The organism is Clostridium sp. 10cd*, assembly GCF_044336395.1.
GTDB lineage: Bacteria > Bacillota_I > Bacilli_A > Erysipelotrichales > Erysipelotrichaceae > Clostridium_AQ > Clostridium_AQ innocuum.
The window spans coordinates 2878496-2935942 of sequence record NZ_CP172347.1; the positions used below are offsets into that span (position 1 = coordinate 2878496).

A 57447-nucleotide genomic window follows, 5' to 3' on the forward strand; every position below is an offset into this window, starting at 1 on the left:
GGGAAATTGTTATTTTGCAGAATGAGTTTTTGAAGTTAAATAGTGTTCTTGGAGATACAAAACTATTGCCACAGAGAAAAAAGATTGAAAATCCGCACCCTCTACTACAAACAACTGTTGAACCGAGTAAACCTGAACAGAGAGAAATGTTGCTTGATGCCCTTTTGGAAATCTCAGATAGTGATCCGCTTCTACGATATTACGTGGATTCTACGACACATGAAATTATACTTTCTTTCTTAGGGAAAGTACAAATGGAAGTGATTAGTGCACTGTTGCAAGAAAAGTATCATGTGGAGATAGAACTAAAAGAGCCTACAGTCATTTATATGGAGAGACCGTTAAAAAATGCAGAATATACCATTCACATCGAAGTGCCGCCAAATCCTTTCTGGGCTTCCATTGGTTTATCTGTATCACCGCTTCCGTTGGGAAGTGGAATGCAGTATGAGAGCTCGGTTTCTCTTGGATACTTAAATCAATCGTTTCAAAATGCAGTTATGGAGGGGATACGCTATGGCTGTGAACAAGGATTGTATGGTTGGAATGTGACGGACTGTAAAATCTGTTTTAAGTATGGCTTATACTATAGCCCTGTTAGTACCCCAGCAGATTTTCGGATGCTTGCTCCTATTGTATTGGAACAAGTCTTAAAAAAAGCTGGAACAGAATTGTTAGAGCCATATCTTAGTTTTAAAATTTATGCGCCACAGGAATATCTTTCACGAGCATACAACGATGCTCCTAAATATTGTGCGAACATCGTAGACACTCAATTGAAAAATAATGAGGTCATTCTTAGTGGAGAAATCCCTGCTCGGTGTATTCAAGAATATCGTAGTGATTTAACTTTCTTTACAAATGGACGTAGTGTTTGTTTAACAGAGTTAAAAGGGTACCATGTTACTACCGGTGAACCTGTTTGCCAGCCCCGTCGTCCAAATAGTCGGATAGATAAAGTACGATATATGTTCAATAAAATAACTTAGTGTATTTTATGTTGTTATATAAATATGGTTTCTTGTTAAATAAGATGAAATATTTTTTAATAAAGATTTGAATTAAAGTGTAAAGGAGGAGATAGTTATTATAAACTACAAGTGGATATTGTGTCCTGTATGTGGAAATAAAACACGATTAAAGATAAGGGAAGATACTGAATTAAAAAAATTCCCCCTCTATTGTCCGAAATGCAGACAAGAAAATTTAATTGAAATAAAGCAGTTCAAAGTAACTGTGATTACAGAGCCAGACGCAAAGACGCAGAGCCGATAAAATGAGATTAATACAATCTCATTTTATCGGCTCTTTCCGTTATGTATGGATTCTTTTAATTAGTCTTCGATGTTTCTTGCTTCGTTGATACCGCTGGCTAAAGATTCCATTAAGGATAGTTCTTTGTCTGTAAAGCTATCCATGTATTTCTCTATCTGTAATCGTCGGGTGCTTTTTACCAAGTTATTAGCAGGTAAGAAAAATTCATCAACGGAAACATGAAGTAACGATACAAGGTCATAAAGAACTTGTATGCTGGGGTGTTGCCCTTTATTTTCAATATTAGTTAAGTACCGTGGGTCAATTTCAATCAATGCTCCCACTTGTTCACGAGTTAAACCTCGTTTCAATCGAGCTTCTTTAATGGCTAAACCAAAGGCTCTAAAATCATATTTATCTTCTTTTTTACGCATAGTAGACCACCTCTATACATTTTATTGTTCCTACTGAATTAAAAACAGGTATAGAAAAACGTGTTATATGGTTTATAGGTTTATATTTAATAAAAAGCACTACTAAACGCCAATAAAAAAAACCGTTATATGGTAGTGCTATTTACGCTGTTAAAATATTGTATATTACTTCCAAATGGCGGTTTGTTGGAGGTCAACGTCGCCATGAAGTACATCATATACAATAAATTTCCTTACATTGGGTTCTTGTCAAAAAAAGTCGTCTATCTGCAATAGATAAGTACGTCCACCAATGTGGTTTTATAAATCATATAGATAGAATAACAGAAGCATGTAAACAGAGAAATAAATCTGTTCATATGCTTTTTTGGCTATTCAGAACTTTTTTACAAAGTTTATTTATCAGTAATGCAACAAATCCCCCTTTCACATTGGGACTAAGAGTGAAAGGAGATAAACGAGCAAGGCTCACTTCCTTTCCTAGACAGAAAGGGGGTGAGAAACATGAAACCATCTTCTTTTCAGACCACAATAGAAAATCAGTTTGACTATATCTGTAAACGTGCTATGGAAGACGAGCGAAAGAATTATATGCTTTATCTTTCAAGGATTGCAAAGCGTGAGGTGTCCTTTTCGGATGTTGGCGATTATCTTGTTAGCCAGTTTGCGACAACAGATAACTATTCAACTGACTTTCAGATTTTTACACTCAATGGGTTATCAGTAGGCGTTGAAAATGATTTGTTGAGTGAAGCATTACGTGAGTTGCCAGACAAGAAACGTGAAATTCTACTGCTGTTTTACTTTATGGACATGAGCGATTCAGAAATTGCAGACCTGTTGAAATTGAACCGTTCTACTGTCTATCGGCATAGAACCAGTGGACTAGCCTTAATTAAAAAGTTTATGGAGGAATTTGAAGAATGAAAACACAATATCCTATGATTCCCTTTCCTCTCATTGTAAAGGCAACAGATGGCGATACCGAAGCGATTAACCAGATTCTACATCATTACAGAGGGTACATAACGAAGCGTTCCCTACGACTTATGAAAGATGAATATGGCAATCAAAGTATGGTCGTTGATGAAGTCTTACGTGGAAGAATGGAAACCAGACTGATTACAAAGATTTTGTCATTTGAAATTAAGTAATATCCTCTCTCCTTTCGTGGAAGCGTGCTAAACCATTCCACGCTTCCCGAACAGGGAGGTTTGTTATTCCACCAAAGCATATTGAGCTTTCAATGTGTTTTGATAGGCTAACGAGCCATTGTTCTTTGAAAACTGAATAAAAGTAATCGAATACGTTTCGATAAGAAAAGAGCCAACGGAACTAACCGCCATGACCTATCTTATAAAGATAGCGAGCGATTCATGTTAGTGATCCGAGAAGCAATCTTTAGCAGGATTGCCTGCAACGACATTCTTATCGTGATAATGATACTCCCATACAGTCAATAGTCCGAGCGTGATAAAACCGTCGCAGGCAATGAGTATGGCTACATGAGAACCATGCAGGGGTGGAACTCCCGTGAGCTTTGCTAAAGCTGTTCGATTGCTGGTAAAACAACTTTTATGAAATCCAAATAAGTGATTTGGAAAGGAGGATTTTATGAAGCAGACTGACATTCCTATTTGGGAACGTTATACCCTAACCATTGAAGAAGCGTCAAAATATTTTCGTATTGGCGAAAACAAGCTACGACGCTTGGCAGAGGAAAATAAAAATGCAAATTGGCTGATTATGAATGGCAATCGTATTCAGATTAAACGAAAACAATTTGAAAAAATTATAGATACATTGGACGCAATCTAGCGTCGCCAAAGGGTCTTGTATATGATAAAATAGTATTAAGTCGTATCAAGGCTCTTTCCATAAAGGAAAGGAGCAAATGCCATGTCAGAAAAAAGACGTGACAATAAAGGTCGAATCTTAAAGACTGGAGAGAGCCAACGAAAAGACGGAAGATACTTATACAAATATATAGATTCATTTGGAGAACCGCAATTTGTTTACTCGTGGAAACTTGTGGCTACAGACCGAGTACCAGCAGGAAAGCGTGATTGTATCTCACTTAGAGAGAAAATCGCAGAGTTACAGAAAGACATTCATGATGGTATTGATGTTGTAGGAAAGAAAATGACACTCTGCCAGCTTTACGCAAAACAGAACGCTCAAAGACCAAAGGTTAGAAAAAACACTGAAACTGGACGCAAATATCTTATGGATATTTTGAAGAAAGACAAGTTAGGTGTAAGAAGTATTGACAGTATTAAGCCATCAGACGCTAAAGAATGGGCTATTAGAATGAGTGAAAATGGTTATGCTTATCAAACCATCAATAACTACAAACGTTCTTTAAAGGCTTCATTCTATATTGCTATACAAGATGATTGTGTTCGGAAGAATCCATTTGACTTTCAACTGAAAGCAGTTCTTGATGATGATACTGTCCCTAAGACCGTACTAACAGAAGAACAGGAAGAAAAACTGTTAGCCTTTGCAAAAGCTGATAAAACCTACAGCAAAAATTATGATGAAATTCTGATACTCTTAAAAACAGGTCTTCGTATTTCAGAGTTTGGTGGTTTGACACTTCCAGATTTAGATTTTGAGAATCGTCTTGTCAATATAGACCATCAGCTATTGAGAGATACTGAAATTGGGTACTACATTGAAACACCAAAGACCAAAAGTGGCGAACGTCAAGTTCCTATGGTTGAAGAAGCCTATCAAGCATTTAAGCGAGTGTTAGCGAATCGAAAGAATGATAAGCGTGTTGAGATTGATGGATATAGTGATTTCCTCTTTCTTAATAGAAAGAACTATCCAAAAGTGGCAAGTGATTACAACGGCATGATGAAAGGTCTTGTTAAGAAATACAATAAGTATAACGAGGATAAATTGCCACACATCACTCCACATAGTTTGCGACATACATTCTGTACCAACTATGCAAATGCAGGAATGAATCCAAAGGCATTACAGTACATTATGGGACATGCTAATATAGCCATGACGCTGAACTATTACGCACATGCAACATTCGATTCTGCAATGGCAGAAATGAAACGCTTGAATAAAGAGAAGCAACAGGAGCGTCTTGTTGCTTAGTAGTACAAATGAATTTACTACTTATTTACCACTTCTGACAGCTAAGACATGAGGAAATATGCAAAGAAACGTGAAGTATCTTCCTACAGTAAAAATACTCGAAAGCACATAGAATAAGGCTTTACGAGCATTTAAGAAAATATAAAAAGATAATTAGAAATTTATACTTTGTTTATCAACAAAAAAAGTAATTATCTATATTTCTTAGAAATGAATATATTAACTTCTGTTTTGTTTCCTTAATGTTTCAATCGCAATTTTAATTGCATTATTATTAGGCTTTATCATATCCCTTCATCCCAATATCTTTTGTGCCACTTAAAGGTTGGTGCGAATCTTTAGGTTTATCTAATTTTATTTTACTTGGCAGTACTATAGCATCACCAACCACTAAAACCTCACCAATGTCTAAAAGTGGTAAATGTTCAAAAGTGCTTTTTAAAGAGTCAGGCAACAAATTTTTAATTACTCCTTTATCACATTTATTTGTTAATCTTAAAATGATAAATTTACTATTCATGATATAAGACATATCCATTCATCCTTATGTTAATAGTCTTAAAAATGAACCTATAAATAAGCACCACAACAAATAAATTTAAAGCATAAGCAATGCTACTTTATTATGCTACAGGATACAAAAAAGCCCGAATCTATCGAGCTTTTCATATCCTATTGTATTTTTGAGTACTATTCGACTCCGAGAATGAAGCTGTACACCGGCTGATTACCGCTGTTCACTTCCACTTCAACATCGTATTTATCTTCAATGTAGGAAGCAATTCCCTGTGCTTCTTCTTCTGTGATATCCTCACCATAAATCAGTGTGACGATTTCACTTTCCTCATCCACCATGGCATCGATCAGATGACGTGTCGTATCCAGCTTATCCGGATTCGATACAATGATATCCTTTTCCAGAATACCCATATAATCACCTTCACAGATTTCCATACCCTCAAAGGTGGTATCCTTAATCGCATAGGTTACCTGTCCGGTTTTCACAAGTGCAATCGCATCGCTCATTTCTGAAAGGTTCATATCAAAATCCACTTCCGGATTGAACATGATGCATGCGCTCAGCCCCTGCGGAATCGTCTTTGTCGGAATAACCTCCACATGCTGATCCTCACAAACCGAAGCAGCCTGCTGTGCCGCAAGTACAATATTGGAATTGTTCGGAAGAATGAAGATATGCTCGGCATTCACCTTGTCGATTGCCTGTACAAAATCCTCTGTGGAAGGATTCATCGTCTGCCCGCCACTGATAACATAATCAGCACGAAGCTCTGTAAACATATCCTTTAAACCATCACCGGCCGCAACCGTGATAATCGCATATTTGCTTTTCGGCTGCTGTGGCGCCTCTTCTTTTTCAACTGCAGCATTCATCATGATGTTCTCATGCTGTTCCTGCATATTTTCAACCTTCAGCTTGACAAATTCGCCATAGCGCTGCCCCATGTTCAGGGCATCTCCCGGTGTCAGTGTATGCACATGCACCTTTACGATATCATCATCCTGCACACAGACGATGGAATTACCAATGCTTGCCAGAGAATCACGCAGAGAATCCTCTCTGAAATTTTTCATACCGCGCTCAGACAGGCGAATGATGAATTCCGTACAATAACCGAATTCCTCACTTTCCATGGATGCCTGAACACCCTCGCTTGCTTCGCCAGCTTCCTCTTTCTGAATTACAGTTCCCTTCATTGCAGAAAGGAAGCCTTCAAAAATCGTCACAAGACCGGCACCGCCGCTGTCCACGACACCGACTTCCTTCAGGACAGGCAACAGCTCAGGTGTACGAATCAGAGATTCCTTGGATTCCTCCACCATCTTCTCCATTACCTGCGTTACCGTTACATCCTGTGTAGAGGTTGCATAGGCATACGTATAATCAGCCGCCTCACGCACAACGGTCAGAATCGTTCCCTCAACAGGACGCATAACCGCCTTATACGCAACACGTGATCCCTGTACCAGTGCATTGGCCAGCTGGAATCCGTTGATTTCCTTCATGCCTTCCACACCCTGATACAGACCGCGGAAAATCTGAGAGGTGATAACACCGGAGTTACCGCGTGCCCCCATCAGCAGTCCCTTGGACAATACCTTGGCGATTTCACAGACATCATCACTCGGACAAGCCAGCGCATCCTGTACACCGGCATTGAATGTCAAAGACATATTTGTTCCCGTATCACCATCCGGTACTGGGAATACGTTTAATGCATCGATTTCACTGAATTTGTTGGACAGCAGATTCGCACCGCTGGCCAGCATATCCTTAAATAAACTTCCGTTAATTGTCTCCATATGCAGTACCCTATTTCATAACCTTTACATCCTGCACATAGACATTCACTTTTTTGAATTCCAGTTCCAGGGATTTTTCAAGCATATATTTCACACGTTGCTGCACTTCGTAAACAATCTCACTGATTTTTACTCCATGAGACACTACGATGTACAGGTCCAGCTCCAGATGATCTTCCTTCTGTCGAACCACAACACCTTTTGCGTAATTTTCTTTCTTTAACAGTTCTGCGATACCGTCCTTCAGAAATTTTTGAGAAGCCATTCCGACTACTCCATAGCATTCTGTCACAACACCGCCTGCCAATGAAGCAATGGCATCAATGGAAATTTCGATATTTCCATACTGTGTACTTTTAGAGATTGACATAATATTCCTCCTTACATCTTATTTATTATACCAAAAACCGTATAGATTTCCAAGAATGTTCCTTCTTTTCTTATCTGTTTATTCTTTTTTACTGCAATTTTCGTTATGTATGGAATGCGTAGCGGCATCCGGCCATAAACAGACATTGCTTTTTTTCAGACGCTTCAGCGTCCCCAGATAATCGTTGAGCAGCGGCATGGACTCATAGGAGGTAAAAATGGTGTTGCCGTCCTGCATGATGATTTTCACCATATGCTTGTCATATGATGTTTCATACGGAACCATTTCCGATATCATCTGCACAATGGAATCCTCCACCTTCTGTTTTCCGCCAAAGCTTTTGGCAAGCTTTTTCCGCTCCGCAGCCGTAAAGCCGTCCACGAGCGGATAATTCACAATCGTATCCAGCATGGTGCTGTCGATTACCAGACTGCTTCCGTCATTCACCAATGCATAGTTTTTCCCATTATCGATATAATATCCGACAATGCTCTTTTCTTTCACTTCAATGGTAATGGCACCATCCAGTTCCTTATGTACAGTGGCAGCTTCAATCAGATCATCCTTCTCCAGCTTCCATTCCAGATAGAAGCGGGGGATGACGATATAGCGGCTGTCATAGGTCAGTCCTGCCTTTTGAAGAACCATTTGTTTCGTATAGAAGGAATTTCCTCTTACATCCAGTGATTTCACCTTTGAAAAATCACTGATAAAGTACAGCGCGGCAAGCGCGAGAGCAACCAGAAGAATCAGCAGTCGTTTCTTTCGCTTTTTCTTCCTGCGGTTCTTTTTCTTATTCTGAAGGGCCAGGTATTTCGCTTCGACGTCATCATAGAGAAGGTCGTTTATATCTTCCAATTGAATTTCTCCACTTCTGTAATCAGCTCAACACCAAAGCGGTCCTGTACTTCCTTCTGAATGACTTCTACCAGCTGTACTACATCCTCTGCCCTTGCATGATCTTCATTGACGATAAAATTCGCATGCTTTTCTGAAACCATCGCTCCGCCGATCCGTGTTCCACGCATACCGATTTCTTCAATCAGCTGCCATGCCTGATGATCCTTAGGATTGCGAAACATACTGCCGGCACACGGCTTGTCCAGCGGCTGAGAATCCATGCGGCGCTTTCTTCGGGAATCCATTAAATCACGAATTTCCTTCTGATCCCCCAGTTGCAGCTGCAGTCTTGCCCCCAGGATGATCCAGTCGCGGTGACTCTGGAATATCGAGTGGCGGTATGCGTATTCCAGCTCCTCGACGCGCATAACAACTATCGAGCGGTCCTTTAAAATGTAAACCTCTTTCAGAATCTGTGATATGTCACTTTTATAAGCACCGGCATTCATGAAAACAGCGCCCCCAAGCGTACCGGGTATGCCGCTGGCAAACTCCAGCCCGCTGAAGGATTTTTTCATCGCTTCATGTGCGAGCATGATGATGCTGGCACCCGCCTGTACCAGACAGGAGCCTTCCTCCTCGAAGAAAAAATCAGTAAAATAGCGGTCCAGACAAAGGATCGCCCCTTCATAATCATCGTCGCTGCAAAGGATATTGCTTCCCTTGCCGAATATCCGGTGCGGAATTCCTTCCTCCTCCAGAATGTCCAGTATCCGAAGCAGACACAGCTCATTCTTCGGATAAATAAAATATTTGCAAGTCCCGCCGATACGAAATGTCGTCCGCTTGGACAGCGGCACCTGGCATTCCACATCGCCATAGGACTGTAGTTTCATTTCTATATTCATCTATGTTCACCTTTTCATTTCATCGCACCAGTTCAGTATATCCTCACTCGCATTCGGTTTTCCAAGCGCTAACGAAGCGCTGTGCATGGAAGCACGCAGCAAATCATCCGACATGATGCGATCGATTGCGTTGGATAGTGCCTCCGCATTCAAATCCTTTTCCTCCAGCATGACAGCCGCCTTGTGATCAACCAGTACGCTGGCATTATAAAACTGATGGTTATGGGCAACATAGGGACTCGGAACCAGTATACTCGGTGTACCGAGTGCAGTGATTTCCGCTGCGGTTGTTGCGCCGGCACGACAGACGATCAGATCGACATGCGCCATAATATCCAGCTGTTTTACATAATCGACGACTTTTACATGCGGGGCATGAATCTGCTTACGCATCTCTTCGTAATTGTTTTTCCCTGTCACAAACAGGATCTGATACCGTTCACTCACAGCAGGCAGTGCATCCTTCATGATGGCATTGACTGATGTGGAACCCAATGACCCCATAACAACCAGGATCAGCGGCTTGTGCAGGCTCAGACCGAGTGATAAAAAGTAGTCCCTGTCAAATTTGGCATGGACCGCATTGGTTGCACGGGGATTTCCCAGCAGTCTGGTTTTTTCTCTGCCGAACTCCTCAAAGCATTTTTCATAACAGATGACGATCGCATCCATATACTTAGCAACCATTTTATTAGAAACTCCGACAATGGAGTTTTGTTCATGGATCATGGTAGCTACATGCTTATGATGTGCCGCCAGCATGACAGGTGCACTCACATAGCCTCCAAAGCCAATCGCAATATCCGGTTTAAATTCATCAATAATCCTGCAGGCTTTTCGGTAACAGTTCATCATCAGCAGCAGTGCCCTGCACTTGTTGAAGACATTTCCTGTCAGTCCGCTGGCATGCAGTCCCTGAAAGGCGTAACCATGGGACGGTACTTCACTGGCCTCCATTCGATCATCATTTCCCACAAACAATATCTCAATATCCCCATAGCGCTCTTTTGCGGCATCCGCCAGCGCCATGGCAGGATAGATATGACCTCCGGTCCCTCCAGTGGCAATCAGCATTCTCATGTAATCACTCCTTGTTTTTTATTATACCATAGGAAGACGTGTTACTGCGCAGTAAATTTTATGTTTTTCAGCTTTCATTTGCAATGCTCATCAAGAGCCCCATGCTGCCCATCATGACCACAAGCGAGCTGCCTCCGTAGGATATAAAGGGGAGGGTGATGCCTGTAACCGGAAACAGACCGACAACAACGCCCAGATTGATCATCACCTGAATGGCAAACAGCGAGATCAAGCCGATAGCGACATAGCACAGATAAGGATCACTGCTGTTTTTGGCAATTTTCACGCCCTGATAAATCACCATCAGAAATAAGGTGATAAGGATACAGCAGCCGATAAAGCCGAATTCCTCGGCGAAGATGGCAAAGATGAAATCCGTCTGCGGCTCCGGCAGATAGAAATGCTTCTGCATGCTGTTATCAAAGCCGACACCCAAAATCCCTCCCGGTGAGATAGCAAACAATGACTGTATGATCTGAAAGCCTGCCCCCAGCGGGTCCTTCCACGGATCGATAAAGGAGGTGATACGGGCAAGGCGGTAGGGCGCGGATATGATCAGTCCACCCAGACCGGCAGCCCCCAGCATACCGACTCGCACAAAATAAGAAAGCGGTGAATCCGCCGCCAGCACCATGACGACAATGGAACAGACCATAACCATGCCGCTTCCAAAATCCGGCTGCAGCAGAATCAGACCAAAGCCAAGCATGACCAGAAAGGCCGGAAACAGCAGATCGCGCTTAAAGGTTTTGATGCGGTAGCGCTTTGCCAGAAAATCCGCAACGTAAATGATGATGGCAATTTTGAAAAATTCAGATGGCTGAATCAGAAAGGAGCCGACACCAAACCAGCTGCGGCTACCGTTTCGCTGGATGCCTAGCCCCGGAATCAATACCAGAATCAGGGCGATCACACACAGGATAAACAGCTTTTTCCCGTACCTGCGAAGCTTCGTCAGGGAAATACGGCTGGCCACATACATGACAAAGACCCCAATGAGTGCAAACACGGCCTGTCTGCTCATAAAATAGGATGCATCATTGAATTTCGCGGATGCCCATACACGGGAAGAGCTGCCCACCATGATCACGCCGATGACCACCAGCAGCAGAATCAGTACGGTGAGCGTCCTGCACTTTCTGGAAAACATAACTACCACCTCTGACACAGTGTATGCCAGCAAGAAAAAAAGTAGTACCCGACTACTTTTCTCTGTATTTCCCATTCAGGATATCATCCTCGACATGCACCTTGCGCAGATTGATCGTTCCAAAGACGCAGGATACATCTACCGCAAGATCCTGTGAGCCCTCCGGATGATGCTCCACACGGGTGTTTCCGAACACATTTTCACTTTTCACGCGATAATGTATCCTGTCACTGACCAGCAGGTCGATGCTGCCAAACACCGCTTCCAGCTTCACATAGCCGCATTCCGTTAAGTCCGCATCCACAAGATCAATCATCTGCGTTCCGAAAACACTTTCCGCCTTCAGTGAATACACAATACCATGAGCATTCAGCCGTTTGTTGCCGAAATAGGTGGCACTGCGCAAATCACGGCGGCCATCCTCCTCCTGCAGGACACTGTCACTATGTTTAAACCGCAGAAAGCTGTCCCCGATGATCATACGGCAGCCGAGCAGAATCAAGCCGATTGCCACCAGCATTCCCCATGTCAGGCGAATACTGATCCAGTCATTTGCACTGCACAGCAGATATACCCCCAGAATAAAAACACAGCCGTTTCCGAAATGGAAGCCGTCCTCAAAAAAGCTGAATACTGCCGGGATGATCAGAAACAGTGTCCACCAGCCCGGGAAAAAGATGGAGAAATCCCACCAGTCCATGGCGCCTCCCAAATATCCGATTCCAACTGCCAGAAACAGCAGTCCGATAATTCTTGATTTCATATGCATCGCATGTTCTCCTTTCCATCCTGAGCATTCCGCTTTCCAAACGCAGGATTTGCTGTTTTCTCTTTAAAATGCAGCTGGCTTTATTTCTTCAATGCCCCGTCCCACTTCACAAGTCTGGCGTGCAGCAGGTAGCGCAGCTCGCTGGGCTGTCCGTCACGTTCATAGGAACAGGTGCTTAACGAAACGATGCGATCCTGTCCTTTGACCGATACCTTTCGGTTAAAATCCGAAAGCTCCCTCACCATATCCACATAGCTCTTGAAGTCCGCATCATCCGCATACTGAAGCCGGTAGGAGGCACTCGTTGCACTCGTTGAATACATACTGAATATTTCGCAGCGGTAATTCTGCTGCTCAGTGAAGATATACAGATACGGATGCTGTTCAAAAAATGCCTGCTCCTTAAACTTCTCCAGCTCGGCAAACATGGTACCGTGCTTGACATTGTGTCCGTAGATGATGGTATTGCGATCCTGAAAGGAAGCATCTGCGCCGGCATCCATAAAAATAGCACCGGCATAATTTTCCTTTTTTTCAAAGGTGTGATTCAGATAATAGGAATTATCACTTCCCTGCACGATGGGATAGGATATATCTGTATCAGGGATCAGAATCCAGCCGACAACCTCCGGATTTTTCTCCTTCAATGCCTTCCAGTCAATCGTGAAATCCTCCTTTTCCGGATTTTTGGGAACCTTGGCAACCTCCTGTACCGCATCCTTTTCCTTCCCCTCCTGATAATTCAGATAGTAGATGCTGATCAGCTTATAGGCGGAAAACAGAAAAACGGCCAGAGCGATGACGAACAGTATATCATATATAATTTTTTTCGTTTTTGACATGGGTTTCTTCATGCGGATACCTCCGTTGCTGGTTTTCATTTTACCATAGTTTATACAAAATTACTATCCATACGGAATTTGTTTGACAATCCAATCGTTCTGTTCTATACTTCATTTAGACAGTTATCGAAATGAAAGAGGTGATGCTATGGGATTTCAGGAAACCTTCAAGGCGCTGTCCGATCCGACCCGCAGAGAAATTGTAAATCTGCTAAAGGACGGCAAGCGCAGTGCCGGAGATATCGTTTCACATTTTTCAAGCACAAATGCCACGATATCCCATCATCTTTCCATTCTTAGAAAGGCTGGTCTGATTACGGATGAAAAACAAGGGAAATACATTTATTATGAGCTGAATACCAGCGTGATTGATGAAATCATCGGCTGGATCACATCCCTGAAAGGAGAAGAGCAATGAAAAAGCAAACCCTGAGTATTGCGTTTTTGATTCTGATAACGTTTCTATTCTGTCTTGTAATTCTCCCCTTCCTGCCTGCGCAGATTCCGATTCACTGGAATGCGGAGGGTGTTATCGACAATTGGTGCGACAAGCTTTTTCTGTTCCTGTTTCCTGTGCTGCAGCTCGTAATCACCGTCGGTTTCCAGTTTGTCAGAAGCACGGATCCACGCAGGAAAAACGTGGAGCGCTTTGTATCTACCTGTAACGTATTTCTAATGGTACTGTGTCTGCTTATTTTCGGCATGTGTCTGATAACTGCTATTTCCGCATGGAAGCCGGATGCTTTGGATGTTCCAATGGCGATCACGCTGGGGCTTGGTTTCCTGTTTGCCGTCATGGGCAATCTAATGCCGAAAATCCGCCAGAATTATTTTATCGGCATCAAAACTCCATGGGCACTGGAGGATGAGGATAACTGGCGCAGAACTCACCGCATGGCTGGGCGTTTATGGTTTGCGGCCGGACTGCTCATGATGCTCCTCAGTGTGCTGCCAAAGGAAATTCTGACGGGGTCTATCCTTGGACTTGCATCGGCTATGGCTCTGGTGCCCTATATCTATTCATATTCACTGTTTCGCTCAAAGCGGATGAAAGGAGAAAACAAATGATTGAAATCAAGCATGTAACAAAAATATACGGAGGTACCCACAAGGCTGTGGATGATATCTCTTTGACAATACCTACGGGAGAAATCATCGGCTTTATCGGCCCAAACGGTGCCGGCAAAACCACAACGATCAAAATGATCACGGGTGTGCTCAATCCGGATGAGGGAGAAATCCTGATCAACGGGAAAAACATCGTTAAGGAGCCGCTGGAGGCAAAAAAGGAATTCGGAATCGTTCCGGACAACGCTGATATTTTCCTGCGGTTAAAGGGGCTGGAATACCTGAATTTTATGGGAGATATCTATGAGGTTGACAGCGAGCAGCGCAAGCAGCGCATCACCTCCCTTGCGGAAACCTTCGAGATGAAGGACGCACTCAATGACCGCATTCTTTCCTATTCCCACGGTATGCGGCAGAAAATCGTCATCATGGGTGTGCTGCTTTCCGATCCAAACGTATGGATTCTGGACGAGCCGATGACCGGTCTGGATCCGCAGTCCTCCTATTCTCTGAAGGAAATGATGAAGGAGCATGCCCGCAAGGGAAACACTGTTTTCTTCTCCACCCATGTGCTGGAGGTGGCGGAGCGTTTATGCGATAAGGTTGCCATCATCAACAGGGGACGCATCGTGTTCTTCGGTACACTGGAGGAGCTGAAGCAGCTGCATCCGCAATGTGATTCTCTGGAAGCCCTGTTCATGGAGGTCATTGCCCATGCGTAAATATCTGTCTCTGACACGGGTTCTGTTAAAGAATTCCATGGGGATGATGAGCGACGGCAAATCCAAGAAGGCACTCAACGTGTTCATATATGGCGTGCTTGCAGTCTGTATGATTCCGTTAGGCTTCACGCTGTACATGATGTTCAACACTGCCATGGCACAGCTGCAGCCCCTGCAGCAGGAGGGAGCTGTTCTGGCACTGGGCTTTCACATTTCCTCACTGGTAACCTTTCTGTTTTCCATTTTTCTGATTCCCTCCATCTTTTATTTCAGCAAGGATTCCGAAACCCTGCTGGCGCTTCCGCTGCCGCCGCAGACCATTCTGAGTGCCAAATTCAGTGTGTGTCTTGTGTATGAATATGCCTTTACACTGATCGTCTGCGTACCGCTGTACATCGCCTATGCAAACAATGCTGCAATTGGTATTCCCTATATTCTACTTGCGCTGGCAATTTTCATTACCCTTCCAATCTATCCCCTCGTCCTGTCCAGCATCATCACGATGCTGCTGATGCGTTTTGTGCCGTTTTTCAAAAACCGCGACCGCTTCAATATGATTGCCGGTATCCTTTCCATTATTCTGGCCTTCGGCTTCAGCTTTGCAATGAACTCCGGTACGATTGCAGAGGATCCCAATGCGCTCATTTCGATGCTGACACAGGGGAATAATTCCATGATTTCCCTGTTCTCCAAAATATTTCCGGCCATCCCCTTTGCCGCAGAAGCACTTATCAGCAGCGATGCACTGCAGCTGGTTTACTATATACTCATCACCTGTGCTGCTCTGGCGGTCCTGGTCATTCTGGGAAAATGGCTGTACTTTAAGGGAGCCATCGGCTTCAGCGAAACAAAAAGCTCCCGCAAGGAGCTGTCCGCAAAGGATTTTGCGCGTGTCAGCCGCCACAGCAAGGTACGCACCTATTTAATTAAGGAGCTGCGTCTGCTTATCCGTACACCGGTGTATGCAATCAACTGTATCGGCATGTGTGTACTGATGCCGATCATGCTGCTGGTCATCTTTATAACAGCGGATGCGGATGTCCTGCTGCAGCAGCTTCCGGATATCACACCGTATCTGGACGGCATGCTCCCCTATGCTGTACTTGCCGGCATGGCCTCAGGCTTTCTGTTCAGTAATCTGAACATGATTTCTTCAACCGCCATATCGCGTGAGGGAACAAATATCTCCTTCATGAAATACATTCCCATGTCATTGAAGCAGCAGCTGCAGGCTAAGGTACTCAGCGGTATTCTGATGTCTGTCATCAGCATGCTGCTGACGATGGTCTGTGTATACTTCCTGCTGCCGATTTTCCCGCTAACCTGGTATTTCGCTGCCGCAGCTGCTTCCCTTATCACCATCGTACTTGGCAATTATGCCAGTCTTGCGCTGGATATCCTGCACCCCAAGCTGGTTTGGGAACAGGAGGCAGCTGCTGTTAAGCAGAATATGTCGGGAATCGTGTCCATGCTGGCAGGTATGGCTATGACGGTTGTGACCTGTGTGCTGCTCTTCATCCTGCCGGATGACTACCTTCTTTTCGGTACGGCAGGCATGGTGATTGTATGTATTGCTGTTGATGTGGTATTCTATATGCGACTGGATAGCTTTGCACAGAAGCGCTTCCATCAACTATAGGAGTGAAATGAAATGAAGAGAATACTAATATATTTTGGTGACGAGCAGCAGAAGCAGCCCATTGTGGAACAGGTACTGAAGGACATGCATGCGGATTACCGTATCCTGCAGGATGCTGATCTCAATCAGTGTGTTGCCAATTTGATGGGCCTTCCCGGATTTGATGAGATACCGGATGCGAAGCCTGCTCACCACAGCATTGACCTCATGCTGTTTGAAGATGCTTCGGATGAGGAGATTCAAAAGGTGAATGAATGTCTGCAGGCAAAGGGAACTGCCATGCAGCGAAAAGCAATGCTGACAAAGCATAACAAAGGCTGGACTTTCCATGATCTGCTTTCAGAGATCGAACGGGAGCATACCTATTTTCAAACCATGGATGCCATTCGCACCCTGCTTGTCCAAAGCAGCGAGCTGGTGATCGAAGCCTATACCCCCGCTTCCTGGAAGTCCTATGAGCAGGCCTTTTATCAGGCGTATGAATGCATGAACAGAGAATGCTCCATGGAAGAACTCAACGGGGCCTATGAAGCCCTGTCCTCCGCAAAAAAGCTGCTTGAGCCGGCAGAATAAAGCCGTCCGCAAACGGAAGTCTGCATGGAAACGGATGAGCTACAGAAATCCGGATATAAAAATGGTCAATGGATGAAATTGACCATTTTTTATCCTCTGCATGAAAGGATATCTGCATACAGCCAGGAATCCGCAAATTGCGGTTCTATTTCTGCTAATCAAAAATTGTATTGGTATACATGTCTAGCAGCTATACGCTCGAATACCGGCTACCTCTTATAAATCCATGCAAATTCGATGTACAACAGCAAAATCATCCAGGCCGTATCCAGGCCGATTGTATACCCTAATATACCGATGTATCCTTCCCTACTCTTCAAATCGCGATAATTGATAACCGGCATATATATCCGCGAAATTCTTATCAAAATAATACAAATCACCGTCTGGAGCACTTTATACCTGCTGTACAAGCACCATTGTGCAAAAAAAGCCTGAACCGCGAGATCCTTCCTCATGTACATGGAGCCATGTGAAATTCACACAAAGCAAACACTATTCCTTATGGTATCAAGCATGCAACTGCAAAAGACGATTTGTCAGAATCTCGTGACAAATCGTCTTCTTTATATTTTCTGCTCACAGATCGAAACGTCTGTTTATACTTCCTCAAACTGGGAGTTGTACAGCTTGGTATAGAAGCCATCCGCTTTCATCAGATCCTCATGATTTCCGGCTTCCACAATATCGCCATCCTTCATAACAAGAATCAGATCCGCATCCCGAATCGTAGACAAACGGTGTGCAATTACAAAGCTTGTACGGTTCTCCATCAGCTTCTCCATGCCCTTTTGAATCAGTACCTCCGTACGGGTATCGACAGAGGAGGTTGCCTCATCCAGAATGAGCACCTTGGGATCTGCAAGGAAGGCACGCGCAATGGTCAGCAGCTGTTTCTGTCCCTGCGAGATATTATTGGATTCCTCATTAATCATCGTATCATAGCCATGATCCAGCGTACGAATGAAATGATCGACATAGGCAGCATCTGCCGCAGCCATGACTTCCTCATCGGTAGCATTCAGGCGGCCATAGCGCAGATTCTCCATGACAGTTCCGTTGAACAGCCACGCATCCTGCAGCACCATACCGAACAGTGAGCGTAAATCGCTTCTGCGCATATCCGTCGTCTTAATACCGTCAATATAGATGCTGCCGCTGTTCAGCTCATAAAATCTCATGAGCAGCTTAACAATCGTCGTCTTTCCGGCACCGGTTGGTCCGACGATGGCGATTTTCTTTCCGGGCTTGATATACATGGAGAAATCATTGATGACGATTTTGTCCGGTGTATAGCCGAAGTGTACGTTTTCAAAGGTAACCTGTCCCTTGATGCTCGTTTTTCCGTTTGCATCAAAGACCTCGACCGGCTGTGTCGTTTCTTTGACCTCTTCCTCTTCTGACAGAAATTCAAACACACGTTCTGCAGCTGCGGCTGTGGACTGCAGGACATTCATCGTCTGCGCAACCTGAGATATCGGGTTGTTGAAGTTTCGGACATAGATGATGAAGGACTGGATATCACCAATCTCAATGACCCCGTTCATCGCCAGCCAGCCTCCCAGAATACATACTCCGACATAGCCGATATTTCCGACAAACATGGCAATCGGCTGCATCAATCCACTAAGAAATTGTGATTTCCATGCGGAATCATAAAGCTCATCATTGTATTCGGCAAACTGAGCAATACTCTTTTCCTCACCGTTGAAGGCCTTCATAACAATATGACCGCTGTACATCTCCTCAATGTGTCCATTCACATTTCCCAAGGAACGCTGCTGCTTTGCAAAGAATTTCTGGGAATGCTTGACAACGGTCGTAACCAGGAACAGGGACAGCGGAATGACAACCAGTGCCATCAGAGTCATCTGCCAGCTGATGGACAGCATCATGACAAGGAATCCGATAATCTGCACAATAGAGGTTATCATCTGTGCCAGAGACTGGCTCAGGGTCTGCTGTACCGTATCAATATCATTGGAAAAGCGTGACAGCACCTCACCATGAGACTGCTTATCAAAATAGGAGAATGGCAGAATGTCGATTTTCGCCGCCATCGTCTTGCGCAGATTGAAGGATACCTTCTGTGCCACACCTGCCATCATCCAGTTCTGAATGAAATTGCATAGGGTGGAAATCAGATAGATAGCAATCAGAAATAACAGAATTTCTGCGATACGGTCGAAATTGATGGATCCTGTCCCATATATTTTAGCGGTAAATCCGCTGACCAGCTCGGTTGTCGCCCTTCCCAGAATCTTTGGTCCAACGACCATAAAGACCACAGACAGTACGGCAAAGAGCATGGATACGATAATATTCAGATAATAGGGGCGCATGTAGGCAATCAGCTGCTTCATGGTGCCCTTGAAATTTTTAGCTTTTTCTGTAGGAGCGCCCGGGCCTCTGTGCCCCATCGGTCCTCGCTTCGCTGCATGTGAAGAACGGTTTTCTTTACTCATTTTCCAGTTCCTCCTTTGATAATTGACTATATGCAATCTCTTTATAGACATCGCATGACTTCATCAGCTCCTCATGGGTGCCGATGCCGGCTACCTGTCCCTTATCCAGCACAACGATGCGCTGAGCATGCATGATACTGGAAATACGCTGTGCCACCAGCAGAACCGTACTTCTGGTTTCCTGACACAATTCGTTCAGTGCCTTTCGCAGGCGGGCATCTGTTTTGAAATCCAGTGCGGAGAAGGTATCATCAAATATATAAATTTCCGGTTTTTTGACAAGCGCCCTTGCGATGGACAAGCGCTGACGCTGTCCGCCGGAAACATTCGTACCACCCTGTGCAATCGGTGCATCAAAGCGCTCCTGTTTCTCATCAATGAAGTCCAGGGCCTGTGCAATGGATGCGGCCTCTTCCATATCGGCCGTCGTCGCATCCTCTTTCGCATATTGCAGATTGCTGGCAATCGTACCGGTAAACAGAGAACCCTTCTGCGGTACATATCCGATTTTTTCACGCAGATCATGCTGAGATACCCTGCGGACATCCACACCGTCCACCAGAATACTTCCCTCTGTTACATCAAAGAAGCGCGGAACCAGATTGATGATGGTTGATTTACCGCTACCGGTACTTCCGATAAAGGCGGTTGTCTCACCCGGCTGTGCCGTAAAGCTGATATCGTGAAGAACATCCTCCTCGGCGCCCGGATAGCGGAAGCTGACATGATGGAATTCAATACAGCCGCGTTTTGCTTCATCAAAGTGCTCTGCTGTTAACGGATCGCAGATGCTCGGCTCGGTATGCAGTACCTCCATGGCACGCTGTGCAGCCGCACTCGCTCTTGGCAGCATAATGGATATCATCGTAATCATCATGAATGCCATGATAATCTGAATTGCATACTGGATAAACGCCATCATATCACCAACCTGCAATGCTCCGGAATCAATCTGATGGGAGCCGATCCATACGATCAGTATCGAGGCGCAGTTCATAATCAGCATGACCAGCGGCATCAGACATGCCATGGCACGTGTGGTGAACAAATTGGTTTTCAGAATATCACCGTTTGCTTTCGCAAATTTCTCACTCTCACATTTCTGATTATTGAAGGCACGGATGACCGGCATTCCATCCAGAATTTCACGAACGACGGAATTCAGCTTGTCCATCAGCTTCTGCAGCATCTTGAACTTCGGCATAACAAAGGCGAATGCCACCATCATGATACTCAGAATGAGCACAACGACAAGTGCGATGATCCATGTCATGGATACATTGGTATTTACAACCTTGATCACAGCACCGATACCTATGATCGGAGCATAGATGACAATACGCAGAATCATTACCAGCGCCATCTGAATCTGCTGGATATCATTGGTGGTACGTGTAATCAGCGTATTCGTGGAGAATTTATTAAATTCAGCACTGGAGAAGTGTTCAACCTTATTGAAAACATCCTTGCGCAGGTTTCTGGATACACCTGCCGCGATACGCGCTGCCAGAAAGCCGACAGCAACTGCCGCAGCCGCAGAGCCAAGCGCTACTGCCAGCATCATAAACCCGTGCTGGAACAGATAGGTATACTGTATGGCATCCACATCAACACCGATGGCCTTGTATTCATTTCGCACATAGGCTGCATTGGCAGTATCTGCGGTTTCCGCCCCCATGGCATCGGTCACCTTATTCATTTCCTGTTTCATATCCATCAGCTGCTTTGATGGCATGGTTTCCAAAACGGTGAAGATGTCCATTCCCTTCGGCAGACTGGATAGCAGCTTCATCATCTTTTTCTGTTCATCCGACAATTCCCTGCTGGATGAGGATTTTCCGCTTTTGGCCTCGGCAGCACTCTGCTCCAGCCCCATGACAGTCGTTTCCGCCTTGCGCAGAGATTCCTTTATGGTATCTCTTGTCGCACTGTCCACATCCTTCAGCTCATATACATTTTCCTTTTTCAGTATCGGATAGGCATCCAGCTGATCGTCAGTTGCTTCTTCACTTATGAGCCTTGTGTAATTGTCTGTAAAGACCTTCTGTTCCTTTTTATCCATGAACAGAACAAGCTTTTTTACTTCACTTTCACGAATTACACTCGGAACACCGTCTTCCACACCACCGGATACGATACCGACATCGACTATACTGGACATATAATCCGGCATCGCCAGCTCACACATTGCCTGCGTGAACAGCAATGCCACAATCGCCAGAATCGATAGGGCAAACGGCTTCAGATATTTACCTAATTTCGTCATTTCTGTTCTCCTTCCTCAAGCTTTTCTTTGCGTTTCTGAGAATATGCCAGTGCCTTTTCCAGTATGCGGACAAACGCATTGGCATCCTCCTCACCGAGTTCCTCAATGAATTCAACAAGACGCTCTGTCATAAAGGCTTCACAGTTTTTCATCATCCGACGGGCATCCTCGCTTACCTGAATATAGACGCTTCTGCGATCTGTATCCAAAAGAATCCGGTCCACCCACCCCTTTTTCTCAAACTGCTTTATAATCTGGGAAATCGCAGCGGGCGTGACCTGAAAATAATCACTCAGCTCGCTCATCTTTACCAGATTGCCGTCATTGAGCTTCATAATGGCATCCAGGACCATGATATCGCGATGCTTCATTTTCGGATGATCATCTTTTTTCAGCAGGTTGTCTCTGCGAAACATGTAAAATAAATGTGTAACCTTCCGGACAATATCCATCTCATCCATTGTATCACCTCTCCAATTAGTTAAGTAACTTAATAATTAACTACCTTAACTATTATATTCAAAAATACAGTGATGTCAACAAAGATACTTTACTTCACACAAAGTTCACAATGTTTCCGCTTTCACCTGAAAATAAAAAAAGAGGATTCTAAAGCGTCCTCTTTCATCTGCATATTATTCCTGTACGGCAGCCTCTGCCTGTTCAATCGTTTTCAGAAAGCTCTGTGCCTTTTCCACGTAATAAATTTTATTACCGTGTGCACATACATAGCGGAAGCAGCTTTTCGCTTCCTCCAAGTCCTTCTCAACAAAAGCAATCAGTCCCAGGTAGTATTTGAAATCCACACGCTGAAATTCAAATCCTGCTGTCGGCATCGCTTTTTCAAAAAAGCTGCGGGAGCTGGAGAAGTTTTGATCCATCAGATCCAGCTTGTTCTGGATTCCCTCCAGACACTGTGTTTTAATCATTTGCATCGGCCCGTTGTTTACTCTGGCACCGGCCTTCTCACACTCATCGTAATGATATTTCACCATACTGCGATCACCCAGCTGGTAATACGCATATGCCATCAGCGAGTGATAGGCGAAGATGAAGTTTCCTCTACCCTGCGCACTGGTTGCCAGCACATCGATTGCCAGATGCGGATCATTCAGATATACCATGCACTGTGCAAGATGCTGGGGCATCGGAAAGTTCTTTTTCCGCTTTCCTTTTTTGGCATAGGCAAAAATCGCCGTTGCACAGGCCTCGGGATTGCATTGATCATACAGCAGGGAAATAATCGGCTGCATGGACATGTTCTTCCGTTTGGTGAGCTGGAAAAACAGAATGGAATACATCATCATTGCCGCAAAGACCGCTATGAAATTCTCAACATACAGAATCACAAGCAGAACCGCAATCAACCCTGTAAAATACAGAAGGTTCATTTTCAGATTAAAGCTCCAAGCCTTTTTGCCAAGTGCTTCATACTCACTCAGATATGCATGATGCAGGCGGTAAACACGTTCCACCTCCGCAACACTGGTCACATTTTCCTTTGCGAATTCCCTGCGCCTGCCTCTGTTGGGAATGCTCAGCATGCCATACAGGCAGACAACAAGTGCCGGAAGCACAGTTACGGTACCAATCAGCTCAACGATGGTGAAGCCGCCCATAAAAAACAGCACCATGATGAGGATAAAGGGAACATTAAAGCGCTGCATGGCATAGCTCAGCAGCATGACGCCGTTGGCAAGACCGGATATGGTCAGACCGCCGATCAGATAATACATATAATCCGCTTTTACAAGCTCCCCTGCCATTTCCGCAGGGATGCTTTGCTGCATCAAAGAAACGATATACTCTCTTTGATAGCCCATAAATCCAAACAGGACTGCACCGGCCGCAAAGCTGACCAGTAAAACCACAAGATGTTTCTTACATTGATATTTCCACATACAATTACCTCTTTTAAATACTGTAACATACTATATCATAAACAAATGAAAAGGAAAAGAAATTTCCCTTTCCTTTCCATAAGTTTTGTATAAATTTACTCGCTTTTGATTTCTCTGCCGTTCATCATCGGTGCACAGACCAGCACAATGATAACCGATATAACAAAATTCATCGCCAGCGAAATCATCGTCAGCTGCTGCAGAAGCTCCAGTGTAAACTCCCCCCTGCTCAGGAAGAAAATGGTCAGCCCGATACCGGGAGCAGCTGCTGCAACCATGATCAGCATACGCAGCATATTCTCCATAATTGCGTTGTTGCGACTCTTTAAAATACGTACAGACAGCACGCTCGCTGACAGAAAAAGGGTTGCATAGCCCAGCAGCATGATGAAATACTGCAGGACACTGGCAATATCTATCTGATACAGCAAAGCCGCCACAAGAATTGCAGCACTCATCGGCAGCAGCATCTTCAAAAAGGTCGGCAGCAGCACGCAGAGCAGCTTTTTCAGCGGGTGATCGGGAATCAGATAAATCTGATAGTTGTTCATATCCTTCATGAAATCGGAATTCTGAACAATGGTGAAGAGCCAGAACATCATCATATACATGAAAAAGCCAAAGCCCATATCCATGATGAGCGTGATAACCAGATAAATACCAATTGTCATAACATCCGTCCAGCGGATATAATCATTGGATTTGCGCAGCAGCAGAACATTCTTGGAAAAGATAGCCATCGCGCCGCTGCGAAAGCTCGCCTTAACCTCATGAATCTTACGATCACTCATTCCATCGCGTTTGCCGGCACGCACATCCTTATACAGCGCAGTAAACTCCTGTGCATCCTGCATGGCACGCTCCACAAAGTCCCCCTTATAGCCACATAGCAGAAGATAGGCTGCCATACAGGAAATCAGAAGTAAGCCGATTCCAAGCAGCATAAGTCCCCACGAGGAAGCGATATAGGAAACCAGTATCATTTTGATCCATCCAAACAGCGGCACCCAGTAAAACAGCTCCGTATTCAGAAAAAGTGTTCCACTTCCTGTCAGCGCAAAATCGTTCTGCAGGACGACCATGCCATACACCGCCGCAACCATCAGGACATACAGCAAAGCGGCAATCGCAGGGATATGGCGGTAGCTGTCCTTTTGAATCGAGAGCAGATACACATAATAATACACAACCAGAAAGACAAAATACACAAAAGAAAAGCAGAGGAATGCAATCAGCAAAAACGGAAATGACAATTCAATCGTGCTTCCCAGCAGAATGACCATAAGCAGGGAAACTGCCCCGCACAGAAAGGCGGAAGCGATATTCTGCAGCATGAGAAAGCGCATGGTCTGTACACGGGTAAAGGGTCCGCTGAACAGATAGAAGGCATCCGCCTCCATAAACAGCGCCTTTCTTTTCTGCAGCAGCATGACGCCGACCATCAGCGCCGTAAATCCGACACCGATCATGATCGCCATATTGGCATCCGTGATATTCTGCATTGACAATGCAATTTCCGGCTTGGAAAGACTCATGACAATCAGTCCGCCGTACAGTAACATCATGAGTATGGCAAAAATCGCGCTTCCCTTACGGGAAAATACATGGCGGATATTCGCCTTCATGCGTGTCAGATACAGCTTATACAGTATGCTCATGTTCATCACCTTCCACAGATGCAAAGAAGATTTCCTTGATACTTTTATCCTTCAGATCTTCCTTTCGCACATGCGCAACAATTCTTCCGTGATCCATAATATAGGCGCTGTCCCATATCGCTTCGATCACATCAATGATATGCGTGGAAATCAGAATGGCAACCCCCTGCTGCTTCAGACGTACAAACAGCTGCAGCGTTTCTTCAATACTTGACGGATCCAATCCCACCATCGGCTCATCCACCAGCAGCGTCTTTGGGGAAATGATCAGTGCCAGCAGCATGCTGACCTTCTGCTTCATCCCTTTGGACAGCTCACGAACCGCTTTTTTGCGTTTGTCCTCCAGCTTGAACAGGGCGATATATTCATCTGCAAGCGCACGGTAATTCTCACAGCGGTATGCCTTTCCGATAAATTCCACATGCTCATCTATGGTCAGAAGATCATAGAGCACCGGTGCCTCGGGAATATAGCCAAAGCCCTTTTTCGCATCCAGTGAGCTGTTGGCAACACCGTTGATTTTAATATCTCCCTTATACTGCAGCAGATTGGTTATGCTCTTGATAGTTGTCGATTTGCCGGCCCCGTTTGGTCCCAGCAGAATGGTCACCTCGCCATCCGCTGCACATAGGGAAACATCATCCACAGCCTTGAATTTCCCATACAGCTTTGTCAGATTCTTTACTTCGATCATAATACACCCTCGTCTTTCTTTTTTATTTGAATTTCTTTTTTATCCCGAAACTGACGATATTGAAAGCACATCCACAGAAAGCCTTCTATCGTACAGACTGTCCCGAGTATCAGCAACAGACTATGAATGTCCGCAGCCCAGTCAAAGCCACTTGCAAACAGCATACCGGCTCCGGACACAAACAGCACTGCCCCTTTGCGAAAGGTAAGATTCACGATACGAAGACGTCTTCTCTTCATACGCAGCATAATACCGACCACCATCAACAGGCCGACAGCCCCCAGAATCGAGCCTGTCATCAAAAGGATCATCGACACCACAGAGCTTTCGATCCACAGCAGGGACAGCAGACAGAGACAGCCGATTACCAGGGCACCGGCGAATATATGCAGAGTCGAACGATATCCCTCCATTCTGGTTTCCACCTCACTGTGCAGAGGAACACATCCCTCCTCAGCCCAGAAAAAGTAAACATCTTTTCCCTCGGGATTTATGATATGCCAGCCGCTGTTTTCAAACAGCTGAAAGTAGGCTTCTTTTTCATCCTCCTTCAGCTTCTGCATATCGTAGCTGAAGATGCGGTTGACCGGCTCCTGCTTTTGCAGGATGTAGCACATACCGCGAAATTTCTCAAACACCCAGCCTTCCTTTGCATACTGATGCAGCATTTCCATATCCTCACAATCGGAAAAGGCAAGACCACCGCACATCACGCGTTTTCTATCCTTCATATCCGTTTTCCTCCAATATTCGCAATCCGTCCTCCACCATGCGTTTTCGTCGGGCAACCTCATGGAGCAGCACCTGTCTGCCGGTATCGGTAATCTGATATTTCTTCGTCCGATCCGCAGTAACAGAGGTCTGCAGAATCCATTCCGCCCTGCACAGCTTCTTCAGCAGAGTATACAGTGTTCCCGGACCCATGGTGATGCTTTGATTGCTGAGCTCTTCGATATATTTCATAATCGCATAGCCATGGCGCTCGATCATCAGCGACAGCAAAATGTAATACATGGCATCTGTCAGCTGCGCACTCTCCATCGTATTGCTTTTTGACATATTCTCAACCTCCATAATAGATATATCCATTTTAGATATATCTATTACAGATATAATATACCATACCTAAAGATAGGCGTCAACATATTTTGATTTTCAAACTGAAGGAGCTGAAGAAAGCATACAGATGGCGCATGCTTTCTTTATCCTACATGCCTTTCAGCGGCTGCAGAAAGACCGCGACAAGACAAAGCAGCACTGCGAAAACCAGCTTCATTTCCTCATCCCTTCTTTCCTGCACGGATATTTCATATGGTATACGATTTGAAATACCGCTATATTCCTGAAAAAGCATGTAAAAAACAGGTATTTTACGCTTGATTGCACAAAAAAAAGAGCTGTACACAAACGTATACGTTTATGTACAGTGCACAGAGATATTTTATAGCATACTCCCCCATTGCGCAAGAGTCCCATGTAAAATAATGAAATTCTTACCATCCGCCCGTTGCGATTCACCGAGGCATAATGAATCCTCAGGAATACCAAAAAGGTATTACGTTCTTCATGAGGTTCCTGCCATATGTTACTGTTTTTACCCTTAATTAAACCAATTTCTACCATAAGATTAGTGAATGATAATACTTACCCTTTCATACTGACAGCATAAATGATTGAGAAGGATACCGGTATGGACAGGCTGTAAAAAAAAGACGCGGAATCGTCCTGCAGCTTCCGCAGCCTTCTTACGTTTAATAAAAAATACAGTGCTTTTCCCGTTTATCTTTGGCAGCCAGCCCGATGAAGGTGGAGCCTGCCGGCACATCACTGATCACAACCGCGTTGGCTCCGACCTTGGCATCATCATGAATCGTGATGTTGCCAAGACATTTTGCCCCCGCTCCAATCATCACCCGATCTCCCAGCGTAGGGTGCCGTTTGGCATGCTGTTTACCCGTCCCCCCCAGCGTTACACCGTGATACAGCTGACAGTCATCTCCGATGACGGCAGTCTCTCCGATGACAACACCCATTCCATGATCAATCAGCAGACCTCTGCCAATCGTTGCCCCCGGATGAATTTCTATCCCTGTCCAATGCCTGGCGATGTTGGAATTCAGCCTTGCCAGAAAAAACAGATGATGCTTGTACAGGAAATGAGAAACCCGATGAAAGGCCAGTGCACGGATATGCGGATACAGCAACAGAATTTCCAGCTTGGAATGCGCTGCCGGATCGTTTTGCAGGGAGCGGTTGAGGTTGTGATTGATATCCTTCAACACCCGAAACATATCAGTCAAAATCCAGTACGGAGAGGTATTTTTCTCCACCGTCCGGTGCTACCGTAACGATCTTTTTTCCGGGATAGCGTAAAGATAAACGTTTTGCTAAAGCAATGTTGGCACCGGAGCTGATACCGACCAGAATTCCGGTTTCCTTAGCGAAGCGCACTGTCTCAAAAACAGCCTCACGATCGGATATCAGCAGAATATCATCCGCCAGCTCCCGATCAAAATTAGCAGGAACAAAATTTGCCCCAATACCCTGTATTTTGTGCGAACCAGCCTGTCGTCCACTTAAAACCGCACTCTTTTCCGGCTCTCCAGCCATGCATAAAATCGCGGGATTGTATTCCTTCAGCCGCTTTGCCACCCCGCTGAAGGTACCACCGGTTCCGATGCAGGCAACAAAGATATCCACATCCTGCAGCTGATCCAGAATCTCTTTTCCGGTTGTCTCATAATGCGCATTTGGATTATCGGGATTGTCGAACTGGGAAAGTGAACGATAGTTTGTGTTCTCCTTCATCAGCCTTTCCATTTCATCCATGGCTCCCTGCATTCCCTTTTCCCCCGGTGTCAGCACAAGTGTTGCACCGTAGGCCTTTACCAGCTGACGGCGTTCCATACTCATTGTTTCCGGCATAATGATAATGACCGGAATATGGTAAACGGCACCAAGCATAGCAAGTGCGACACCGGTGTTACCACTGGTGGCTTCAACCAGTACAGTATCCTGTCTGATTTCTCCCTTATTCATGGCAGCGTCCAGCATCCCCAGCACTGCGCGGTCCTTGATGCTGCCACCGATGTTATATTTTTCCAGCTTTACATAAATATTGGTATCCTCTATATGGTACAAAGGGGTGTTTCCAATCAGCTTTACTGTTTCCTTCATCTTTCATGTCCTCCTTTTACAGTTGATATTCTCTATGAACTTGACGATTACAACATCGTTCACGGAGCAGGACGCTTTCGCATTTGAACGTATTCCAGAACAATTTTCCTGCTGCATATGCTTTCATGCGACAAACCTCCTTATCTGCTATAGTATATTCCTTTTCAAAAGGAAAAGACACTATGACGCTTTTATGCTCTTTATTATCCCATACTTATACAAAAAAAGAAACAGTTTGAAGGTATTTTCTGAAAGAAATGAAACTTTGTGTAAGCTGTCATCCAGTGATTGGACCATGCGATTTGCTTTCACTACAGATGGATGGGACTGTAAGGCCACTATGCACAGATTCCCCATGTAGAGGATAACATGGAAATTTGTAAAAAAATAAAAAATTTAGGAGTTTTGTATGTTTCATACGTATATAAGAGTATATAGGAAAAAAAGGAGGATACTACCTATGGAAAAAGAATATGCAAAGGATTACCCGATCCCCTTTCACAATGATGTTTTCTTCAAATACATGCTGATTGGGGACGATGCAGGCTCTGCATTGCTGAGAAGCAGAATCATCGAAGAAATTTACGGACTGAAGGTCCATGAAACGAAGGTCCTGAACCCGGAACTGCTGCCGGAAGCTTTTTTTGGCAAACGTGCGGTTTTGGATGTCGTGCTGGAGGATGAAGCCGGCCATTTTTACGATCTGGAAATGCAGGTATCCGGCTATACGCAGAAGGAACAGCTGCGTTTTCAGCAGTATGGCTACCGCCTGGTCGGAAGACAGCTGAAGCAGGGAGACGAATATACAGAGCTGAAGCCGTTTTATCAGATTATCTTTATGAATGATAAGCCCAGGGATGGCGGACGCATGATACGCCACTACAAGGTAAAGGATGAGGATAATCAGGAGGAGCCCAACGGTACACTGAATCGAGCCATCGTGTTTCTACCGATGATCAAACAGCGTGTAAAGGAGGTTGGAGGCGTGGAAAATCTGACAGAGTTTGAAACTTTCTGCTATGTGCTTGCATATAATCCGGATGATGCTATACTAAACATGAAGAGAAGGATGGTGAACGTGGTTATGGAAAAATATAATGAAATGCGTGAGGACGGATCATTGTTCAGCTGGGCGGAATCGGTGGAGTTTGCGGAGCAGGCAGTACAGGCCAATTTGGAGGAGCGAACTGCAGAAGCTGAAAAGCTGGGGCTTGAAAAAGGTCTTAAAAAAGGTCTTGAAAAAGGAAAAAGGACATTGTTACAAACACAGATCATCCATAAGTACGAAATTGACGATAACTGGGTGAATTCCTTATCCGATCAGCAGATAGATGACGCAGTCATCCTTATCCTGAAATGTGATACATATGATGATTTAAAAGAAAAGCTGAAAAAGAACGAACTTAAATAGAAAGAAAAAGGAATGCTGAGTAAATTCGCATTCCTTTTCTTATTCGAGATTCGAACAGTATCTCCAAAAGAAAAAGCCGCAGGTTCCCCTTTGGCTGTTGCATGTCTTATTTCTTTTTTGATTTGCTTTTGGTGCTTTTGGAATCCTTGGCATTTGCCATTTTCGGTGCCTTTGGATCCGGATCATCAAAGTAACGTCCCGGCTTGGATAAGTCAAAATACAAGCGACTGTCTTCACTCATACCGAAGCTCTTATTGCTGCCGTCATCTGTAATTTTATTTAGTGCTTCACAGAACAGTGCATTGTGAGCTTCCTCACGCTCCAGCAGGAACATGATGGTTTCCTTGACATATTTATCATCAATCTGACGATACAAATACTCATATACCACCTTGGCACGCTGTTCACTTGCGATATCCGCAAGCAGATCGGCTGCCAGATCACCTGTCACGGTCACATAGTCAGCAGTCCATGGATTTCCGCTGGAATTTACCAGGGCAGGATTCAGACCGAAGGTAACCATTGTTTCAATCTCACCGGCATCCACCTTCTTATAGTCCACATCACCACCATTTAACAGATTGATGGTTTCTGCCACCATTTCCATGTGGCTCAGCTCTTCGGTACCGATATCCAGAAACAAATCCTTGAAGACCGGGTCCTTTGCGCGAAAGCTTTGTGACAGATACTGCATCGCTGCCTTGACCTCACCGTTGCAGCCTCCCAGCTGTTCCTGCATCAGGACAGCGTATTGCGGATTGGGACGCTCTACCTTTACAGGATGTAATAACTTTTTCTTGTGTTCAAACATATTCTCACTCCTTTGTCACCATTAGTATGGGAAGGAGTGTTTCATTTATACGTGATTTTAAACATCTATTTCTTTGTATTCACTGCCTAGCTGTGCATAATGCGCGGCATTCTCCAGAATTTCCTTTACCTGCTCCTCACTGCATTTGCGTATGATCCGGGCAGGACTGCCCACAGCCAGACTGTTTTCCGGAATCTGCTGTCCTTCCTTTACAAGAGCCCCTGCACCGATGATACTGTGTCTGCCGATATGTGCACCGTTTAACACAATAGCTCCCATGCCGATCAGCACCTCATCCTCAATCATACAACCGTGCAGCACCGCATTATGGCCCACGGTCACCCGTTTCCCTATTTGCAGCAAATGCTTCGGATCCGTATGCAGCGTGCAATTATCCTGTATATTGCTGTCCTCGCCGATATGAATATGATCCTTATCGCCACGCACCACGCTGTGAAACCAGATGGAGCTTCCCTTCTCCAGCGTCACATCACCGATCACGGTCGCATTGCTGGATACATAGGCGCTTTCTTCTATGAGCGGCTGCTTATCTCTGTATGGTAAAATCATGTTCTACACCTGCTTTCCTTACAGCTATACTATACCACACAAGACACCGTTATCATGAAGGAATTTACATACGAAAGTTAAAATTTCAGATGTCAGTACCTTTTGATATTTCTTCCCCTATTTAACGATAAGTCAAAAAAAGAATTCACATTACTATAAATGACAATAGAAATGTGAATTCCTTATCCATAAACAACCGAAGACCAGGCCTTTTTAAAATTACCTGCTTTTTATTATTCAATTCCAAACACAGGAACAGCAGGTGCAACCTCAGCGAAGCCATAAGCTGTTGGCAAAGCATCCGCACACCTTATTGTATTTCCACATATCCCATATTTATTCAGGATAGCATGCAAGACAGCTCATATATTATTCCTGTTCCTGATCCTTCTTATAATCTTCATACAGGCTGGAAAAGGCAGAGCAGCTGGAGCAGTCACTGTGACAGGAGCCGCAGCCGGAGTCCTTCCCTTTTTTCGGTCTGGTAGCATAAACGATTACCGCAAGTATGGCAAGCAGTACCGCTATTACAATAACATCTGCAATATTCATATTCTCACATCCTGTTCACCTTTAGTATATGCAGGAATACAGGTTTTGTCCAATCAGAAGAACATACTTCCGATCTGAAAGACAAGGAATGCGACAAGATAGGCAACCATCGTCTGGTAGCCGACAGCTCCCAGCGCCTGCCTGATGGATCCCAGTTCTCTTCTTGTTGCGGCGAAGGCGGCAATGCATGGCATATACAATACCGTGAAGCACAGATATGCAAAGGCGGAAACCGGTGTGAAAATTGTCTGCAAAGCAGCACTCAAACCGGCATCGCTGTTTGTCTGGGTCAGTACACTCAGCGTGGAAACAACACTTTCCTTTGCCGTGATTCCGGTTACAAGTGCGGTACTTGCTCTCCAGTCCTCAAATCCCAGCGGTGCAAACATATGAGAAATCCAGGTGCCGATGCTGGCAAGCATGGAATCTGCGGAATCCGCAACTGCAGTGAAGGAAAAATCATAGCTCTGTAAAAACCAGATAACGATGCTGGCCACAAAGATGATCGTGAATGCCTTGCGCAGAAAATCCTTAGCCTTCTCCCACATATGCAGCACTACACTTTTTGCACTCGGTATACGATAGGAAGGCAGCTCCATTACAAAGGGCACGCTGTCTCCCTTAAACATTGTGCTTTTCAGCAACAGTGCAGACAGGATTGCCACAAGGATACCAATCAGATATACACTGATCAGGATCAATGCAGTATGCTCAGGAAAAAATGCAGCGGTTATCATACCGTAAATTGGCAACTTGGCACTGCAGGACATAAACGGAGTGACAACGATGGTCATTTTCCGGTCACGCTCACTGCTCAGTGTACGGGCGGACATGATAGCGGGCACACTGCAGCCAAAGCCAATCAGCATTGGCACAAAGCTTCTGCCCGACAAGCCGATTTTACGCAGCAGCTTATCCATAACAAACGCCACCCGGGCCATATACCCGCTGTCCTCCAGCAAAGACAGGAAGAAAAACAGCGTTACGATCACAGGAAGAAAGGACAGTACGCTTCCCACACCGTTGCAGATACCGTCTATGATCAGCGCCTGCAGCCAGTCACTGACCTGCATGGACGCCAGCAGGTTAGCCATTTGATCACATGCTACGGCAATCCCATCCTCCAGCAGCGTCTGCATAGTACCGCCAATCGGACCGAAGGTCAGATAGAAAATGCACAGCATGATCAGAATAAAAATCGGTATGCCAAGATATTTATGTGTCAGCAGCCCGTCAATTTTCTCGCTGCGCACCTGTGCTGAGGATGCATGCCGTTTCACAACACAGTCAGCCACCAGCTCCTCTATATAGGAATAGCGCATATCTGCCAGTGCAGCCTCACGGTCTGTCTGTAAGGCATCCTCCATGCTTTTTACGATTTTTTCTATAATATCGATATCATCCTGATGCAGCTTCAGCTCCCTTTGCATCGGTTCATCTCCCTCCACCAGCTTGGTAGAGGCAAAACGCATGGGAACCTTTGCCTGTTTCGCATGATCCTCTATAATATGGGCTATGGAATGAATGGCACGGTGAACCTCTCCCTTGCAGAAGTCCAGATTTACTGCCTGTTTTCCATCCCGAATCTGCTTTTTCACCACACGGATCAGCTCATCGATCCCCTCATTTTTGCTTGCGGAGATAGGCACGATCGGACAGCGCAGATGCTCACTCAGCGTATGCACATCAATGCTGTTTCCACTCGCCGTCACCTCGTCCATCATATTCAGCGCAATCACCATCGGCTTCTGCAGCTCCATCAGCTGCAAAGACAGATAGAGGTTTCGTTCAATATTCGTAGCATCCACGATATTGATGATCAAATCCGGATCATCCTTTAAAATGAAATCCCTTGTCACCACCTCTTCACTCGTATAAGGAGACAGGGAATAAATTCCCGGCAGGTCGACCAAGGCAGCTTCCTTAAACGATTTGATCTGCCCCATTTTCTTTTCCACGGTTACTCCGGGAAAATTCCCCACATGCTGGTTGCTGCCGGTCAGCCGATTGAAGAGTGTCGTCTTGCCGCAATTCTGATTACCGGCCAGTGCGATTAGTACATCCTTCATTTCGCCCCCTCCGTATCTACCTCAATCTTAGCGGCATCCTCCAGACGCAGCGTCAGAACATAGCCTCTCAGATTCAGCTCCATGGGATCACCCATTGGCGCCACCTTGTTTACATGCACGTTCGTACGCGGCGTCAATCCCATATCCAGCAGCCGTCTGCGCAGCGCCCCCTGCCCGCCAACTGCCCGTATAATGCCACCCTGTCCGGGTTTAATGTTATCCAATGTCGTCATAATCAACTACCAACTTTCTAAATGTTACCCTTGGTTAATATCCATATATATCATACTCTAATTCCTTACTTTGTCAATGCTTATCGTGCAGTTTTTCACAAACGCAAACATATTTCCACCACTATTTTCCCCTCGGTGATGATTTTCCACAGACAAGCTCTTTCAAATGCATCAACCACCACCCTTGCCCAGCCGCCCTGAAAGCCGCCAGCTAATAAAATACGATATGAAATATTCTTTCATTTGTTGATATTACAGGCATTCTTTTCAGCCAATTTAAAAGAATGCATACTGAATTTCTTTTCTTATGTGCACTACGCCTTTTTGTGATAAAATGAACATAACAGATATTTCTTAAAACTCAACTTTTATGGCGAAACCAATGAGGAGGTTCCATATGAAACGCAGTTTATTTAAAAAGCATCAGCTGTGGTATGTCGCAGGCTTTCTGATTATCAACCTTGCCGCCTGCATCATCATAGGCAATCATGCCTACCGGCAAATCCAAGCGGATATGAATGCGCATGCTTTGCAGTCACAGGAGGAAGTACAAAGTGTTATGGATGATTACCGGCATTCCTTTCAGCTGTTCACAACCATGCTTGAAAGGGAGGTGGAAGCAGAGCCAAAGCCGGCAGTCATCTGGAAGTATCTGAAAAAGCTGGATAAGCAGCTGCAGGCTATTGAGGGTGATACCTTTGACGGCCTGTATATGTATTATAGGAACTCCTATTTATACAGCTGGGATACGCCCTATGAGCAATATGAAAAAAGCGGATATGATGCCACAACACGTCCGTGGTACCGCAATGCAGTGGATGCGAAGGGTGAAATCGTGTTCACTCCGCCGTATATGAGCTTTGCCAATCATTATATTCTATCCACCATTTCACAGCTGCAGCCGGATCAGAAAACCGTGTTTGCCTATGATATAAAAATGGGAAACATACAGAAGCTTGTCGCCTCTTTACAGGCATATGATAAGGAGCAGCTGATCATTTTTGATAAAAAAGGCACCATCATCGGTAGCAGTGAGGAGGATTATCTAGGCGGAAACCTGATGCAGAGTACTGAGGAAAACAGAGAACAGCTGACAGAGGCAAACAACAAGCTGAAGCAGGCCGATTCCTCAATTTCAAAGGAGGATCGAAAGAAGCTGGAGGATGAGGCTTCCTATGCACAGGCCTTCTATGATTTTCAAAACAGCTTTTCCACCGACTTCAACTCGCTTCTGAAGGATGACGGTATGCAGCTGGTTGATTATCAGAATCAGAAATACTTCGGACTGATCCAGCAGGGAAACGAGTTTGATTATCTTATTCTCGTACCCGTATATTCCATGCTGTCCGCAACCCTGCAAATCTGGCTGATTCCTCTGCTCATACTGGAAATCATATTGATATATGTACTGAGCCAGATCAGCAGAGAGCTGAAAAACCGTGAATTAAAGGGGGCCTATGTGGAGCTGGGTCAGACACAGAAGCGTTTGGAAATTGCATTGCAGGCTGCCCAGAAGGCTGCAGCCATCGATGAGTTGACCGGTATGATGAATATGAAATCCTTCCGCAGTACAGTTAAGCATCACATACAGGGAATGGAGGAGGATGAGAATGGAATCCTGATTATGATTGACGGCGATCATTTTAAATCTGTCAATGATCAATATGGGCATTCCGCCGGTGATGAGGTTATCCGTCTGACGGCACAGATGATTGTCGGTCGAATCCGTACAGTCGATTATGCTTCACGACTCCATGGAGATGAGTTCGCCATCTTCGTATCCAATACGCGTGACTACCGTGTAGCGGAAAAAATCATGGAGGATATCAATCTGTCACTGGCGAAGGAAGCCCAGAAACGAAATATGCCCGCAATCACTTTATCCTCCGGTGCTATTATCGCCTGCCCCAATGATAATTATATGGAGCTGATCAAGGCTGCCGATGAGGCTTTGTACAGAGCAAAGGAAACGCACAACGGTGCCTTTCGTCAGGCTGAGGAGAGGTAAAAAACATACAGCCTGCGTTCTTATGTGCGATACAGTAGGCACGCAATGCATTTGAGACAAAAAGGATCAATTTCATCTTTACGAACCTGATGAAATTGATCCTTTGCTTTTCTGTTTCGTACATGGGCAATCGCCTGTTCTGTCGCAGGGCATCTTCTTTATGAATAGCCGGGTACCGCAATTTCTGCATACCTCTTCCTCTTTTTGTTTTGATTACCTTTCTGCGTACATAGGCTAACGCCGCAAACCATGCGACTTTATCTGCACAGATAGATTCCCGGACAGCATCCCCCGCCAAGACACATATTGCATAAGATCAGCTGACAGCAGAAATTTGATCCTCCACCGCCAAAGGGACTCTGCATACTCTGATAGCGGGTTCTTCCGGACTGCATCTGTGCATATAGCTGACGGTATTGCTGATTGGACGGATCCATTTGACATGCTCGCTCTGCCGCCTCCATCGCCGCAATCTGGTTCCCGATACTGTAATTGCTGATGGCATACAGATAATACCAGGATGCATCCCGATTCTGAATGCTGTTCAGCACCTGAATCGCCTCCTGAAAACGCCCCATGTTTATATAGCTGACAGCTGCCTGGTAATCATTGGAAAATGACTGCTGATAGGTATTCTGCTGGTAGCCGTTGAAATTCTGTCCGAATGCTCCCCCGTTCTTTTTATAATCCAGTGCCTGCTGATAAGCATTCTGTATCTGCTTGAATTTCTCTTCAGCGTAGGGTTCCTTGTTTACATCGGGATGATATTTCTTCGCAAGCTGGCGATAAGCACGCTTGATTTCATCCTCACTGTCATCCCTTGACACCCCTAATATCTTAAACGGATCATCCATCTTTTTCACCTGTTCTTTTCTTTCTTACCATTTCATATTTCGTCCAGACTCCCGCATACAGGATATTACGCAGTATATCCGCATGCCGCAGAATCGGCAGTGCTTCAAATGCATCGGCGCTGTTGGAAATCATCAGCTCCAGAATGACCTTGACACGTTCATCAAAATCCGTTTGCCCGCTTTTTTCAAGAAACGGATTGAACTGTCCCTTCCTTCGATCGTCTTCCACATCATCATAGGCATCCATGATGTAGATGAACCTTCCCAGATAATCTCCCAGACGATATAGTGTATCATACCATTCATCATGCCGGTAGGTAACGATTTCCGCCATCATCACACCGCTCAAGGAGGAAAGCCTGTCCAGATCACGGCTTTGCGCCTTCTCCAGCTCCGCTGTCTTTTGCAAAGCCTCACGGATTGCCTGTATCTTATGGGGATAGGCTTCTTCCATACGCTTCATCGGACGCTTTAAAAGCGATAGCATGCTTCTGGCCTGCAGCCGATGCTCATCCTTCCAGTCATCCTCACACTTCAGATAGGTCAGAATAATCGTCATATCCGCAGCATAGCGAAGATAAGCATTCTCCCGCTTTACATGCCGGTGCATCGGATGAACAACGCATCGCTCCCTGACGAGCTGATCCTCCGGCTCATACAATGCCGTAAGCAGAATCGCCAGAAAGGTGAGATCAAAATTTAAGGTCAGCTGACCTCTGCGACCGAAATCCTCATGGAGTGCTTTGCACAGGCCGCAGTAAAAGGATTGATAGGTATCGAAATCCTTTATTTTAAGCTCCGGTTTATTGACAATTACATATCCAAACATGTTACTTTCCCTGCCTTGACAAAAAACTTCATGTGATAAGTTTACCCTTATTATAGGGAAATTTCAAGAGTCGCAGACAAGATAACATAAAAACACACATTGCAAGCCGCTTTTCAGCCTGTTGTGCAGACAATGCATCATGCATATACCGGTTTAAAAAAGCTGCATTATTTCCAAACGCTTACTCAAAAAGAAGATGCATATACATAAAATGATGATGCATTCAAAGGATATTCTAAAAAGGGGAATACTCAGTCTGGTGAAAAAGGATCCTGTGTATTGGAAGAAAGCCTTTTAATAGCAGGAAAAATCTTAACATACCTAAATGACTGCTCTGTATATAAAAAAGCCAGGTGTGCAAACGCAAATCCAACACCTGCCTTTTCATCCATCTAGTTCATGTTTCATTTTACTGTTATCCCTAAGCAGGCAGAAACTCATTTCTATTCTGTCCGATTTTCTTCCATGAGCTCTCCATGGATACATACTCTGCCGCCATCCGGGCATTTTGCATCAAACTGCGTTGCCCGCTGTTCTCCATAATCCAGCAATGCACCATTCAATAATGCATAAACACTTGGATATATTGAATTCCAGAATTCATGACATAGAGGCGGACATAAGTCCTTCACAACAAAGCTATCTCCCTGTTTACAATACCCGCTGCGGCATGCACTCTTCGTTACGGTCAACCTGACTGTTCTCATAGCTGATTCTCCCTCCATCCTTCAACATAGTAGGATATGCAATTCGACACTCCCCCTACGGTCATCGTTTTCCTTTCATAAAGCTTATCACTTATGATTACACGCTCTTTACTGCCGCAAGAAATGCACGAACCCTTTGCGCACTTACGATTTCATAGTCGGATGCATGCGGCTGTGGTGCATAGGAGAAGCTTACCGATTTACGGATCGTAGTCACATCCTTTTTCCAGTCCTTGCAGGAGGAATGCACCTGACAAATTCCGCTTTCCACCAGAAACTGCTGTACGTTATCAGCATGCAGCCCACTTCCTGCCAGCAGCTCAATGCGGGAACCGTACATGTTTTGCAGCTTCCTCAACAGTGTTAGCGCCTGCATGGCTTTGGGCTGCTGTCCACTTGTCAGGATGCGGTCTACGCCAAGTGCGATCAGCGTTTCTATCGCAGCGAACGGATCCGGTGTACAGTCAAAGGCCCGATGGAATACCGCTGTTTTCCCTGCTGCATGAGCCATTGCAACCAGCTGGGCACTCTGCTGCTCGTCTATAGTTCCATCCGCATGCAGACAGCCGAATACAATACCATCCGCTCCATTTTCCAGCATTTCTTTAGCTTCGTCCAACAGCTGTGCAAAGTCTGCAGTCTCATAACAGAAGCCTCCTCCACGAGGGCGAACCATTGCCATGACGCTTAGCTGCGTATGCTGCTTAACCAGCTTTAAAGAGCTGACACTCGGTGTCAGTCCTCCCATGTGTAAGGCACTGTTTAATTCAATACGGAGAGCACCACCCTGCTCTGCCTGCAGTGCATCATTATAGCTGCCACAGCATATTTCTGTTTGTATTTTCATTGTAATCTCCTTTTCTGAAAGCTGATTCCAAGCAAACCGGTGTCAGGGCCTTGCGTAATGTTTCAATTTCTGTTCAACTCCCGTTTAAAACACCGTCATTCTTAAACAGCTTTGTATTTGCTTCGTTTCCAGTCCGCTTTGCGCACAAAGTGATACTGCTTATCATCCGAGACCGCAGTATCAAGGCGATAGCCCAGTCTGCAGAAGCGCTTTACATCCTCAAACTGCTGAATATTCTGTTCAGCCAGCCAGCGCACCATTTCACCTCTTGCCATTTTCACATAAACACCCTTTTCCCTGCGCCTGCCCTCTTCTTCTTCCAGAAAGTAGACACTGACTAAGTGTACATCCGGATCCAAGTGCCTTTTTATGAGCCTGCCGTACTGCTTGCTGGATAAATCCAGAATCTGCTTATCCTCTTCAATCAGCCGTTGATAGGGCTTGCTTCCCCAGAAATCATATAGGCTTGTGCAAAAGGGTGTATGAAAGGGACTGTCCAGTTCAAGACGATAGGGTACGACGCCGTCAAAGGGCTCCAGAATACCATATAAGCCGGATAAAATGCGAAGATGCCGTTCTGCATAAACGAAGTATTCCTCCGATAAAAGATCCGGTGCCATATAGCTGTATTGTATACCGTCAAAGCTGAGCAGTGCCGGCACACAGGAGACATTCACATCCATGTGCTGATAGCTGTTGTATGTCCATTCGGCAATGGCATCGCTGCAGTTCAGCATGGCTTTTAATTCCTCCTGCTTTTTTGTTTTCAGATATGTAACAAGCCGTTCACTTTCCGGCAGGAAGCAGGGCATGCGTTTGTGATCCATAAAATCAATTGTTGGACGCATACGTTTTGCCGGAGCAATTAGTATCATCATGAGGTATCACCATGAACAAGATACCATACTTCAAAGGAAAAAACAACTTCTGAGTAGGCTTGCAGCAGCTAACATGCATAGGTTTAATTATAAGCTGCAGAAAGTGCTCTTCTGATTCAGTTCTGATAGCCAGGGAATATGCTATACATTAAGAAATGCTTCCAGCACTTTGATAAAGATGACTGCATCTTCCTCTTTAATATTTTGTTTGGAAGATGCAAAACGATAGTGCTATTTTAGGCAGATTGTTTGGCCAGACAGAGGTGGTGATTAAATCACAATGCGCAAGCTCCCACAGCAGCTTCTCTTTATCTCCCAGCGTTGATAGCGCACGGACATGATCAATATACAGCGACTGCAGATCATGATTGATCAGCTGCAGTTCATATCCCTGCTCCTCATTGATCATGTTAATCAGATCTTCATTCACATCTGCGAAGACTACCTCATATCCGGATGCATGCAGGCGTTCTCCAATAAACCCTCGTCCGATACTGCCTGCTCCGAAATGTACAGCTCTTCTCATAGTTCTCCTCCTTTCATTTTTCTACGGTTCACCCTATTTGTTAGCAACCAGCGTGCCACAGCATATGAAATTGTCCTATTTTTTTTGATTTTCATTATTTTCTCCAATATTTCTATATAGATAATGTAGTGTAGAGCTTCATCATAAAAAAAGAATGCAGAATTTTAATCCAATGAAATTCTGCATTCTTCTATTTCTATTCTGATTTATTCTTTTCCATTTTCTCTTTTAAGGCATCATATGTAGCACAATCCAGAATTTGAACAACAACATCATCCAGCTGCTGTTCGCTCAAGGTATCCACCCAATCATCATCAATACCGTACTTATGGATAAGCAGTGCTTTTAACATTGTTCTTTTTCCTTTTACGAGACCTTTTTCAAGCCCTTTTTCAAGCCCTTTTTTAAGACCTTTTTCAAGCCCCAGCTTTTCAGCTTCTGCAGTTCGCTCCTCCAAATTGGCCTGTACTGCCTGCTCCGCAAACTCCACCGATTCCGCCCAGCTGAACAATGATCCGTCCTCACGCATTTCATTATATTTTTCCATAACCACGTTCACCATCCTTCTCTTCATGTTTAGTATAGCATCATCCGGATTATATGCAAGCACATAGCAGAAAGTTTCAAATTCTGTCAGATTTTCCACGCCTCCAACCTCCTTTACACGCTGTTTGATCATCGGTAGAAACACGATGGCTCGATTCAATGTACCGTTGGGTTCCTCCTGATTATCCTCATCCTTTACCTTGTAGTGGCGTATCATGCGTCCGCCATCCCTGGGCTTATCATTCATAAAGATAATCTGATAAAACGGCTTCAGCTCTGTATATTCGTCTCCCTGCTTCAGCTGTCTTCCGACCAGGCGGTAGCCATACTGCTGAAAACGCAGCTGTTCCTTCTGCGTATAGCCGGATACCTGCATTTCCAGATCGTAAAAATGGCCGGCTTCATCCTCCAGCACGACATCCAAAACCGCACGTTTGCCAAAAAAAGCTTCCGGCAGCAGCTCCGGGTTTAGCACCTTCGTTTCATGGACCTTCAGTCCGTAAATTTCTTCGATGATTCTGCTTCTCAGCAATGCAGAGCCTGCATCGTCCCCAATCAGCATGTATTTGAAGAAAACATCATTGTGAAAGGGGATCGGGTAATCCTTTGCATATTCTTTTTCCATAGGTAGTATCCTCCTTTTTTTCCTATATACTCTTATATACGTATGAAACATACAAAACTCCTAAAATTTTTTAAAAAATTTACAAAAATGCTTCGTATACCGGAAACGATGTTCTGACTACCCTGGAAATACAGGAATTCACCTGTGTCCAGTCACAAGCGCGCAAAAAAAACTGCGCAACCCTGTAACGGGTGTACGCAGCTTTATCAATTTTCAGAATGGGTTATCTCAACTGTATATTCCCCATCTCTGACATCCACACGGATGGTATCGTCCTTACCTGCATTTCCTTCAATCATCCTGCGGGCAATCAAAGTTTCAATATTTCTCTGGATATAACGCTTCATCGGTCGTGCACCATATAACGGATCTACACCCTGTGTGGCAATAGCTCTGTATACAGCATCACTAACCTGTAATGTGATATCCTTATGCGCAAGACGCTGTGTAAGCTCCCTCATGAATTTATGAGCAATCTTACCTAGCATATCCTCATTCAATGCATTGAAGACAACGATTTCATCAATACGGTTAATAAACTCCGGTTTAAAATATTTCTTCACTTCATTCATATAATTGGTATCACGATCAGCACCATCAAAGGCGAACTGACTTCCCAGATTGCTGGTCATGATCAGCAGGGTGTTCTTGAAATCCACAGTCACACCCTTGGAATCGGTAATGCGTCCATCATCCAGTATCTGCAGAAGAACATTAAATACATCCGGATGTGCCTTTTCAACCTCATCAAACAGAATAATGGAATACGGATTGCGACGCACAGCCTCGCTCAGCTGTCCGCCCTCATCGTAGCCGACATATCCCGGAGGCGCTCCTATCAAACGGGAAACGCTGTGCTTCTCCATATATTCACTCATATCAATACGGACGATATGGGATTCACTGTCAAACAGCTGCTCCGCAAGTGCCTTGGCAACCTCAGTTTTACCGACACCGGTTGGTCCCAGAAACAGAAAGCTTCCAATCGGGCGATGCTCATCCTGAATCTGAGCCTTACTTCGCAAAATGGCATCACTGACAAGCTCCAGTGCGTTATCCTGTCCTATGACACGTTTCTGTAAGGCTTCCTTCAGATGCAGGAGCTTCTGACGTTCACTTTCCACAAGACGGCTGACCTCCACACCGGTCCAGCGGGATACGATTTTCGCAATCAGCTCCTCGTTGACGGTTTCCTGAATAAGGGCATCCTCCTTCTGTTTGTCGGATTGTTCGCGAATCAGCTTCTCCAGATGCGGTATCGTCGCATACTGCAGCTTGGCGGCATCCTCATAACGTGCTTCATTCTGTGCCTGCTCCAGATCCAGCTTTGCCTTCTCCAGACGAACCTTGGCATCCTTGCTTTCCTCCAGCTCTGCCTTTTCATCCTCCCACTTTGTATACAGGGAGTCCTTTTCCGCCTGCAGCTGTGCAAGCTCTGTACGAATATCCTCCAGACGCTCCTTCGCCTTTTTATCTTCCTCTTTCTTTAATGCGGTTTCTTCAATCTGCAGCTGCATGATTTTTCTCTGCAGCTCATCAAGCTCCTGCGGCATAGACTCCATTTCCACCCGCAGTGTGGCACATGCCTCATCGATTAAATCAATTGCCTTATCCGGCAGAAACCGGTCGGTAATATAGCGGTTGGACATCGTTGCTGCGGCAAGAATCGCCTCATCCAGAATCTTCACACCGTGATATGATTCAAAGCGGTCCTTTAACCCACGCAGGATGGAGATGGTATCCTCCACGCTGGGCTCCTGCACCATAACTCGCTGGAACCGCCGCTCCAAAGCCGCATCCTTTTCAATATACTGTCGGTATTCATTGAAGGTGGTTGCCCCGATACAGCGCAGCTCACCTCGTGCCAGCATCGGCTTCAGCATATTTCCGGCATCCATGCTGCCCTCTGTTTTACCGGCACCGACAAGATTGTGAATTTCATCGATAAACAGAATGATATTTCCTTCTGCCTGCTTCACTTCCTCCAGAATGGATTTCAGACGCTCCTCAAATTCACCACGGTATTTCGCACCCGCAATCAGAGAACCCATATCCAGCTCAATCAGCTTCTTTTCCTTCAGAGACTGTGGAACATCGCCCTTCATAATACGCCATGCAATACCTTCCACAACCGCGGTTTTACCAACACCTGGTTCACCGATCAGCACCGGATTGTTTTTTGTCTTACGGGACAAGATCTGAATGACACGGCGGATTTCATCATCCCGTCCGATAATCGGATCGATTTTACCGTTTTTGACATCCTCCACCAGATTACGTCCGTATTTACTCAACGCCTCCAGATTGGCCTCCGCATTCGGTGAATCCATCTTCTTACCGCCTCTGCGCTTCAGCTCCTCATCCTTGCAGGTCTTTTCATTCAGATGGAATTCCTTAACAAGCTGCTTGGATATATAGGACTTATTAAACATCAACGCAATCCAAACACTGGCAACACTCAGATAGGTTTCCTGAATACCGGCACTCCACTGCTCCGCCCTGGAAAAGGACTGAGCAACCTCGTTTGACAGCTGTGGATTGACATTGCTGCTGGTTGCCACTCTGTTCATTTCCTGATCGATCAGCGTCAGGGCTCTTGTCTTATCTATATTCAGGCGCTTGAATAAGCCATCCAGCACATCATGTTCAAAGATGGCCTTCAGCATCTGGATGGTGTCAACGGTTGTATGCTGATACGATTTGCAGATTTCCACTGCCTGCATGATAATCTCCTGCAGCTTTTCACTCATTTTATCAAAGTTCATACGATCACGCTCCTTTTTTAGCACTCTCACTCTTTGATTGCTAATGCTATTATAGCACAGTTTTTAGCACTGTCAACACTTGAGTGCTAAAAAAGAGAAAGTATAGCAAAAAAGTAGGAATATCTGAGCTTTCGTATTCTTCCTTCTGCTATGTGTCTGCGGTAAACTGCAAATACAGTTAGCCTAAAATTGCAATCGAAAGAAAATGAAGGTCAGTGAATTCTGATCGCAGAAATCATAACAGTTCGTTTTGTATACTCCTTTAGTAGCTGCGATTCTTTCCAACAGATATTCTCTCATATATTATATATACGCTGACCCTGTGTTTTTAAGTCCCTTCTAAATATGCCAGTCGTTTGATATAAGATACAGGTATTGAAAAAAGCAGGAAATATACCTGCTTTCAACATCATCAAAAGATATATAGGATAGCGCTGCGCATTTTCTTTTAAAACAGGCTTATCAAACAAACCACCTGTTTTCTTAATCGTTAAGATACTTCTTGATTTCCTGCATGTGATGGATTCTGGCATAAGCCTTGCTCTGATCCACGCCATAACGATCATCTGCATAGGCAAGCACGCGCATACCGGCAGCATTACCTGCCGCTATCCCATAGCTGCTGTCCTCTACAGCAATGCATTCCTCCGGCTTCACCTTCAGCTTTTTTGCGGCTGTCAGATAAATTTCGGGATTAGGCTTACTTTCATGAAACATCTCACCACTCAGCAGCTCATCAAAGCAGCCAACCAGATCACAGACATTCTCCATCGTCTGAATCTGATGCATGGCCGAGCTGGATGCAACTGCCGTTTTATAGCCGTGCTCCCGCAGCCAGATCAGCGTTTCCTTTACTCCCGGATTCAATACCTCATCATACCCAAATGCATGAAGCTTACAGTAATCATCCAGCTTTTCCTTAAATTTTTCCATCGGCCAGTCCATATGCATGACCCGCATGCTTTCAGTATATGTATACGTATAGGAGCTGCCAACCAGAGAATGCATAAAAGCATCATCCACCTCTGTCCCATAGCTTTTATAAAATCCTCTCAGCTGCTCCAGGTTTTTTGGTTCACTATCCACCAGCACCCCATCCATATCAAATATTACGGCTTTGATCATAATCTACCTTCTCCTTTTCCTTGCTAATCACCAGTATATCGGGACAATTCTGCTTATTATGCATCGTAATTCTGCACACGCTGAAGCAGCGGCTTTGCAACGCAGCACTCCATGCCAGCAGTGCTTCACTTTCTTCTCTGTTGCAGGCCTGTCCCCAATACAATACCAGAATCAGAATACCATGCTTTTTCAACAGATGCAATGCTTTTGTGGCCGCGCAAAGAGACGTTTTTCGCCTGGTCATGATTTCAGGATCCCCATGCGGCAGATATCCGAAATTAAAAATGCCGAGATCCAGCGGCTCCCGGATATAGATATCACAGCATTCATGTGAATCCAGAATCAGAGTGGCCTTCCCTTCCAGCTGTGCACTCTCCAGCTTTTCTCTGGTCTGCACATACGCCTGCGGCTGAATATCGAATGCATAAATATGAGAACAGTTTTTCTGCTGGGCTAGAAACAGCGTATCGTACCCCTGCCCCATGGTAAAATCCGCACAGATGCTGTTTTCTGTTAATTGGCTCTTCATGATATCATGAACGATTTCAACAACTTTTTTCATGTAATCTCCTTTTTTCATCACTGCATTCATTATATAATAGCAGTAAGGAGAATGCTATGAAAACAATAAACGATTCCCAAATACAATCTGTATTACAGCTCTTTTCGGCCATTCATAAGGAAGCATGGCTGGTGGGAGGCTGTGTGCGTGATATGCTGATGGGGCGGGAGCTGCATGATTATGATATCACAACGGATGCCACGCCGTATGAGGTGATGGCGCTGTTTCAAGAAAAGGGCTACCGCGTCATACCAACCGGACTGAAGCATGGTACTGTAACCGTCCTTGTACAGGATGAGCCCATCGAAATCACAACCTATCGTACAGAAAGTGCCTATACCAATCACCGCAGTCCAGAAGCAGTTCACTTCACCCCGGATATCGATGAGGATTTAAAGCGGCGGGATTTTACAATGAATGCCATCGCATGGCATCCGAAGCGGGGCTTTCATGACCCTTACCATGGACAGGCAGACATCGCCAAAAAAACAATACGCTGTGTCGGAAAGGCTTCCGAAAGAATGCAGGAGGATGCTCTGCGTATTCTTCGTGCCCTGCGCTTTCACTGTACACTGCACTTCACCATTGAGGAAGAAACGGTGCAGGCCATACGCACCCATGCCCATCTGCTGTCCTATATCTCCAGAGAACGCATTCGGGAAGAATTCAACCGTATCCTGCTGCAGGATTATCCGGATACGCTGCAGCTGTTAAAGGAAATGCGGGTGCTGGATACGATTGCGGCAGGCTATACGAAGCTGATGAATAAAGAACAGAACAATCCCTGGCATATATATGATGTATTCACGCATACCGATGTGGCACTGAACCATACGAAAGGGATGGCGTTGGAAGGCAAGCTGGCCATCATTTTCCATGACACGGGAAAGCCGGCCTGTGAAACTCTGGATGCAGACGGCATCTCCCATTATTACGGACATGCGCAGAAATCTGTTGAGCTTGCCCGCTGCTGGCTGAAAAAGCTTCACTATGACAATCGGACCATACAACGCGTTTTACGCTGCATTGCATATCACGATTACAATCTCACACCGAAAAAAAGCACTTTGCGCAGATATCTTTCAAAATTTGATAATCAGCTGGAGGATGCCTTACTGGCCCTGGATGTACAGCTCGCAGACCAGCTCGCAAAAAACCCGGAGCCGGCCGCAAACGGTGTCCGGATCATCCGGCAATGCAAAGAGCTGCTGCTGCACATGCACGCGGAAGAAGAGCCTCTCAGCTTACAGACACTCGCGGTAAACGGCAGAGACATGATGGATTTCGGTCTATGCGGCAAACAGATCGGTATCGCACTGCATATGCTTCTGGACTACGCGATGCAGGATCCTTCTCGTAACACAAAAAAGCAGCTGATTGAGGAATTAAACAGGAAATGCCAAAATCTGCACAATGCATAAACCATATGGAAGCACGGTTTTACTCTCTGCTTATGCGCATATTTCAGTATGCAGAGCTTATCTGCATTCCCATCCAAAAAGGAGGCATCCCCATCGGAAAGCCTCCTTTTTCAAGCCTGACAGGTATTCACTACCTGTGCTCATTCACTTAAACGCTTCAGATCATCCACCAGCTTTTCACAAATCTCCTCATCCAGCTGTGACAGGATATACCCCTGATACGTACAGTATTTGGTTTTGATATCCTGAATGGTCTTCAGCTCGGTCTCATTGCGCACCTTATCCTGTAATTCACTGAGGATTTCCGCAGTAAGGCGAATCGGCTGATCGTATACCATCGTGATATCAGCCAGAGAACTGTTCCTCTGCCCCCGTACCTTGTTCACTGCCTGATTGAGATAGTATTCTATCATGACGGCCTGCTTGTGAATCTGTAATCCGCAACTCATATAGCATCATCCTTTCTGACAATGCTATCGTACTGCTGATTGTTACATCATGCGTGTAACAATCTCTAAAATGTAAGACTTCCGCTCAGCAAACCATAACCAACTGCCAGTACACCGCACAGCAGCATGACGGTAATCGGACTTTTTTTATATTTTCTCAACAGAAAGAAGCCCAGTGCAAACAGCAGCACACTTTCCAGATTAACATCTGCAAGCGATATCGCTTTTCCTCCCCAGAAGGCATCGATTCCCAGAGACACCCCCGCAGATGCAATCAAAGCAACCACCGCCGGACGAAGCCCTTTCAGCACTGCCTGAATCGCATCCAGCTGCCGGTATTTATAATACAGAAAGGACAGTGTCAGGACAATGATAAAGCTGGGCAGCACCACACCAAGAGATGCCACCAGTGCTCCCGGAAGCCCCGCAATCTTTGTCCCCACGAAGCTGGCGGCATTGATTGCAATCGGTCCCGGTGTCATCTGAGATATGGTCAGGATATCCGCAAATTCACGCATGCTCAGCCAGCCATGCATGGCGACGACCTGATCCTGAATAATCGGAAGCGCCGCATAGCCGCCGCCAATGCTCAAAAGCCCGATTTGCAGAAAGCTGAACAACAGCTGTAACAGTGTCATTGCAGACCACCCTCCTTCTTTATCGCACGCTCAATCAGATAGCCCAGTGCTCCGCATACGATTATGATAATAAGCAGATTGACATCAAACAAAACATTGCATACAAAGGCTGCCAGCATGATGAGCACATACACCTTCTGCGGCTGGCTCCAGACCTCCCGGCCCATCGTCCATACCACATCACAGATGGTCGCAACCACACCTGCCTGCATTCCAAACAGCATGACCTGTATCCAGCGTATCTGGATAAACGCCTCATAGCAATAGGATATCACCGTCAGAATCACAAGCGGAGGAAGTACTGTTCCTATGACTGCAACGATTGCCCCCGGGATACCGGCACAGCGATAGCCTATACTGATCGAGGCATTGACAGCGATTGCTCCGGGTGAGGATTGGGCGATAGCCACCAGATCCATCATCTCTCCCTCTTCAATCCAATGCAGATCCTCAACAAATTTCTTTCTCATCAGCGGTACGATCACATAGCCTCCACCAAAGGTACAGGCACTTAACATAAACACGGAAGAAAATAAAGTTCCGTACATTTTTGCATTTTTCTCCAATTTCATCACCTTCCCTACTATTATAGTCCTTGTCATTTCATAATGAAAATAGTATTATTATATATATTTAATAACATTTTATTATGAAAGGAGAATTTCATGACGCTACGACATCTCCGCATTTTTGTTGCGGTATGCACATGGGGAAGTATCACCAGAGCCGCAGAAAAGCTGCATATGGCACAGCCCTCGGTATCCCTTGCCATACGGGAGCTGGAGGAGTATTATCAGCTGCAGCTGTTTGACAGAATCTCACGCAAATTATATCTGACAGGTGATGGAGAGCGCTTTCTCAAATACGCCAGCCACATCACCTCCCTGTTTGATGAAATGGAAAACAGCATGGAACACTGGAGTGATATGGAAAGTATGTCCATCGGCTCGAGTATTACCATTGCCAACAGTCTGCTTTGTGAATGCCTGCACAGCTATAAGCTGGAGTATCCGAAGCGGCAGATACAGATTCTCATTGAAAATTCCATGATTCTTGAGGAGTCCATCGTTTCCAATCAGCTGGATTTGGCGCTGATTGAGGGAATTCCCACACATGAGCATATTCAGAAACTATCGTTTTTCAAGGATGAGCTTGCCGTCATCTGTGCCAGAGAGCATCCGCTGGCAGAAAAACAGAAGCTGTGTCTGCAGGATATTGCACAGGAACCGTTTTTGCTGCGGGAGAAGGGCAGCGGTACAAGAGAAATTCTGGATTCCATCATGAAGGTGCACGATATTCAACTGCATCCCATATGGGAGAGTGCCAGCACCCGTGCACTGGTTAAGGGGGTGCAGTTCGGCTTCGGTATCTCCATCCTGCCCTATCAGATGGTAAAGGCAGAGCTGGAGGCAGGCATTGTCACCCGTTTGTATTTATCGGATGTTTCCTTTCAGAGGGATTATTATATCATCTATCATGCAAACAAGCATCTGCATGCCGGCTTGATGGATTTTATCGCATCCTGCCGCCGGGTCTGTGCGAAGATTCAGGCAAAGGAATAAGCAATAGACATACAAAAACAGGCCTTGCAAAGGCTGCATGAGGTATACAAAAGAAGACTTCACCTTATTGTTTCGGGAAGTCTTTTGTGTGTATCTATTCGATTTGAATGAACGCGTAGCAGCATGCCTGTCGCGTAGTTTCCATCATGCCTGCATCCAGGATCGTAATGCTTCCTTCACCTCAGCTACAGCAGAAAATACAGCATTTGCTCCTGTAAGATACCGGTATACATAATTCCATTCCTCAACGGAGAATTTCGTATCCTCTATTTCCAGAATCATATCCGCATATTCCTGAAAAATCATCTTCTGTCGAAGATCAGAAATATAAGCAGCATCACAGTTATCAAATATATAATCCAGCAGTGCATCCTTCATGGCTTCGCCCCATTTCTTGTGTATATCTATAAAATTATACGTAAATAGACAGTGTGTTTTTTTATGATTTTCCCTCTATTTTCTTGAAAAATTGACCCTTTTCGCGAAAAATACGCCTATTTCATAAAGTATGCTTTTTTATATACATCCATTGATATTATAAAAGAATTGCACCTCATTTACAATATTTCCAATACAAAATACGAAAAAAATAGCAATTTCTGGCATGGATACGACTTTTTTACAGCTTTTTCTATTTTACACAGCTACAGCCAAAGCAAAAGGAAGCAGGGAAATCCTATATGACGATATTATTTAATGATTTCATATGAAGAACAGCCGTTTTGATTGTCATCTTATTTCCATAAGCTATATAATGAAACTGCTGCAGGCAACTGCACTTAACAGCGGCTTCTTAACTGTTCGCTGACTCCCCGAGCGCTTCTCCTGTTTTTGAAACAACTGATTATTCAATTTCATTGCTGAAGAAGAAATCATGCAGTACATATACCATAGCAGGTGATACATAAAAACGCACCATGCTCACAGAGGAACTGCTTATGATTCTGCTTTTTTAATGACTGCATCATCGTTTCCTAGTAATTGCTTTAACCGAATTTCCGATCTGTCTGAGCTTTCATATACAAAAGGAGCGCTTTTGGCCTTAACAACCGAAGCGCTCTTTCCTATATCGAGATTACTTTTATGAATGAACAGCCTATGCCTTCTGATAAGCGATTTCCCCGTTGATAATGGTATAGCGGATAACGTTTTGTATATCCAGCAAAGAGCTGTCACAGATGATGATATCCCCGTCCTTGCCCTCTTCAATGCTGCCGATGCGTTTCTCCAGTCCAAGGATTTTTGCAGGATTGATGGTGATGGCTTTTAATGCCTCCTCTTCCGGCAGACCGTCCTTCATGGCAAGTGCTGCACATAACGGCAGATATTCCTGCGGTACGACCGGTGAATCCGTCGTAATGGCGATCAGGATTCCTTCCCTGCACAGAACACCCGGCGTTGTAAAGGATTTGTTTGCCAGCTCGAATTTTGATTTATGGGTCAGGGATGGTCCGACGATAGCCGGATATCCGCTTGCCTTCACCTGTGCCTTGATAACCTCCCCATCCGTGCAATGATCCAGTGTCACATTGACATCGAATTCCTTAGCGATACGAATCACCGTCAGGATATCGTCCGCACGATGTGCGTGACATTTTAACGGCAGCTCCTTTTTGACAACCGGAATCATCGCCTCCAGCTTCATATCATAGGACGGCATTTTCAGTGGATCGTTGTTAGCGGCTTCCTTTTTTGCGATGTATTCCTTGGTCTTTGCCAGCGTTTCCCGCAGCAGCGCTGCAATGTTCATTCTGGTTTTGATGCGGCTGTCCTGATAGACACGCTTTGGATTCTCCCCAAAGGCACACTTCATCGCCACCGGATTCTGTACGACCATTTCATCAATGCTGACGCCGTGTGTTTTATAGGCCATGAAGGTACCACCGATGACATTGGCGCTTCCAGGACCTGCGGCCACCGTGGTGATTCCGGCATTGCGGGCATTGATAATCGTTTCATCCAGTGGGTTACAACCGTCGATGGCACGCACCTGCGGCGTAATCGGATCACTCATTTCATTAACATCATCACCTTCTCCGCGAATGGCGCTTTCCTCCATTCCCAGATGACAGTGAGCTTCAATCATTCCAGGGAACACCTGTTTTCCGGATGCGTCGATGATCAGTTCTCCGGTTTCCTCTTTCAGATTTTCACCGATTGCGGCAATTTTTCCATTTTGCACGCGAATATCCGCCTGTATGGTTCCGGCAGCGGCCATTGTATGAATCCTTCCATTCTTAATTAACATCTTGTCTGCTCTCCTTTGCACTTCCTATGCGTTTGTTATCAGTTCCGCAATCGTATCTCCCATCTGGGAACATGTCCGGTATGTTTTTCCATCCTCCATGATATCCTTTGTGCGATATCCCAGACGAAGTGCCGCTTCCACAGCCTCTTCGATTTCCGCAGCTTCCTGATCCATGTCAAAGGCATATTTCAGCATCATGCCTGCGGCCAGTATCGTGCCGATCGGATTGGCGATATTCTGCCCTGCGATATCCGGCGCAGAGCCGTGAATCGGCTCATACATACCGCGCTTTGTTTCCCCCAGGGATGCACTGGGGATCAGACCGATGGAGCCGGTGATCATGCTGGCCTCATCACTCAGGATATCCCCGAACATATTCTCTGTCACAACGACATCAAACTGGGATGGATCCTTCACAATCTGCATAGCGGCATTATCCACCAGCATATGTGTAAGGGTTACATCCGGATACTCTTTTGCGACTTCACTTACGATTTTACGCCATAAACGGGAGGTGTCAAGTACATTCGCCTTATCGACGGAAATAACACGGTTTCCCCTTTTACGCGCCGTCTGAAATGCCGTATGGGCAATTCTTTCGATTTCATGCGCATAGTAGCACATATTGTCACTGGCATACAGCTCTCCGTTTTTTTCCACCGTGCTTTTTTCTCCAAAATACACACCGCCGATCAATTCCCGAACGACCATAAAATCAATTCCGTTTGCGACGATATCCTTACGCAGCGGAGAGGCATCGGATAGCTCCTTAAAGATTTTTGCAGGACGCAGATTGGCATACAGACCAAGCTCCTTGCGAATGCTTAACAATGCTTTTTCCGGACGGATAGAAGGATCGACATGATCCCACTTCGGTCCGCCGACTGCCCCCAGCAGCACGCTGTCGCTGGCAAGCGCCGCATCCAGGCTTTCCTTTGGCAGTGAGGTTCCGTATTTATCAATGGCGCAGCCTCCGGCATCCACTTCCGTGTAGACAAATCTGTGTCCGTATTTCTTTGCGATGACATCCAGAACCTTCACCGCCTCTTTGACAATTTCCGGTCCAATTCCATCTCCCGGTATTACCGCGATATGCTTCTCCATTTACTTTCCCCCCTGCTCTTTAATGGCATTTAACAATCCGTTGTGCTGCATGATGTTTTGAATAAACGCAGGAAACGGCTGTGCCTGATAGGTTTCGTTTTTTGTTTTATTTATGATTTCTCCGGTATCGAAGTTGATTTCCACCTCATCCTTATCATCAATGCGCTCACTTGCCTCCACACATTCCAGGATCGGCAGACCGATGTTGATCGCATTGCGGTAAAAGATACGCGCAAAGCTTTTTGCGATCACACAGGAGATACCGCTTGCCTTAATGGCAATCGGTGCATGTTCACGGCTGCTTCCGCAACCGAAATTAAAGCCTGCCACCATGATATCGTTCACTTTGATTTTCTTTACAAAGTCCGCATCAATATCACACATGCATTTTTCTGCCAGCTCCTTAGGATCACTGGTATTCAGATATCTTGCGGGAATGATGACATCGGTATCGACATTATCCCCGTATTTATGTGCTGTTCCATTTGCATTCATGCTTACGCTACCTCCTTTGGTGCTGCGATTCTGCCCATAATGGCACTGGCTGCCGCAACAGCCGGGCTTGCCAGATATACCTCGGAATCTACATGCCCCATCCGACCGACAAAGTTCCGGTTCGTTGTCGCTACACAGCGTTCATTTTCCGCCAGTATTCCCATATAGCCGCCCAGGCATGGACCACACGTTGGTGTGGATACCACGCAGCCTGCATCGATGAAGATTTCCGTATAACCCAGTTGTATGCACTGCTTGTAAATTTCCTGTGTTGCCGGAATGATGATGGCACGCACTCCTTTTGCCACATGCTGACCCTTCAGAATCTGTGCAGCCTCTGCCATATCGGATAGCCGTCCGTTGGTACAGGAGCCGATGACAACCTGATCAATCCTCACAGGCTCTTTGATTTCATCCATCGTTCTGGTGTTTTCCGGCAGGTGCGTGAAGGCTACCGTATGGGTGATCTGGCTCAAATCCAGATGATACACATTGCAATACTCTGCGTCCGCATCTGCTTCATAGGTAACATATGGACGGCTTACACGATCCTTGACATAAGCCTCCGTAATCTCATCGAAGGCGAAAATTCCGTTTTTGGCACCGGCTTCGATTGCCATGTTTGCCATGCATAAGCGATCATCCATGCTCAGACTCTGTAAACCGATACCGCTGAATTCCATCGATTTATACAAGGCGCCATCCACACCGATCATGCCGATGATGTGTAAAATGACATCCTTTCCACTGACATGCGGTGCGAGCTTTCCACGCAGATCAAATTTGATAGCTTCCGGAATTTTAAACCAGCATTTGCCGGTAGCCATGCCTGCGGCCATATCCGTACTGCCCACACCGGTGGAGAAAGCGTTCAGCGCTCCGTACGTGCACGTATGGGAGTCCGCACCGATGATGCATTCCCCAGGTCCTACGATCCCCTTCTCCGGAAGCAGGGCATGCTCGATTCCCATTTCCCCGACATCGTAAAAGTGCTCGATGTTCTTCGCATAGGCAAAGGTACGGCATGCCTTGCACTGCTGTGCTGCCTTGATATCCTTGTTTGGCGCAAAATGATCCATAACCATGCTGATTTTTCCCGGATCAAACACCTGTGAAAAGCCGTATTTTTCAAATTCCTTAATAGCAACCGGTGATGTGATATCATTTCCCAGTACCATATCCAGATTCACTTCGATCAGCTGTCCTGCCTCCACGTGATCCAGACCGGCATGTGCTGCCAGAATCTTCTGTGTCATTGTCATTCCCATAATGGTTTTCCTCCTGCTGTTATTGTTTAAGCCTCTGCTTTTTTTCTGCCTCGCGGCGCTGTGCGACTGCCCGGTTGATGGCTGAGAATAATGCCTGTACACTGGATGCGATGATATCATCATGCAGTCCCACACCCCACTGATTCTTTTTGCGGCAGTCGATGATTTTCACATAGGATACCGCTCTGGACGAGGACCCCTTGCTTAATGCATGCTCCTTGTAATCCAGTATGTCAAAGGTCAGCTCCATATTGTCACGCAGCGCATTGCTGACGGCATCCAGACGACCGTTTCCCGTAGCAGTGATAAACTGCGTTTTTCCTTCATAGGTGATATTCATCGTTACGGTTACAATATCTCCCTGACGGACAAAGTGATAATCATTGAGCGCATACGGCGCATTGACATTCATGTATTCCTTCTGGAACAGATCGTTGATCTCATTTGGCAGCAGCTCCTTGTGCTCATGGTCGGATACATCCTTCATATAATAGCCAACCTGCTCGCGCATATCGGATGGCAGATCATAGCCGTAGTATTCCTCGAGCATGTAGCCGATGCCGCCCTTACCGGATTGCGAGTTGATGCGGATAACATCTGTTTCATAGACACGTCCGACATCTCTTGGATCGATTGGCAGATACGGTACCGTCCAGTGATCAGGATCCTGGGCATCACGGTAATGCATGCCTTTGGCAATGGCATCCTGATGAGAGCCGGAGAAGGCTGCGAATACCAGCTGACCGGCATAGGGCTGACGCATGTGTACCTGCATACGGGTACAGCGCTCATAAACCTCGACAATGTGCGGCATATCCGTGAAGTTCAGCTCAGGATCGATTCCCATCGCATACATGTTCATTGCAAGTGTAATAATATCCACATTTCCGGTACGCTCCCCGTTGCCAAACAGCGTTCCCTCGATGCGGTCCGCACCTGCCAGAATACCCATTTCCGTATCAGCAACGCCACACCCGCGGTCATTGTGCGGATGCAGGGATACGATAACATTCTCACGATAGTTCATATGCTTGCACATGTATTCAATCTGCTGTGCATAAATATGCGGCATACTCATTTCCACAGTCACCGGCA

The 57447-nt window shown here is 45.4% G+C and carries 60 protein-coding genes (2 of these 60 only partly in view); 15 read left to right on the top strand and 45 right to left on the bottom strand.

Annotated elements, in window-relative coordinates; translation table 11 throughout:
• A protein-coding gene (gene tet(M), locus ACG3M1_RS14255) for a tetracycline resistance ribosomal protection protein Tet(M) (protein ID WP_002371500.1) crosses the window boundary here: on the top strand, positions 1-989 show its 3' portion. The gene continues 931 nt to the left of window position 1, outside the view; 989 of the gene's 1920 nt are visible here — the last part of the coding sequence; its start codon lies beyond the left edge, outside the window; its stop codon occupies positions 987-989.
• A gap of 118 nt (positions 990-1107) precedes the next feature.
• The gene (locus ACG3M1_RS14260; protein WP_000336323.1) at positions 1108-1275 is read left to right on the top strand and encodes a cysteine-rich KTR domain-containing protein; all 168 of its coding nucleotides are present in this window, start codon (positions 1108-1110) and stop codon (positions 1273-1275) included.
• Between the two features lie 59 nt (positions 1276-1334).
• Here the strand turns inward: ACG3M1_RS14260 and ACG3M1_RS14265 are convergent, their stop codons facing one another.
• Entirely contained in the window at positions 1335-1688 is a 354-nt protein-coding gene (locus ACG3M1_RS14265) for a helix-turn-helix transcriptional regulator (RefSeq protein WP_001227347.1), read from the bottom strand.
• A gap of 504 nt (positions 1689-2192) precedes the next feature.
• Between ACG3M1_RS14265 and ACG3M1_RS14270 the strand changes: the two genes are divergently transcribed.
• Together ACG3M1_RS14270 and ACG3M1_RS14275 are read left to right on the top strand one after the other, a co-directional pair.
• Positions 2193-2615 carry a sigma-70 family RNA polymerase sigma factor gene (locus ACG3M1_RS14270; protein ID WP_000804885.1) on the top strand — a complete coding sequence of 141 codons (423 nt, stop codon included), beginning with the start codon at positions 2193-2195 and terminating at the stop codon, positions 2613-2615.
• Positions 2612-2842: a helix-turn-helix domain-containing protein gene (locus ACG3M1_RS14275; RefSeq protein WP_000857133.1), complete on the top strand. Its 231-nt coding sequence runs from the start codon at positions 2612-2614 to the stop codon at positions 2840-2842. Before ACG3M1_RS14270 ends, ACG3M1_RS14275 begins: the two co-directional genes overlap by 4 nt.
• A gap of 225 nt (positions 2843-3067) precedes the next feature.
• Here the strand turns inward: ACG3M1_RS14275 and ACG3M1_RS14280 are convergent, their stop codons facing one another.
• Positions 3068-3319, bottom strand: coding sequence for a hypothetical protein (locus ACG3M1_RS14280; RefSeq protein ID WP_001845478.1), 252 nt, complete (start codon positions 3317-3319; stop codon positions 3068-3070).
• Here ACG3M1_RS14280 and ACG3M1_RS14285 point away from each other — a divergent pair.
• Together ACG3M1_RS14285 and ACG3M1_RS14290 are read left to right on the top strand one after the other, a co-directional pair.
• Positions 3303-3506, top strand: a complete 204-nt coding sequence (locus ACG3M1_RS14285; RefSeq protein ID WP_000814511.1) for an excisionase — start codon at positions 3303-3305, stop codon at positions 3504-3506. The genes ACG3M1_RS14280 and ACG3M1_RS14285 overlap by 17 nt on opposite strands.
• Before the next feature lie 81 nt (positions 3507-3587).
• On the top strand, positions 3588-4805 hold the full coding sequence (locus tag ACG3M1_RS14290; protein ID WP_001291561.1) for a tyrosine-type recombinase/integrase: 1218 nt from the start codon (positions 3588-3590) through the stop codon (positions 4803-4805).
• 274 nt (positions 4806-5079) lie between these two features.
• On the opposite strand, the gene ACG3M1_RS14295 is transcribed toward ACG3M1_RS14290, so the two are convergent.
• From ACG3M1_RS14295 to srtB, 9 genes are all read right to left on the bottom strand, one after another.
• Complete coding sequence (locus ACG3M1_RS14295; protein WP_009270994.1) at positions 5080-5337, bottom strand: ATP-binding protein; 258 nt, start codon at positions 5335-5337, stop codon at positions 5080-5082.
• A 158-nt stretch (positions 5338-5495) separates the two neighbouring features.
• On the bottom strand, positions 5496-7127 hold the full coding sequence (locus tag ACG3M1_RS14300) for a DAK2 domain-containing protein (protein ID WP_009270995.1): 1632 nt from the start codon (positions 7125-7127) through the stop codon (positions 5496-5498).
• Between the two features lie 10 nt (positions 7128-7137).
• The gene (locus ACG3M1_RS14305; RefSeq protein WP_002610499.1) at positions 7138-7497 is read right to left on the bottom strand and encodes an Asp23/Gls24 family envelope stress response protein; all 360 of its coding nucleotides are present in this window, start codon (positions 7495-7497) and stop codon (positions 7138-7140) included.
• Positions 7498-7575: 78 nt separating this feature from the next.
• On the bottom strand, positions 7576-8355 hold the full coding sequence (locus tag ACG3M1_RS14310) for a cell division protein FtsQ/DivIB (protein ID WP_009270996.1): 780 nt from the start codon (positions 8353-8355) through the stop codon (positions 7576-7578).
• On the bottom strand, positions 8343-9245 hold the full coding sequence (murB, locus tag ACG3M1_RS14315) for a UDP-N-acetylmuramate dehydrogenase (RefSeq protein ID WP_009270997.1): 903 nt from the start codon (positions 9243-9245) through the stop codon (positions 8343-8345). The genes ACG3M1_RS14310 and murB overlap by 13 nt, the downstream gene beginning before the upstream one ends.
• A 6-nt stretch (positions 9246-9251) precedes the next feature.
• Positions 9252-10325, bottom strand: coding sequence for an undecaprenyldiphospho-muramoylpentapeptide beta-N-acetylglucosaminyltransferase (gene murG / locus ACG3M1_RS14320; protein ID WP_008817540.1), 1074 nt, complete (start codon positions 10323-10325; stop codon positions 9252-9254).
• Between the two features lie 67 nt (positions 10326-10392).
• On the bottom strand, positions 10393-11475 hold the full coding sequence (gene ftsW / locus ACG3M1_RS14325; protein WP_008817541.1) for a putative lipid II flippase FtsW: 1083 nt from the start codon (positions 11473-11475) through the stop codon (positions 10393-10395).
• 52 nt (positions 11476-11527) lie between these two features.
• Positions 11528-12244: a LiaF transmembrane domain-containing protein gene (locus tag ACG3M1_RS14330; protein WP_002610493.1), complete on the bottom strand. Its 717-nt coding sequence runs from the start codon at positions 12242-12244 to the stop codon at positions 11528-11530.
• Between the two features lie 80 nt (positions 12245-12324).
• A complete protein-coding gene (gene srtB / locus ACG3M1_RS14335; protein WP_008728793.1) occupies positions 12325-13098 on the bottom strand; it encodes a class B sortase in 774 nt (257 codons plus the stop codon).
• A 136-nt stretch (positions 13099-13234) separates the two neighbouring features.
• Between srtB and ACG3M1_RS14340 the strand changes: the two genes are divergently transcribed.
• Genes ACG3M1_RS14340 through ACG3M1_RS14360 form a run of 5 tightly spaced genes read left to right on the top strand, consistent with a single transcriptional unit; the run spans position 13235 to position 17088 of the window.
• The gene (locus ACG3M1_RS14340; RefSeq protein ID WP_002610489.1) at positions 13235-13504 is read left to right on the top strand and encodes an autorepressor SdpR family transcription factor; all 270 of its coding nucleotides are present in this window, start codon (positions 13235-13237) and stop codon (positions 13502-13504) included.
• A complete protein-coding gene (locus ACG3M1_RS14345; RefSeq protein ID WP_008817542.1) occupies positions 13501-14154 on the top strand; it encodes an SdpI family protein in 654 nt (217 codons plus the stop codon). Before ACG3M1_RS14340 ends, ACG3M1_RS14345 begins: the two co-directional genes overlap by 4 nt.
• Positions 14151-14876 carry an ABC transporter ATP-binding protein gene (locus tag ACG3M1_RS14350; protein WP_002610485.1) on the top strand — a complete coding sequence of 242 codons (726 nt, stop codon included), beginning with the start codon at positions 14151-14153 and terminating at the stop codon, positions 14874-14876. Before ACG3M1_RS14345 ends, ACG3M1_RS14350 begins: the two co-directional genes overlap by 4 nt.
• The gene (locus ACG3M1_RS14355; RefSeq protein ID WP_008817544.1) at positions 14869-16515 is read left to right on the top strand and encodes a putative ABC transporter permease subunit; all 1647 of its coding nucleotides are present in this window, start codon (positions 14869-14871) and stop codon (positions 16513-16515) included. Before ACG3M1_RS14350 ends, ACG3M1_RS14355 begins: the two co-directional genes overlap by 8 nt.
• 12 nt (positions 16516-16527) lie before the next feature.
• Positions 16528-17088 (top strand): DUF3783 domain-containing protein, encoded by a 561-nt coding sequence (locus ACG3M1_RS14360; RefSeq protein ID WP_022300183.1) that lies wholly within the window; start codon positions 16528-16530, stop codon positions 17086-17088.
• Between the two features lie 599 nt (positions 17089-17687).
• Here ACG3M1_RS14360 and ACG3M1_RS14365 read toward each other — a convergent pair.
• The 10 genes from ACG3M1_RS14365 to ACG3M1_RS14410 form a co-directional block, all read right to left on the bottom strand.
• The gene (locus ACG3M1_RS14365; RefSeq protein ID WP_008817547.1) at positions 17688-19553 is read right to left on the bottom strand and encodes an ABC transporter ATP-binding protein; all 1866 of its coding nucleotides are present in this window, start codon (positions 19551-19553) and stop codon (positions 17688-17690) included.
• Positions 19546-21819: an ABC transporter ATP-binding protein gene (locus ACG3M1_RS14370; protein ID WP_008817548.1), complete on the bottom strand. Its 2274-nt coding sequence runs from the start codon at positions 21817-21819 to the stop codon at positions 19546-19548. Before ACG3M1_RS14370 ends, ACG3M1_RS14365 begins: the two co-directional genes overlap by 8 nt.
• Positions 21816-22280 (bottom strand): MarR family winged helix-turn-helix transcriptional regulator, encoded by a 465-nt coding sequence (locus tag ACG3M1_RS14375; RefSeq protein ID WP_002610474.1) that lies wholly within the window; start codon positions 22278-22280, stop codon positions 21816-21818. The genes ACG3M1_RS14370 and ACG3M1_RS14375 overlap by 4 nt, the downstream gene beginning before the upstream one ends.
• A gap of 174 nt (positions 22281-22454) precedes the next feature.
• Positions 22455-23720, bottom strand: coding sequence for a hypothetical protein (locus ACG3M1_RS14380; RefSeq protein ID WP_009270999.1), 1266 nt, complete (start codon positions 23718-23720; stop codon positions 22455-22457).
• Between the two features lie 95 nt (positions 23721-23815).
• Entirely contained in the window at positions 23816-25378 is a 1563-nt protein-coding gene (locus ACG3M1_RS14385; RefSeq protein ID WP_009587556.1) for a putative ABC exporter domain-containing protein, read from the bottom strand.
• A complete protein-coding gene (locus ACG3M1_RS14390; protein WP_009271000.1) occupies positions 25362-26072 on the bottom strand; it encodes an ABC transporter ATP-binding protein in 711 nt (236 codons plus the stop codon). Before ACG3M1_RS14390 ends, ACG3M1_RS14385 begins: the two co-directional genes overlap by 17 nt.
• Positions 26069-26803, bottom strand: coding sequence for a DUF2812 domain-containing protein (locus ACG3M1_RS14395; protein WP_009271001.1), 735 nt, complete (start codon positions 26801-26803; stop codon positions 26069-26071). The genes ACG3M1_RS14390 and ACG3M1_RS14395 overlap by 4 nt, the downstream gene beginning before the upstream one ends.
• Positions 26793-27131, bottom strand: a complete 339-nt coding sequence (locus ACG3M1_RS14400) for a PadR family transcriptional regulator (RefSeq protein WP_002610466.1) — start codon at positions 27129-27131, stop codon at positions 26793-26795. Before ACG3M1_RS14400 ends, ACG3M1_RS14395 begins: the two co-directional genes overlap by 11 nt.
• Before the next feature lie 692 nt (positions 27132-27823).
• Complete coding sequence (gene epsC / locus ACG3M1_RS14405; protein WP_002610463.1) at positions 27824-28363, bottom strand: serine O-acetyltransferase EpsC; 540 nt, start codon at positions 28361-28363, stop codon at positions 27824-27826.
• Between the two features lies 1 nt (position 28364).
• Positions 28365-29249, bottom strand: a complete 885-nt coding sequence (locus ACG3M1_RS14410) for a PLP-dependent cysteine synthase family protein (protein ID WP_022300184.1) — start codon at positions 29247-29249, stop codon at positions 28365-28367.
• A 460-nt stretch (positions 29250-29709) separates the two neighbouring features.
• Here ACG3M1_RS14410 and ACG3M1_RS14415 point away from each other — a divergent pair, with 460 nt between their 5' ends.
• Positions 29710-30660, top strand: coding sequence for a PD-(D/E)XK nuclease family transposase (locus tag ACG3M1_RS14415; protein ID WP_142419759.1), 951 nt, complete (start codon positions 29710-29712; stop codon positions 30658-30660).
• 106 nt (positions 30661-30766) lie between these two features.
• On the opposite strand, the gene ACG3M1_RS14420 is transcribed toward ACG3M1_RS14415, so the two are convergent.
• The 5 genes from ACG3M1_RS14420 to ACG3M1_RS14440 all read right to left on the bottom strand — a co-directional run bounded on the left by ACG3M1_RS14420 (position 30767) and on the right by ACG3M1_RS14440 (position 34895).
• Entirely contained in the window at positions 30767-31471 is a 705-nt protein-coding gene (locus ACG3M1_RS14420) for a manganese catalase family protein (protein ID WP_008817556.1), read from the bottom strand.
• A gap of 57 nt (positions 31472-31528) precedes the next feature.
• Positions 31529-32041, bottom strand: a complete 513-nt coding sequence (locus ACG3M1_RS14425) for a gamma carbonic anhydrase family protein (RefSeq protein WP_002610456.1) — start codon at positions 32039-32041, stop codon at positions 31529-31531.
• Between the two features lie 369 nt (positions 32042-32410).
• Positions 32411-32593, bottom strand: coding sequence for a FeoB-associated Cys-rich membrane protein (locus tag ACG3M1_RS14430; protein ID WP_002610454.1), 183 nt, complete (start codon positions 32591-32593; stop codon positions 32411-32413).
• Positions 32594-32646: 53 nt separating this feature from the next.
• Positions 32647-34662, bottom strand: a complete 2016-nt coding sequence (gene feoB / locus ACG3M1_RS14435; RefSeq protein WP_022300187.1) for a ferrous iron transport protein B — start codon at positions 34660-34662, stop codon at positions 32647-32649.
• A complete protein-coding gene (locus ACG3M1_RS14440; protein WP_008817560.1) occupies positions 34659-34895 on the bottom strand; it encodes a FeoA family protein in 237 nt (78 codons plus the stop codon). Before ACG3M1_RS14440 ends, feoB begins: the two co-directional genes overlap by 4 nt.
• A 397-nt stretch (positions 34896-35292) precedes the next feature.
• Between ACG3M1_RS14440 and ACG3M1_RS14445 the strand changes: the two genes are divergently transcribed.
• Positions 35293-36903: a sensor domain-containing diguanylate cyclase gene (locus ACG3M1_RS14445; protein WP_009271005.1), complete on the top strand. Its 1611-nt coding sequence runs from the start codon at positions 35293-35295 to the stop codon at positions 36901-36903.
• 257 nt (positions 36904-37160) lie between these two features.
• On the opposite strand, the gene ACG3M1_RS14450 is transcribed toward ACG3M1_RS14445, so the two are convergent.
• From ACG3M1_RS14450 to ACG3M1_RS14495, 10 genes are all read right to left on the bottom strand, one after another.
• Positions 37161-37757: a tetratricopeptide repeat protein gene (locus tag ACG3M1_RS14450; RefSeq protein WP_395814276.1), complete on the bottom strand. Its 597-nt coding sequence runs from the start codon at positions 37755-37757 to the stop codon at positions 37161-37163.
• Positions 37750-38586 carry a DUF5685 family protein gene (locus tag ACG3M1_RS14455; RefSeq protein ID WP_008817562.1) on the bottom strand — a complete coding sequence of 279 codons (837 nt, stop codon included), beginning with the start codon at positions 38584-38586 and terminating at the stop codon, positions 37750-37752. Before ACG3M1_RS14455 ends, ACG3M1_RS14450 begins: the two co-directional genes overlap by 8 nt.
• A gap of 443 nt (positions 38587-39029) precedes the next feature.
• Positions 39030-39293, bottom strand: coding sequence for a TIGR04076 family protein (locus tag ACG3M1_RS14460; RefSeq protein ID WP_008817563.1), 264 nt, complete (start codon positions 39291-39293; stop codon positions 39030-39032).
• 97 nt (positions 39294-39390) lie between these two features.
• Positions 39391-40140, bottom strand: a complete 750-nt coding sequence (locus tag ACG3M1_RS14465; protein WP_008817564.1) for a copper homeostasis protein CutC — start codon at positions 40138-40140, stop codon at positions 39391-39393.
• A 101-nt stretch (positions 40141-40241) separates the two neighbouring features.
• Positions 40242-41018 (bottom strand): peroxide stress protein YaaA, encoded by a 777-nt coding sequence (yaaA, locus tag ACG3M1_RS14470; RefSeq protein ID WP_009271006.1) that lies wholly within the window; start codon positions 41016-41018, stop codon positions 40242-40244.
• Positions 41019-41214: 196 nt separating this feature from the next.
• Positions 41215-41544 carry a mannitol dehydrogenase gene (locus ACG3M1_RS14475; RefSeq protein WP_008817566.1) on the bottom strand — a complete coding sequence of 110 codons (330 nt, stop codon included), beginning with the start codon at positions 41542-41544 and terminating at the stop codon, positions 41215-41217.
• A 196-nt stretch (positions 41545-41740) separates the two neighbouring features.
• Positions 41741-42715: a PD-(D/E)XK nuclease family transposase gene (locus ACG3M1_RS14480; RefSeq protein ID WP_009271007.1), complete on the bottom strand. Its 975-nt coding sequence runs from the start codon at positions 42713-42715 to the stop codon at positions 41741-41743.
• A gap of 206 nt (positions 42716-42921) precedes the next feature.
• Positions 42922-45480 carry an ATP-dependent Clp protease ATP-binding subunit gene (locus ACG3M1_RS14485; RefSeq protein WP_022300323.1) on the bottom strand — a complete coding sequence of 853 codons (2559 nt, stop codon included), beginning with the start codon at positions 45478-45480 and terminating at the stop codon, positions 42922-42924.
• A 483-nt stretch (positions 45481-45963) separates the two neighbouring features.
• Positions 45964-46605, bottom strand: a complete 642-nt coding sequence (locus ACG3M1_RS14490; RefSeq protein ID WP_008817569.1) for an HAD family hydrolase — start codon at positions 46603-46605, stop codon at positions 45964-45966.
• Complete coding sequence (locus ACG3M1_RS14495; RefSeq protein ID WP_002610432.1) at positions 46583-47167, bottom strand: tRNA (mnm(5)s(2)U34)-methyltransferase; 585 nt, start codon at positions 47165-47167, stop codon at positions 46583-46585. The genes ACG3M1_RS14490 and ACG3M1_RS14495 overlap by 23 nt, the downstream gene beginning before the upstream one ends.
• 56 nt (positions 47168-47223) lie before the next feature.
• On the opposite strand from ACG3M1_RS14495, the gene ACG3M1_RS14500 reads away from it, so the two are divergent.
• Positions 47224-48588, top strand: a complete 1365-nt coding sequence (locus ACG3M1_RS14500) for a CCA tRNA nucleotidyltransferase (protein WP_022300322.1) — start codon at positions 47224-47226, stop codon at positions 48586-48588.
• 140 nt (positions 48589-48728) lie between these two features.
• Here ACG3M1_RS14500 and ACG3M1_RS14505 read toward each other — a convergent pair whose 3' ends face one another.
• The 3 genes from ACG3M1_RS14505 to ACG3M1_RS14515 all read right to left on the bottom strand — a co-directional run bounded on the left by ACG3M1_RS14505 (position 48729) and on the right by ACG3M1_RS14515 (position 50247).
• Complete coding sequence (locus ACG3M1_RS14505; protein ID WP_009271008.1) at positions 48729-49037, bottom strand: hypothetical protein; 309 nt, start codon at positions 49035-49037, stop codon at positions 48729-48731.
• A 65-nt stretch (positions 49038-49102) separates the two neighbouring features.
• Complete coding sequence (locus ACG3M1_RS14510; protein ID WP_002610425.1) at positions 49103-49675, bottom strand: chromate transporter; 573 nt, start codon at positions 49673-49675, stop codon at positions 49103-49105.
• Positions 49672-50247: a chromate transporter gene (locus tag ACG3M1_RS14515; protein WP_002610423.1), complete on the bottom strand. Its 576-nt coding sequence runs from the start codon at positions 50245-50247 to the stop codon at positions 49672-49674. Before ACG3M1_RS14515 ends, ACG3M1_RS14510 begins: the two co-directional genes overlap by 4 nt.
• A 93-nt stretch (positions 50248-50340) precedes the next feature.
• On the opposite strand from ACG3M1_RS14515, the gene ACG3M1_RS14520 reads away from it, so the two are divergent.
• Entirely contained in the window at positions 50341-51237 is an 897-nt protein-coding gene (locus ACG3M1_RS14520) for a LysR family transcriptional regulator (protein ID WP_009271009.1), read from the top strand.
• Between the two features lie 144 nt (positions 51238-51381).
• On the opposite strand, the gene ACG3M1_RS14525 is transcribed toward ACG3M1_RS14520, so the two are convergent.
• The 6 genes from ACG3M1_RS14525 to leuA all read right to left on the bottom strand — a co-directional run.
• Positions 51382-51615 (bottom strand): hypothetical protein, encoded by a 234-nt coding sequence (locus ACG3M1_RS14525; protein WP_002610418.1) that lies wholly within the window; start codon positions 51613-51615, stop codon positions 51382-51384.
• A 718-nt stretch (positions 51616-52333) separates the two neighbouring features.
• Positions 52334-53485: an amidohydrolase gene (locus ACG3M1_RS14530; RefSeq protein WP_008817573.1), complete on the bottom strand. Its 1152-nt coding sequence runs from the start codon at positions 53483-53485 to the stop codon at positions 52334-52336.
• A gap of 24 nt (positions 53486-53509) precedes the next feature.
• Positions 53510-54589: a 3-isopropylmalate dehydrogenase gene (gene leuB / locus ACG3M1_RS14535; protein WP_008817574.1), complete on the bottom strand. Its 1080-nt coding sequence runs from the start codon at positions 54587-54589 to the stop codon at positions 53510-53512.
• Positions 54590-55084 carry a 3-isopropylmalate dehydratase small subunit gene (gene leuD, locus ACG3M1_RS14540; protein ID WP_008817575.1) on the bottom strand — a complete coding sequence of 165 codons (495 nt, stop codon included), beginning with the start codon at positions 55082-55084 and terminating at the stop codon, positions 54590-54592.
• A gap of 2 nt (positions 55085-55086) precedes the next feature.
• Positions 55087-56352 (bottom strand): 3-isopropylmalate dehydratase large subunit, encoded by a 1266-nt coding sequence (gene leuC / locus ACG3M1_RS14545; RefSeq protein ID WP_009271010.1) that lies wholly within the window; start codon positions 56350-56352, stop codon positions 55087-55089.
• Between the two features lie 19 nt (positions 56353-56371).
• Positions 56372-57447, bottom strand: partial view of a 2-isopropylmalate synthase gene (gene leuA / locus ACG3M1_RS14550; RefSeq protein ID WP_009271011.1) — the 3' portion only. It continues 625 nt past the right edge of the window; only the last 1076 of its 1701 coding nucleotides appear in the window; the start codon falls outside the window, past its right edge; the stop codon is at positions 56372-56374.

Coding starts and splice junctions, on each gene's coding strand:
- ACG3M1_RS14265 (WP_001227347.1), bottom strand. CDS start 1,688: ATGCGTAAAAAAGAAGATAAATATGATTTTAGAGCCTTTGGTTTAGCC.
- ACG3M1_RS14270 (WP_000804885.1), top strand. CDS start 2,193: ATGAAACCATCTTCTTTTCAGACCACAATAGAAAATCAGTTTGACTAT.
- ACG3M1_RS14275 (WP_000857133.1), top strand. CDS start 2,612: ATGAAAACACAATATCCTATGATTCCCTTTCCTCTCATTGTAAAGGCA.
- ACG3M1_RS14285 (WP_000814511.1), top strand. CDS start 3,303: ATGAAGCAGACTGACATTCCTATTTGGGAACGTTATACCCTAACCATT.
- ACG3M1_RS14280 (WP_001845478.1), bottom strand. CDS start 3,319: ATGTCAGTCTGCTTCATAAAATCCTCCTTTCCAAATCACTTATTTGGA.
- ACG3M1_RS14290 (WP_001291561.1), top strand. CDS start 3,588: ATGTCAGAAAAAAGACGTGACAATAAAGGTCGAATCTTAAAGACTGGA.
- ACG3M1_RS14295 (WP_009270994.1), bottom strand. CDS start 5,337: ATGTCTTATATCATGAATAGTAAATTTATCATTTTAAGATTAACAAAT.
- ACG3M1_RS14300 (WP_009270995.1), bottom strand. CDS start 7,127: ATGGAGACAATTAACGGAAGTTTATTTAAGGATATGCTGGCCAGCGGT.
- ACG3M1_RS14305 (WP_002610499.1), bottom strand. CDS start 7,497: ATGTCAATCTCTAAAAGTACACAGTATGGAAATATCGAAATTTCCATT.
- murB (WP_009270997.1), bottom strand. CDS start 9,245: ATGAATATAGAAATGAAACTACAGTCCTATGGCGATGTGGAATGCCAG.
- murG (WP_008817540.1), bottom strand. CDS start 10,325: ATGAGAATGCTGATTGCCACTGGAGGGACCGGAGGTCATATCTATCCT.
- ftsW (WP_008817541.1), bottom strand. CDS start 11,475: ATGTTTTCCAGAAAGTGCAGGACGCTCACCGTACTGATTCTGCTGCTG.
- ACG3M1_RS14330 (WP_002610493.1), bottom strand. CDS start 12,244: ATGCATATGAAATCAAGAATTATCGGACTGCTGTTTCTGGCAGTTGGA.
- srtB (WP_008728793.1), bottom strand. CDS start 13,098: ATGAAGAAACCCATGTCAAAAACGAAAAAAATTATATATGATATACTG.
- ACG3M1_RS14340 (WP_002610489.1), top strand. CDS start 13,235: ATGGGATTTCAGGAAACCTTCAAGGCGCTGTCCGATCCGACCCGCAGA.
- ACG3M1_RS14345 (WP_008817542.1), top strand. CDS start 13,501: ATGAAAAAGCAAACCCTGAGTATTGCGTTTTTGATTCTGATAACGTTT.
- ACG3M1_RS14350 (WP_002610485.1), top strand. CDS start 14,151: ATGATTGAAATCAAGCATGTAACAAAAATATACGGAGGTACCCACAAG.
- ACG3M1_RS14355 (WP_008817544.1), top strand. CDS start 14,869: ATGCGTAAATATCTGTCTCTGACACGGGTTCTGTTAAAGAATTCCATG.
- ACG3M1_RS14360 (WP_022300183.1), top strand. CDS start 16,528: ATGAAGAGAATACTAATATATTTTGGTGACGAGCAGCAGAAGCAGCCC.
- ACG3M1_RS14365 (WP_008817547.1), bottom strand. CDS start 19,553: ATGAGTAAAGAAAACCGTTCTTCACATGCAGCGAAGCGAGGACCGATG.
- ACG3M1_RS14370 (WP_008817548.1), bottom strand. CDS start 21,819: ATGACGAAATTAGGTAAATATCTGAAGCCGTTTGCCCTATCGATTCTG.
- ACG3M1_RS14375 (WP_002610474.1), bottom strand. CDS start 22,280: ATGGATGAGATGGATATTGTCCGGAAGGTTACACATTTATTTTACATG.
- ACG3M1_RS14380 (WP_009270999.1), bottom strand. CDS start 23,720: ATGTGGAAATATCAATGTAAGAAACATCTTGTGGTTTTACTGGTCAGC.
- ACG3M1_RS14385 (WP_009587556.1), bottom strand. CDS start 25,378: ATGAGCATACTGTATAAGCTGTATCTGACACGCATGAAGGCGAATATC.
- ACG3M1_RS14390 (WP_009271000.1), bottom strand. CDS start 26,072: ATGATCGAAGTAAAGAATCTGACAAAGCTGTATGGGAAATTCAAGGCT.
- ACG3M1_RS14395 (WP_009271001.1), bottom strand. CDS start 26,803: ATGAAGGATAGAAAACGCGTGATGTGCGGTGGTCTTGCCTTTTCCGAT.
- ACG3M1_RS14400 (WP_002610466.1), bottom strand. CDS start 27,131: ATGTCAAAAAGCAATACGATGGAGAGTGCGCAGCTGACAGATGCCATG.
- epsC (WP_002610463.1), bottom strand. CDS start 28,363: ATGTTTCGGGTGTTGAAGGATATCAATCACAACCTCAACCGCTCCCTG.
- ACG3M1_RS14410 (WP_022300184.1), bottom strand. CDS start 29,249: ATGAAGGAAACAGTAAAGCTGATTGGAAACACCCCTTTGTACCATATA.
- ACG3M1_RS14415 (WP_142419759.1), top strand. CDS start 29,710: ATGGAAAAAGAATATGCAAAGGATTACCCGATCCCCTTTCACAATGAT.
- ACG3M1_RS14420 (WP_008817556.1), bottom strand. CDS start 31,471: ATGTTTGAACACAAGAAAAAGTTATTACATCCTGTAAAGGTAGAGCGT.
- ACG3M1_RS14425 (WP_002610456.1), bottom strand. CDS start 32,041: ATGATTTTACCATACAGAGATAAGCAGCCGCTCATAGAAGAAAGCGCC.
- ACG3M1_RS14430 (WP_002610454.1), bottom strand. CDS start 32,593: ATGAATATTGCAGATGTTATTGTAATAGCGGTACTGCTTGCCATACTT.
- feoB (WP_022300187.1), bottom strand. CDS start 34,662: ATGAAGGATGTACTAATCGCACTGGCCGGTAATCAGAATTGCGGCAAG.
- ACG3M1_RS14440 (WP_008817560.1), bottom strand. CDS start 34,895: ATGACGACATTGGATAACATTAAACCCGGACAGGGTGGCATTATACGG.
- ACG3M1_RS14445 (WP_009271005.1), top strand. CDS start 35,293: ATGAAACGCAGTTTATTTAAAAAGCATCAGCTGTGGTATGTCGCAGGC.
- ACG3M1_RS14450 (WP_395814276.1), bottom strand. CDS start 37,757: ATGGATGATCCGTTTAAGATATTAGGGGTGTCAAGGGATGACAGTGAG.
- ACG3M1_RS14455 (WP_008817562.1), bottom strand. CDS start 38,586: ATGTTTGGATATGTAATTGTCAATAAACCGGAGCTTAAAATAAAGGAT.
- ACG3M1_RS14460 (WP_008817563.1), bottom strand. CDS start 39,293: ATGAGAACAGTCAGGTTGACCGTAACGAAGAGTGCATGCCGCAGCGGG.
- ACG3M1_RS14465 (WP_008817564.1), bottom strand. CDS start 40,140: ATGAAAATACAAACAGAAATATGCTGTGGCAGCTATAATGATGCACTG.
- yaaA (WP_009271006.1), bottom strand. CDS start 41,018: ATGATGATACTAATTGCTCCGGCAAAACGTATGCGTCCAACAATTGAT.
- ACG3M1_RS14475 (WP_008817566.1), bottom strand. CDS start 41,544: ATGAGAAGAGCTGTACATTTCGGAGCAGGCAGTATCGGACGAGGGTTT.
- ACG3M1_RS14480 (WP_009271007.1), bottom strand. CDS start 42,715: ATGGAAAAAGAATATGCAAAGGATTACCCGATCCCCTTTCACAATGAT.
- ACG3M1_RS14485 (WP_022300323.1), bottom strand. CDS start 45,480: ATGAACTTTGATAAAATGAGTGAAAAGCTGCAGGAGATTATCATGCAG.
- ACG3M1_RS14490 (WP_008817569.1), bottom strand. CDS start 46,605: ATGATCAAAGCCGTAATATTTGATATGGATGGGGTGCTGGTGGATAGT.
- ACG3M1_RS14495 (WP_002610432.1), bottom strand. CDS start 47,167: ATGAAAAAAGTTGTTGAAATCGTTCATGATATCATGAAGAGCCAATTA.
- ACG3M1_RS14500 (WP_022300322.1), top strand. CDS start 47,224: ATGAAAACAATAAACGATTCCCAAATACAATCTGTATTACAGCTCTTT.
- ACG3M1_RS14505 (WP_009271008.1), bottom strand. CDS start 49,037: ATGAGTTGCGGATTACAGATTCACAAGCAGGCCGTCATGATAGAATAC.
- ACG3M1_RS14510 (WP_002610425.1), bottom strand. CDS start 49,675: ATGACACTGTTACAGCTGTTGTTCAGCTTTCTGCAAATCGGGCTTTTG.
- ACG3M1_RS14515 (WP_002610423.1), bottom strand. CDS start 50,247: ATGAAATTGGAGAAAAATGCAAAAATGTACGGAACTTTATTTTCTTCC.
- ACG3M1_RS14520 (WP_009271009.1), top strand. CDS start 50,341: ATGACGCTACGACATCTCCGCATTTTTGTTGCGGTATGCACATGGGGA.
- ACG3M1_RS14525 (WP_002610418.1), bottom strand. CDS start 51,615: ATGAAGGATGCACTGCTGGATTATATATTTGATAACTGTGATGCTGCT.
- ACG3M1_RS14530 (WP_008817573.1), bottom strand. CDS start 53,485: ATGTTAATTAAGAATGGAAGGATTCATACAATGGCCGCTGCCGGAACC.
- leuB (WP_008817574.1), bottom strand. CDS start 54,589: ATGGAGAAGCATATCGCGGTAATACCGGGAGATGGAATTGGACCGGAA.
- leuD (WP_008817575.1), bottom strand. CDS start 55,084: ATGAATGCAAATGGAACAGCACATAAATACGGGGATAATGTCGATACC.
- leuC (WP_009271010.1), bottom strand. CDS start 56,352: ATGGGAATGACAATGACACAGAAGATTCTGGCAGCACATGCCGGTCTG.